We start from the raw sequence: 55,873 nt of genomic DNA, 5'->3' as shown, positions 1-55,873 counted from the left end.
CGATGAACCGCGCACCTTCGGCGTCGATGAGGTTCCGCTTCTGCAGCGACACGAACGCCGTGTAGAGCAGCGGGAACAGCCCGAAGACGCCGAAGATCAGGAAGTACGGGCTGATGAAGCCGAACGGCGACAGCTTGACGTCCCACTTCTGCCGCCGCTCGGCGAAGGTCAGCGTTTTCGCCGGAGCCATCACTTGATCTTCGCGACGTCACCGACCAGCTGCTGCCACGCCGCCGCGCCGTCCTGCTTGCCCTGCTCGACGCGCTGCATCGCGTTGCCGAACTCCGTCTGCACATCGCCGGCCTTGGGGCCCTGGTACTGCGGGTTCAGCTTCTTCGCCGCGTCCGTGAACACCTTGCCCACCGGTGCGTTGCCGAAGAACGGGTTCGTGTAGCCGGTGATCTTCGGGTCGTCGTAGAGCGACGGCACCGACGGCAGCAGACCCTTGCTGGTGAAGACCTTCGCCTGCTGCTCGGGCGCGGTCAGCCACGCGGCGAGGTCGGCGGCTTCCTTGGTGTGCTTGCCCTGCTTCGGCACGGTCAGGTACGAGCCGCCCCAGTTGCCGCCGCCGCCGGGCACGGCCGCGATGTCCCACTTGCCCGCGGTGTCCGGGGCCTGGTCCTTGATCTTGGTCATCATCCACGCCGGGCAGGTGACGGTCGCGAACTGCCCCTGGGTGAAGCCGGTGTTCCACTGCGGTGTGCTGTACAGCAGGCCCGCGCTCAGGTTGGCCTTGACCGCGTCGGTCACGAGGTCCCAGCCCTGGCGCAGCGCCGGGTTGCTGCCCACGACGAGCTGGTCGTTCTGGTCGTAGTAGCCGACCGGGGCCTGGCCGACGATCGCGTTGAGCACGGTCGGGCCGCCGTCCATGAACTTGACGCCGTTCGGTGCCTGGGCCTGGAACCGCTTGCCCGTCTCGAAGAACGCCTGCCAGGTCGGCCAGAGGGCGGAGACGGCGTCCCGGTCTTCGGGCAGCCCGGCGGTCTTGAACATGTCGCGGCGGTAGCAGATGGCCAGGCCGCCCACGTCGGTGCCGTAGCCGATCTGCTGCCCGCCCTTGGCCAGCGACGCCGCCCACTTCCAGCCCAGCCAGCGGTCCTTGAGCTGGTCGCCGCCGACGGTGTTCAGGTCGACGAACTTGTCCGGCGTCGCCTTGAACTGGGCGACGTACCCGGTGTCGATGGCCTCGACGTCCGCGGCGCCGGCCCCGGTGGCCAGGTGCGCGGCGAGGTTCTTGTGGTGGTCGGAGTAGGCGGCGGTCCGCTCGGTGATCTCGATGTCCGGGTGCGCCGCCTGGTACTCCTTGATCAGGTCGGTGTAGCCGAAGTTGCCGAACAGGCCGAGGCTCAGCTTGACCTTGCCGCCGGCGCCGGCGCCACCGTCCCCGCAGGCGCTCAGTGCCGTGACCGCGGCCAGGGTGGCACACACCCCGGCGATCAGGCGGATCCGGCGGTTTCTCGTTTTCGGGCGCATGAGATCTCCGTTGTTCTGCGGGCCGTCGGGAAAACGCGGGTCCCATGAGAGCGCTCCCAGCAGCCCGCCGTCAAGTAACGAAATAGTAACGTCGCCCGACATTTACGCAGTCAGAGATCGTGTGCTACAGATGTAACCGGTTACAAGAACGGAGGTCGCCATGGTCACCGCACGCGAAGTAGCGCAGCTCTGCGGGGTTTCCGTCGCCACCGTGTCGCGGGTGTTCAACCGCCCCGCCACGGTCAGCGTGACGACGCGCGAACGCGTCGAGCGCGTGGCGCGGGAACTCGATTTTTCGCCGAACGAGTCGGCACGGGCGCTGTCGCGGCAGCAGTCGGCGATGGTCGGCATGGTGTGGGACACCGACCACCGGCGGCCCGGCTGGCGGCACCCGTTCCTGCAGGACCTGTTGCTGGGTCTCAAATCGGCGTTGAGCTCGCACGGGTACCACCTGCTGCTGCTCGCGACGAGCGACGACGCCCGCGACCGCCATCCTGGCGTGTCGCTGGCCGATCCGATCGCCTACGTCGGCATGACCCGGCGGCACCACCTGGCCGGGCTGGTGCTCATCGACAGCGGGACGGACGCCGAGGCGTTCACCGCGTTCGCCCAGTCCGGCTTGCCGTGCGTCGCACTGGACGTCGCACTGGCCGGGCCGCGGGCGACCTACGTGACCTCCGACAACGCCGGTGGCGCGGCGGAAGCCGTCCGGCACCTGGCCTCGCTCGGGCACCGCCGGATCGCGACGATCACCGGGCCCCGCGGCAACGCGCCCGCCGCCGCCCGCACCGAGGGCTACCTGCGCGGGCTGGCCGAAGCCGGACTGCCGGTGCGGGAAGACCTCGTGGTCAGCGGGGACTTCTACCGCGAGAGCGGGTTCGTCGGCATGCGACGGCTCCTCGCCCGCAAGGACCCGCCGACGGCGGTGTTCGCGGCCAGCGACGAAATGGCGGTCGGCGCGCTGCTGGCGGCCCGCGCGGCCGGGCTGCAGGTTCCGGCGGACCTGGCCGTGGTGGGGTTCGACGACATCGAGGTGGCGTCCCTGGTGGACCCGGCGCTCACGACGGTGGCCCAGGACAAGCCGGGCTTCGGCACGGCGGCAGCCGGCGCGTTGCTGGCGATGATCGAGAACTCGGCGGCCCCGGAACCGGTGCAGCTGCCCACGAAACTGGTGGTGCGCGATTCGTGTGGCGGGCAACGCCGTCGTTAGGGCGACGAGGGTGCGGAGCCGCCCCCGGTGGCCGGGGACCCGGTGCGGTCCCCGAAAGCTCCACCGTGGACTCCGCGTGCCGCCGTCGTCGACGTCATCGTGACGGCGGCACGCGGGGCCTACTCCTTCGCACCACTCGTGGCGATGTCGCCGTTGAGGCCGCGCGGGTAGAAACCACCCGAGGAAACCTTGTCCGGGTTGAGGTAGGCGATGTTGAGAACGCGCTCGGCGGAGCGGCCGAACGCGATGCCGTTGGCGTCCGCCGGGACGAGGTTCGCCTTGCCGTCCTTCAGCACGCCTTCGTCGTCGTCGGCCTTGCCGTCGAGGCTGTCGCGGGCGTCGGAGATCTTGTTCGTGATGTCCCCGAGGCCACGCTCGAACAGCTGCGAACGGACGATGCCCGCGTGGTACGCCTCGACCGCGAGGATGCCCGCCGCCGCGTCGAGGAACGTCTTGTTGTTCACCAGCGGCGCCGCGCCCTTGTAGGCGGACACGCCGACGTCCTCGAACAGGAACGCGGCGAGCAGGAAGTTGTTCTCGCTCGCGAACGGGTCGAACGTCTGGCCTTGCTTGATCACCCCCGCGGCCTGCATGGCCGCGGTGAAGCTGTTCTGGAAGTCGATTTCCGGCTGCGCGACGGCCGCCTTGTCGAGCGCCTTGCGCAGGAAGGTGACGTGGGCGACCTCGTCGCCGGCGATCTCCTGGACGATCTGCTTGGTGTGCTCGCTCTTGAACTTCACCGCGTGCCCACCGGAAACCTTGCCCAGGTTGCCGACACCGTTGACGTACTTGTCGTTCAGCCCGTAGCCGTAGACGGCGAACGAGTACAGGTTCGCCTCGAGGTACTCGAGGTTCAGCGCGAAGTTCAGCACGGCAGCGTCACTCGCCGCCTCCTTCGCCGCATCACCTCCCTGCGCGCCGTACTGCGATGTGGCACCTGCCGAGCCGAGGCCCAGCGACAGCGCCGTGCCGAGCGCACCGGCACCCGCGACGCCGAGCCCCGCCGCTCCCGCAGCCTTGAGGAAGCGGCGGCGGTCGGTCGCGTTCTCCGCGCTGCGCTCGATCAGCTGCTCTGTGTAGCGTTTTCCGAACACCGGGGGACGTCCTCTCGTGACGAGTTCGTCCACCTCACCCACCGGTCATACGTACCCCGGCGTCCCCCGGCTCGGTCAAAACGGAAAAATTTTTGATCGACTTCCGTTTGCGCAGGTCAGCCGCGTTGAGCGACCGCGAGCCGGACGCAGACGGCCAGCGCGCGGACGGCCTCTTCGACCTCGGCGAGCTTCGGGAAGGTCGGCGCGATCCGGATGACGGCGTCGGCCGGGTCATTACCGTGCGGGTGGGTCGCCCCGGCGGGGGTCAGCGCGACACCGGCCTCCTTCGCCAGCCGCACGACCTCCTTCGCGGTGCCCTGGGGGACGGTCAGCGTGACGAAGTACCCGCCGGTCGGCTTGGTCCAGGACGCGAGGTCCGACAGCTCCTCGGTGAGGATGCGGTCGACGGCGGCGAACTTCGGGCCGATGATCTCGGCGTGCTTGCGCATGTGGGCGCGGACGCCGTCCTCGTCCTTGAGGAAGTGGGCGTGGCGGAGCTGGTTGACCTTGTCCGGGCCGATGGTGCGCTTGCCGGTGTTGCCCGTCCACCAGGCGAGGTTGGCCTCGGACGCGCCGAAGAAGCCGACGCCGGCCCCGGCGAGGGTGATCTTCGAGGTCGAGCCGAAGACGAAGACACGGTCGGCGTGGCCGGCCTCGGTCGCCAGGGCGAGGACGTCGGCCAGCTCCGGCTCGTCGTCGGTCAGGTGGTGCACGGCGTAGGCGTTGTCCCAGAAGATCCGGAAGTCGGGCGCCGCGGTGCGCATGGTGGCGAGCCGCCGGACGACGTCGTCACTGAACGTGACCCCGGTGGGGTTGCTGTACTTCGGCACGCACCAGATGCCCTTGACGGCGGGGTCTTCGGCGACCAGCGTCTCGACGACGTCCATGTCCGGGCCCTCGTCGGTCATCGCGACTCCGACGAGCTCGATGCCGAACCGCTCGGTGAGGGCGAAGTGCCGGTCGTAGCCCGGAACGGGGGCGAGGAACTTCACCTGCGGCTCGTCGGCCCAGCGGCGCTCGGCGCCGGGGAGCTTGCTCAGCAGCGCCTGGACGACGGCGTCGTGCATCAGCTCGAGGCTGGAGTTGCCCGCGGCGAGCAGCTGCCCGGCAGGGACCTGCAGTGCCCCGGCGAAGATGCGGCGCAGCTCCGGCAGGCCGTTGAGCCCGCCGTAGTTGCGGACGTCGGTGCCGTCCTCGGCCTTGAAGGTGCCCTCGCCCGGGAGGTCGAGCAGCGCGTTCGAAAGGTCGAGCTGCTCGGGCGAGGGCTTGCCGCGGGTGATGTCGAGGGAGAGGCCCCGGCCGGCCAGCGCGGCGTAGTCGCTGCGGGCCGTGTCGGCGTCGACGGAAGCAGTGGTCATGCCGTCAACGCTAAACCCGGCGTCGATACCATTTCGGGGCGGGTCCTGGCTAGGGTGGTTCGTGTGCATCTCGTCGTCCACGCCGACCAGCGGCAGTTCACCATCCGGGATTCCGGGTCCCGGCTGACCGGCAGCGGCTGGACCGAAGCCGCGCTGGATCACCGGATCGGGGCGGAACCGGGCGGCCTCGCGATCGCGACGGCGCGCTCGGACCTGGTGGAGTCGTCGGTGACGCTCGTGCCGTCGGCGCCGGCGTTGACGGCGGACGCGGAGCACGTGGTGGAAGCGGATCTTCCGGTTCCGAGCGGCCGGCTCGTGATTTCCGGGCCCGCCGACTACCCGTCGCAGGAGAGGTTCTTCTCCGTGCTGCCCGGGCGGTACCGGGCGCGGGTTTCGTACGTGCCGACCGGGCCGCCACCGGCCGACTGGAACGACCACGAGTACGGGGAGCACTACCGGTACGTGGTGGAGATGTGGCCGGTGGCGGCGGAGGCCGGGGTCGAGGTACTGCGGCAGGGCGCGGCCGTCTGGGACGGTTAGAGCGCCGTCAGGGTGGCCAGCTTCCAGCGGCCGTCCACCCGCTTCGCCGTCACCGCCAGCTGGGCCACGGTGGACGACGGCGCTCCCCCGCCCTGGGCGACCGTCTGCTGGTCCAGGAACAACAACAGCGAAGCCTCGTCACCGCGCAACGAACGCACTCCCACCGCCCGGACCGTCGTCGTGCGGACCAGCTTCTCCGACGTCGCCCGGGTCCGGGCCGAAGCGAACTGGGTCTGGTACTGACGCACCGCGTCCCCGGTCAGGACGTCCGAAGCCGCCCGCTCGGTGCGGGCCAGGTTCGCGTAGTCGTACGAGAACACCGCCTTGACCGCGTCGCTCACTTCGGACGAAACGTCGGCGGTCGCGGAGAGATCCACCAAGGCCGCGTTGTCCCCCGCTGACAACGACGTCGTCTCGATGCCGAACCACACCGTGCAGCCCAGGGCGAGCACCACCACCAAAGCCAGGACGCGGGTCATGAGCCCGCCGCCTGGACGCCCGCGATCTTCCAGCCGCCGGGAGCACGGGACACGTCCACCGTCAGCCGGTTCATCTTCGGCGCGGCCGCGGCGCCGCCCGTCGAAACCCGGACGTCGAGCACCGCCAGCAGCCGCGCCTTTCCGGCGGGGACGTCGACCTCCGTGACCGCCGCCTGGACCAGCGAGGCCGACGAAACCGTGCGAGCCGTCCCCGCACGGTCGATCTGAAGCTGCCGGTCGCCCGCGAGGTCCGTTCCGTACCGACCGGTCGTCGCCGCGATCCAGCGGTCCACGTCCGCGGCCGCGGTGCGGTAGTCGATCGTGTTGAGCGTGACCAGTTCCGGGCCCGCCGCCGCCAGTACCGCGTCGCGCTCCCGGCCCCGGGCCGAGGCGTCGTCCGCGGCCGCGCGCCACCACGACCAGCCCGAAAACGCGGCCGCCAGCACGGAAAGCACCGCCGCGGCGGCCAGGAACCGGAGCTTCACGGCGCGCCCAGCAGTTTGGCCAACCCACCCGCCGACGGCCCGGTCAGCAAGCTCAGCATCCCCGGAAGCTGTTGCGGCGCCGGAGAAGCCTGCTGCTGCGGAGCCGCGGGGATCGCGGGCGGCTTCCCCGCGTAGGGCGCGTTCTGCGCACCCCGCACCCCCGTCGGGCTGCCCGGCGGCTCGGCGCAGTACGCGTTCAGGTTCACCGGTGCTTCGGTCTCGTCGTTCGCCGGACGCTGCTTGGTGCCTTCGTAGCCCTTCGTGCACGAAGCCGGGTCGAAGAAGTTGAACACCACGCCGAGGTGACCGGTGCCGTCCGGGGACGTCGACGGCGAGAACGCCGAAATGATCGGGTACGCGACCAGCAGCTCCTCGATCGAGTCCTTCCGGGACGTCGTGATCTGCGCGGTGGTGAGCAGGTTGGCGAACAGCACCCCCAGGTCCGTGCCCGACGCGGCGAGCACGTCGCTGATCTGCCTGCTCAGCTGCGGCGCCTGCGCGATCACCCGCCGCAGGTCCGGATCGGACTTCTTGAGCTGCCCGGCGATCGTCTTCAACCCGGAAGCGAAGCCGGTGATGTTCGCCGCCTGCCGCTCCTGGGTGCCGAGCACGATCCGGGAGTTCGCCAGCAGCCCCTGCGTCTGCGGGACGTACTGCGCGGCCACCGCCGTCAGCGAGCCCGTGCTGTCGAGCAGCTGCTGCAGTTCCGGTCCGGCCCCCGCGAACGCGTTGTACGTCTCGTCGACGACCGTCCGCAGCGAATCCGGGTGCACGCTCGCGACGAGGTCGTCGAGGTGGGTGAGCACGGTGTCCGGCGACGGCGGCAGCGACGTCTTGTCCGCCGTGATCACCGAGCCGTCCTTCAGGAACGGGCCGCCGTTGTGCTGGGGCAGCAGGTCCACGAACTGCTCCCCCACCGCCGACCGGTCGGCCACCTGCGCGTGCGCGTCGGCCGGGATGTCCGGGGCGCCCGCGTCGATGTCGAGGGCGACGTCGACGCCGTGCTCGGTGAGCGTCATCGACGTCACCCGCCCGACCGTGACCCCGCGGTAGGCGACTTCGGAGTTGACGAAGATGCCGCCGGAGTCGGTCAGCTGCGCGGTGACGACGTAACCGCGGGTGCCGAAGAGCCGGTCCAGCCCGGCGTACCGGCCGCCGGCGTAGACGACCGAAACCACCGCGATGACGACGAACGCGAACAGCTGCACGCGGATCTTGCGGGTCACCGGCCACCCCCGAACAGGCCGAGCAGGCCGCCCAGCAGGTCGGGTCCGGCCGCCGGCGGGGTGGTGCCCAGGTCGGGCAGCGGCAGCGGCGGCGCGGCGGCCGGCTGCCCGCCGCCGATCTTCTGCGGCAGCGCGATCGGCGGCTGCGACGAGTTCGTGAAGTTCGAGATCAGCGTGTCCAGGTCGAGGTTCACGTTCGCCTCGACGTTCGCGTAGTCGCCCTTGATCACGTTGCCCGCGTAGTCGGGGAACGGGTAGGTGAGCAGGATCTGCAACGCGTTCGGCAGGTTCTGCCCGGCCTCACCGAGCTTCGCCAGCGTGGGCTGCAGGGCCTTGAGGTTCGCGACGAGCTGGTCGCGGCTCTTCGTCACGGTGTCCACCGCGACGCCGGACAGCGTGTTCAGCGCGTTCAGCATGCCCACGAGCTGGTCGCGCTGGTCGGTGACGACCTTCAGGCCCGGCGCGAGGTTGTCGAGCGCGTTGGTCAGGTTCTGCGTCTGGCCGGTCAACGTGTGGGACAGCTTGGCGAGGCCGTCGATCGCCCGGAGGATCTCGGTCTTGTGCCCGTCGAGCTGCGTCGCCAGTTCGTCCACCCGGGACAGCAGCGCGCGGATTTCCGGCTCGTTGCCCGAAAGCGCGTCGTTGAGCTCGTGGCTGATCTTCTGGATCTGCTCGACGCCGCCGCCGTTGAGCAGCAGGGAAAGCGCGCCGAGCACCTCCTCGACCTCGGGGTTGCGGTTGGTGCGCCCGAGCGGGATCTGCCCGCCGTCGCCCAGTTTCCCGGCGGCCGGCTCGGCCGTCGGCACGCTCAGCTCGACGAACTTCTCACCCAGGAGGCTGGACTGCTTCAGCTCGGCGCGGGCGTTGGCGGGCAGCGCGATGTCGCCGTTGACCGTCATCGACACCAGCGCCGAGCGCGTGTCCGGCGTCAGCGTGATCCTGTCGACGCGCCCGACCGCGACGTCATCGACCTTCACGCTGGACTGCGGCACCAGGTCGAGCACGTCGGTGAACAGCGCGGTGACGTGGTAGGGGTGGTCACCGACGTCGGCGCCGCCCGGCAGCGGCGTGCCGTACAGGCCGTTGAACCCGCCGTCGCTGCAGCCGGCCAGCACGAGCACGCCCGCCACCATCCCGGCGATCCGCTGCCGCCGGTTCACTTCGCACCACCCGAAAGCTGCTCCATCACGTCGACGAGCGGCAGCGGCAACGGTGGGAGTTCGCCGTTCTGCAGGGAGTTGAGCACCTGCGGGATGGTCGGCAGCTTCAACGCGCCGTCGAGGACCGGCGCCAGCTGCTTGCAGATGTTCCCCAGCGTGTCGGGCACTTCCTTCGGCGTGGCCGCGCTGATCAGCCGGCACACGGTGAGGATCGGCGGGTTGGTCAGCTCGTTGAGGTTGTCGCGGACGGCGATGGTGCCCGACGCCGCGTCGTAGGAGTTGATGAAGTTCGTGGCGCCGGTCGGCGCGATGTCGAGCACCTCGGCGAGCGCGGCGCGCTGGTCGACCAGAACCTTCGACAGCGACGCCAGTTTGTCCACATTGGACTCCAAGGCCGTCTTGTTGTCGTTGACGAACTGCTGGACGTCGCCGAGCGCGCCACCGAGGGACTGCAACGCCGCCCCGACGTCGGTCGAATCCGCGGCGAGGAACCGGCTGACGTCGGCGACGCGGCCGTAGAACTCGTTGAGCTGCTGGTCGCTCTGGGCGAGGGCGCCGGTGAAGGAGTTCAGGTTCTGCACGGTCGAGAACAGGTCGTCCTTCGAGCCGTCGAGGGTCTTGGCGAGCCCGGCCAGCTGCCCGACGGTCGAGTTCAGCGTCGAACCGTTGCCCTTCAGCGTGTTCGCCGCCGTGTCGAGCACGCCGGACAGCGCGCCGTCCTTGTTGGCACCGGTCGGGCCCAGCGCCGTCGACAGCTTGTCGAGGCTCGAGTACAGGTCGTCCAGCTCGACCGGCGTCGCCGTCCGGTCCTTCGCGAGAACCGTGCCCGAAGCGAGGACAGGGCCGCTGTCGTACGCCGGGGTCAGCTGGACGTACCGGTCGCTGACCAGGCTCGGCGCGACGACGACGGCACCGACGCCGGCCGGCAACGGCACGTCGTCGACCCGCATGTCCACGCGGACGGCGTCACCCTGGGGCGTGACGTCGGTGACCTCGCCGACGGGCACGCCGAGCACCCGCACCGACGATCCCGCGTACAGCCCGACGGTCTTGCCGAAGTACGCCGAGAGCTTCGTGCCGGCGGATCCGCGGAACACCAGGTACAGCCCCGCGGTGACGATCAGGGCGAGGACGCACGCGAACGCCAGCCAGGTCACCAGGGTGCGGCCGCGGTAGGTGCGGATGGTCATCGGCGGCCCACCCCCTGGTTCGGCGCCGCGATCGGCGGGGTGCAGCCTTCGGGGTTGATGTGCAGCCCGGCCGCGGTGATCGTCGGCGGCAGCAGCCCGCACAGGTAGCCCTCGAACCACCGGCCGTTGCCGGTGGCGTTCGCGCCGACGCGCGCGAACGGCGCCATCAGCTGCAGGCTCTTGTCGAGGTTGCCCTGGTTGCGCTGCAGGATGTCGGTCACCTTCCCGAGCTTCTCCAGCGTCGGCTTCAGCTGCGCCCGGTTGTCCTGCACCAGCCCGGTCAGCTGCTGCGAGAGCTGCTGGGTTCCGGTGAGCAGTGCGTGGATCGCGGTCTTGCGGTTCTGCAGCTCGGTCAGCAGCAGGTTGCCGTCGCTGATCACGCGCTGCAGCTGGGCGTTGCGGTCGGACAGCGTCTTCGAGACCTGGCTCGTGTTGGCCAGGAGCGTGTGCAAGTCACTGTCGCGTGAGGACACCGTGCGCGCCAGCGAGGACAGCCCGGTGAGCGTGTCCTTCAGGTACTGGGGGCTGTCCTTGAGGCTGTCGGACAACGCGTTGAAGCTGTCCGCGAGCTGTTTCGTGTCGATGTCGCCGACCGTGGTCGACAGCTGTTCGAAGGCGTCCTGCAGCTGGAACGGCGTGCGCGTGCGGGCCTGCGGAATGGTCTGGTCCGGCTCCTGCGCGCCGCCGCCCTTCGGGTCGAGCGCGAGGTACTTCTCCCCCAGCAGCGTCTTGATCTCAATTGACGCTGTCGTCCCGTCGCCGACCCGGACGTCCTTGACGCGGAACTTCACGAGCACCTGCTTGCCCGCCAGCTTCACCGACGACACCGTGCCGACCTTGACCCCGGCGACCTCGACCTCGTTGTCCGCGGCCAGCCCGGCGGACTCGCCGAAGTACGCCGAGTACGTCGTGCCGTTGCCGAAGAACGGGAGCTGGTCGGAGAAGTACGTCGTCGCCGTGACGAGCACGATCAGCACGAGCGCGACCGCACCGACCGCGGCCTGGTTGCGTTCTTTCAGCGGCTTCACGGACCACACCTCTCCGCGCGCTGCGTACCCGGGATCGGGATGATCGGCAGGGTGATGTCGAGCGAGGAAATGCCGATGGTGCCGGTGATCCCGCACAGGTAGTAGTTGAACCAGCTGCCGTAACTCAACGTCCGGGTGAACTTCTGCAGGTTGCCCGGCAGCACCTCGAGGAGGTGGTTGAGCAGCTCGCCGGAGTCGCCGAGGTTCTGCGAGAGCACGCCGAGCTGGGCGACGTCGTCCTTGAGGGCCGGGCGCGCGTCGGCGAGCAGGCCCGTCGTGGACACGGCGAGGTCGCCGAGCGCGCTGACCGCGTCGCCGATCGGCTTGCGCTGCTCGGCCAGCCCGCTGACCAGTTTCTGGGTCTGTTCGATGAGGTCGCCGAGCTGCGCGCCGCGGGAGTTGACCGTGCCGAGCACCGTGTTGAGGTTGGCGATCACCTGGCCGATGACCTGGTCCTTGCTCGCGATCGCCGTCGTCAGGGACGCGGTGTGCTGCAGGAGGCTGGTGATCGTGCCGCCCTCGCCCTGGAAGACACTGATGATTTCGGCCGACAGCTGGTTGACGTCCTTCGGGCTCAACGCCTTGAACAGCGGCTTGAAGCCGTTGAACAGGACGGTGAGGTTCAACGCGGGTTTCGTGCGCTCGGGCGGGATCGTCCCGCCGTCCGGCAGCGTCCGGTCACCGGGGACGTCGGTGCCGAGCGCGAGGTAGCGCTGCCCGACGAGGTTGCGGTATTTGATCGTCGCCGTGACCGTCTCGGGCAGCCGGTAGGTGTGCTCGACGTCGAACCGCACCTCGGCGAGGTTCCGCTCGCCCTCGACCACCGCGATCGTGTCGACCTGGCCGACCTTGACCCCGGCGATGCGGACGTCGTCGCCTTCCTTGAGCCCGGACGCGTCGGTGAACTTCGCCAGGTAACCCGACGTCACCCCGAAGTTGGTGTTCGCGATGGTGGCCGCCAGTATCCCGGTGAACAACACGGTGACGGCGGCGAACACCAGCAGCTTCACCAGTGACGGGACGAAACTCCTCACTTGAGCTCCACCTCCGCTCCGCGGTACAGCGGCCCGACCAGCAGGCCGGCCCAGCCCGGCACGGCACCCGGCGAAGTGCCGAGCGCGGGCGAGGCGAGCAGGTCGATCAGGTCGTTCTCGTAGGCCGACCCGACGATCGTGCCGTCCCCGCCGACCGCGCCGCCGCCCGCGGTGATCGGGCCGGGCAGCTTCTCGGGCGGGTTCTTCGGCGGCGCGGGCTTGCTGGAGCCGTCCTCGATCGCGCCGTCGGGCGGGTACTGCGGCCACACCCCCGGCTTCGGGACGCTCGGGTAGCAGCGCGGCCCGCGCTTGTCCTCGTACTTGGGCTCGTCGACGCCGGGGAGGTACTTGCCCCGGCTGGCGGCGAACTCGATGGTGACCCGGCTGACTTCGGGGTGCGCGGTGCCCTTGCCGAACGCCAGCTCGGCCCGGGGGACCGACTCGGCGAGCTGCCGCATCAGGCACGGGTACTCGGGCGCGTACTTCGCGAGGACGTCCAGGGTCGGCTGGATCGCCGTGGTGAGCCGGATCAGGTTGTCCTTGTTGACCTGCAGGAAGCTCGTGAGGTCCGTGGACGCTGCCGCCACGGTGGCGTAGAGGTCGCTGAGCTGCGCGCGCTGGTCGACGATCGTCCGGCTCGTGGTGGTCAGGTCGGACAGCGCCTGCAGCAGGTCCGGCGCGGCCTTGTCGTAGGTGTTCGCGACGTTCGCCAGGCCGGTGATGTCGGCCTTGACGTCCGGCAGTGACGGGTTGAGCTTGCCGAGGTAGTCCGACAGCCCGGCCAGGGTCTCGCCGAGCTGTTTGCCCCGGCCGTCCAGTGCGGTCGCCACCGCGGTGAGGGTGCTCGACAGCTTCTCGGGCTGGACCGCCTGCAGCAGCGGCAGCACGTCGTCGAGGACCTTCTGCAGCTCGATCGCGGCGCTGCTGCGGTCCTGCGGGATGACGTCGCCCGCCTCGATCGGCCGCCCGGGTTTCTCCGGCAGCTGCAGGGCGACATAGCGCTCGCCGAAGAGCGTCTTCGGCAGCAGCCGCGCGGCCACGTTCGCCGGGATGACGGCGGTCTTCCCCGGGTCGAGGGCCAGCTCGAGCTCGGCGTGATCGCCCTTCGCCAGCACCGACCGGACTTCGCCGACGAGCACGCCGCGGACCTTGACGTCGCCGCCGGTGCGCAGCTGGCTGCCGACGCGGTCGGTTTCGAGCTTCACCAGCGTCACCGGCGTGAACGCCTTGTTGTACACGGCGAGGGTGAAGGCGATGAACAGGGCGGCGACGAGCAGGAAGACGAGCCCCAGCACCTGGTACCGGAGCCGCTGCCAGAGCTCGCGTCTCATCCCGAGATCCTCACCGTGGTGTTCGCGCCCCAGATCGCGAGGGACAGGAAGAAGTCCAGCACGGAGATCAGCACGATGGACGTCCGCACCGCCCGGCCGACCGCCACGCCGACCCCGGCCGGGCCACCGCTCGCGGTGAAGCCGTAATAGCAGTGGGACATGATCACGAGCACGCTGAACACGATCACCTTCCCGAACGACCACAGGACGTCGCCGGGGGGCAGGAACAGCGTGAAGTAGTGGTCGTAGGTGCCCGCGGACTGGCCGTAGAGCCAGATGGTGATCTGCCGGGACGCGAGGTAGCTCGAGAGCAGGCCGACCGCGTACAGCGGGATCACCGCGGCGACGCCGGCGAGCACCCGGGTCGTCACCAGGTACGGCATGCTCGGCACGCCCATCACTTCGAGGGCGTCGATCTCCTCCGAAATCCGCATCGCCCCGAGCTGCGCGGTGAAGCCGCAGCCGACCGTCGCGCTCAGGGCGAGCCCGGCCGAAAGCGGCGCGACCTCGCGGGTGTTGAAGTAGGCGGAGATGAACCCGGTGAGCGCCGCCGTGCCGAGCTGGTTCAGCGCGGAATAGCCCTGCAGGCCGACGATGAGCCCGGTGAACAGCGTCATCCCGATCATCACGCCGAGCGTGCCGCCGATGACGGCGAGGCCGCCGGTGCCGAAGCAGACCTCGGTGAGCAGCCGCAGCGTTTCCCGGCCGTAGCGGCGGATCGTGCGCGGCGACCACGCGAGCGCCTTCACGGCGAACGCGAGCTGCTTGCCGAGGCCTTCCAGGCTCTGGCCCGGGCGCGCGAGGTATTCGAGCGTCCGGTCGGCGTCCAGCGGTTCGGCGGTCATCACATCGCCTTCGGCGGGACGATCCGCAGGTAGATCGCGGTGAGCACGACGTTGATCAGGAACAGCAGCAGGAACGTGATCACGACGGCCTGGTTGACGGCGTCCCCGACGCCCTTCGGGCCGCCCGCCGGGTTCAGCCCGCGGAACGCGGCGACGACCCCGGCGACGAAGCCGTACAGCAGCGCCTTGAGCTCGCTGACCCAGAGGTCCGGCACCTGGGCGAGCGCGTTGAAGCTGGCCAGGTACGCGCCGGGCGTGCCGCCCTGCAGGACGACGTTGAAGAAGTAGCCGCCGAGCACGCCGACGACGCTGACCAAGCCGTTCAGCAGCACCGAAACGACCATCGCGGCGAGCACCCGCGGCACGATGAGCCGCTGGATCGGGTTGACGCCGAGGACTTCCATGGCGTCGATCTCTTCGCGGATCTTGCGCGCGCCGATGTCCGCGCAGACAGCACTGCCGCCCGCGCCGGCGACCAGCAGCGCGGTGATCAGCGGGCTGGCCTGCTGCACGATGGCGAGCGCGCTGGCCGCGCCGGTGAACGACTGGGCGCCGATCTGGGCGGTGAGCGAGCCGAGCTGCAGCGCGATCACCGCGCCGAACGGGATGGCCACCATCGCCGTCGGGAGGATCGTGACGCTGGCGAAGAACCAGCACTGCTGGATCCATTCGCGCGCTTGGAACGGGCGCTTGAAGATCGCGCGCAGGACTTCCCAGGAAAGCGTCGCCAAGCGGCCGACCTGGGTCAGGGCCGCGGTTCCCGGGAGCGTGCCCGTGCTTCCGCTCACCACACCTCCCAGTAGGTCTTCGCTGACCTCCGAGTCTTCTCCACACCCGGTGCCCGATTTTCGTTAGCGGTGTTTACTAGAAATTGAGCGCGTGCGTCGCCGTGGCCCCGCCGTCCGCGACGAACTCCGCTCCCGTGCAGTACGCGCTCTCGTCGCTGGCCAGGAACAACACCAGCTTGGCGATGTCCTCGGGCTGCCCGACGCGCTTGAGGGCGACCTTCTTCCCCACGAACGACATGTCGACTTTCTGGCCGCCCGCCGCAGTCTCGACCATCTTGGTGTCGATCGCGCCGGGGTGCACCGAGTTGACGCGGATGTGCTTCTTGCCGAGCTCCATCGCCGCGACCTTGGTCATGCCGCGGATCGCGAACTTGCTCGCGGTGTAGGCGACGAGGTAGGGCATCCCGGCCAGACCCTCCACAGAGGACACGTTGACGATGGAGCCACCGCCGGCGGCGGTCATCGGTTCAACGACCGAACGCATGCCGAGAAACGCCCCGATCTGGTTCACCCGGATCACGCGCTCGTAATCGGCCAGCGTCGTCTTGCCCAGTTCCGAAAAATGGAGGATGCCGGCGTTGTTGACCAGCACGTTCGGCGCGCCGAACTCGGTGGTCGCGCGCTCGACCGCGGCGACCCAGCCGTCCTCGTCGCCGACGTCGAGGTGCTGGTAGACGGCCTGATCGCCGAGGTCGGCAGCCAGCTGCTTGCCCTCGTCGTCGAGGATGTCGGCGATCACCACCTTCGCGCCTTCGGCGACGAACGCGCGCGCGGCGGCCTCGCCCTGCCCGCGCGCGGCGCCGGTGATCAGGGCGATCTTCCCGTCCAGCCTCATGACTCTCCCAGGATCTCGGTGGCGGCGAACATCCGGCCGGGGTCGCGGTCGGCGAAGAAGGTGCTCATAGAGTTTTCGAGCTCGTCGAGCTTCCAGCGCTGCTCGATCCGCGGCGGCTCGACCAGCGCGACCGTGCCGCCGTGCACGACGAACACCTGGCCGTTGACGTGCTCGGCCGCCGGGGAGGCGAGGTAGGCGACGAAGGGGGCGACGTGCTCGACCGAGAGCGGATCGGCGCCCTCGGCGGGAGCCGCGCCGAACACGCCCTCGGTCATCGCCGTCCGCGCGCGCGGGCAGATCGCGTTGGCGCGGACGCCGTACTTGGCCAGGCTCCGGGCGGCCGACATGGTGAGCGCCGTGATGCCCGCCTTCGCCGCGGCGTAGTTGGGCTGGCCTGGTGAGCCGATGAGGAACGCCTCGGACGCCGTGTTGACCAGCCGCCCGTAGACCGGCTTCCCGTCCGCTTTGGACCTGTCGCGCCAGTGCTTCGCGGCGTTGCGGGACAACAGGAAGTGCCCACGCAGATGGACGCGCAGCACGGTGTCCCAGTCGTCGTCGGACATCGAGAACAGCATCTTGTCGCGCAGCACGCCCGCGTTGTTGACCACGATGTCGAGCCCGCCGAGGTCGAGCGCGGCCCGGACGAGCGCGTCGGCCGTGGCCCGCTCGCCGACGTCGCCGGCGACCGCGACCGCCTTGCCGCCGGCCGCTTCGATCTCCGCGACGACGTCCTTCGGCTCGCCGATGTCGTTGACGACGACCGTGGCGCCCCGCCCGGCCAAGGCGAGCGCCTCGGCCCGGCCCAGCCCCGCGGCGGCACCCGTGACGATCGCCGTCCTGCCGGTCAAGCTCACCGCGGGCCTCCTCGCCGAGTCCTGGATCTCGCGCCTAGAGTAGAATCTGTTCTTGTTCAGGGCAAGCCCGAGAGTAAACGGTGCTAACCGCTGATGAACAGGGCGTTCTTCGGACATCCCTTGATCGCATCAGAAACACGTTCCACCTCGTCCGCCGGCACCGCGCCGGGCCGGATCACGAGTTCTTCGTCGTCGTCGAGGTCGAAGACGGCCGGGGCGAGCCCCACGCACACCGCGTTCGCCTCGCAGAGCAGCCGGTCGACGCCGATCTCCATGCTTCCTCCGCCACGTGAGTACTGGTACAACTAGAACAGGTTCTAGTGTAACGCCGGATCGAGGTGACGGGTGCGGATCGACTACACACCGGAGCAGCGCGCGCTGGCCGCCGAGCTCAGGGAGTACTTCGCCGAGCTGATGACGCCCGAGCGGCGGGACGGCCTGCGCTCGGGCGGCGGCGAATACGGCGATGGCGTGGCGTACAAGGAGATCGTGCGGCAGCTGGGCAAGGACGGCTGGCTCGCGCTGGGCTGGCCGCCCGAGTACGGCGGGCAGGGCAGGCCGATGCTCGACCAGCTGGTGTTCACCGACGAAGCGGCCGTCGCCGGGGTGCCGGTCCCGTTCCTCACCGTGAACACCGTCGGCCCGACCATCATGCGCTACGGCACCGAAGAGCAGAAGGCGTTCTACCTGCCGAAGATCGCCGCCGGCGAGCTGCACTTCTCGATCGGGTACTCCGAGCCGGAGGCCGGCACCGACCTGGCGTCACTGCGCACGCGCGCCGAGCGCGACGGCGACGAGTACCTCGTCACCGGGCAGAAGATGTGGACCAGCCTGATCGAGTACGCCGACTACGTCTGGCTCGCCGTCCGCACCGACCCGGCCGCGAAGAAGCACCGCGGGCTCTCGATCCTCATCGTGCCGACGTCGGCGCCGGGGTTCTCGTGGACCAAGGTGCACACGGTGGCCGGCGCGGGCACCAGCGCCACGTACTACGACAGCGTGCGCGTGCCGGTGTCCGCTCGCGTCGCCGAGGAAAACGCGGGCTGGCCGCTGATCACCAACCAGCTCAACCACGAGCGCGTCGCGCTGACGTCGTCGGCACCGATCCGCAAGGCGCTCGCCGACGTGCTGGCGTGGGCGAAGGAGACCGGCGCCATCGACCACGAATGGGTGCGGTTGCACCTCGCGCGGGTGCACGCCGGCGCCGAGTACCTGAAGCTGCGGAACTGGCGGATCGCCTGGGCGGCCGCGGCCAGCGAGCTCGGCCCGGCGGACGCGTCGGCGACGAAGGTGTTCGGCACGGAGTTCGCGATCGAGGCCTACCGGCTGCTGATGGAGGTGCTCGGCGCGGCCGCCGTCGTCCGCGAAGGCTCGCCGGGCGCGCTGCTGGCCGGGCGGATCGAGCGGCTGCACCGGTCGGCGCTGATCCTCACCTTCGGCGGCGGCACCAACGAGATCCAGCGGGACATGATCGCCGCGACCGCACTCGGCCTGCCCGTCACGCGCTAGGAGCACTCATGGACTTCACCCTCTCCGAGGCGTCGGGCGACCTCGCCGCGCTGACCCGGCGCATCCTCGACGGCAAGGCCACCCACGACCCGCACGGCACCGGCGGGTTCGATCCGGTCGCGTGGACGGCCCTCGGCCAGGCGGGCGTGCTGGACGCGGCCCTGCCGTCGGCACTCGGCGGCGGCGGGTTCGGGCTGCTGGAGCAGTGCGCGGTGCTCACCGAGATCGGCCGCGCGGTGGCGGCGGTCCCCTACCTGCCCTCGATCACGATGGCGGCGTCGGCGCTGGCGGAGTTCGGCTCGCCCGAGCTGGTGGACCGCTGGGTGCTGCCGGTGCTGCGCGGCGAGCGCGTCCTGGCGGTGGCGCTGTCCGGGTTCACCGCCTCGGACGGCCGGGTGTCCGGTGCGCAGCCGGCAGTGGCCTTCGGGGCGTTCGCGCACGGTTTCCTCGTGGCGGTTCCCGGCGAAGTGTTCCTGATCGACGCCGCGGCGCCGGGCGTCACGGTGCGGCCCCAGCAGACGGTCGACCACGCGGACGCCGGCCTGCTGGAACTGTCCGACGTGCCCGGCGTGCCGCTGGGCGACATCGGCGAGTGGCTGCGCCTGCGCGGGACGGTCGGGGTGTGCGCCCAGCAGCTCGGCGTGGTCGAGCGGGCGCTGGAGCTGACGGCGGCGTACGCGGCCGAGCGCAAGCAGTTCGACCACGTCATCGGCGGGTTCCAGGCGGTCCGCCAGCGCCTCGCCGACGCGTACGTGGACGTCGAGGCGGTCCGGCTGACATCGCTGCAGGCGGCGTGGCAGCTGGCCTCGGCCGCCCCGGCCGCGGAAGCGGTGGCGACGGCGAAGTTCTGGGCGGCCGAGGCCGGCCACCGGGTGGCTCACACGGCGGTGCACGTCCACGGCGGCGTCGGCATCGACGTCGACCACGTCGTGCACCGCTACTTCGCGGCGGCGAAGCGCCTGGAGTTCGAGCTCGGCCCGGCCACCCACCAGCTCTTGGCCCTGGGCGACCTCCTCGCGGGCCGCGGCTAGCTGGCCGCGTAGGTCCAGAACTCCTTCATCAGCGGGGTGGGCTCGGGGCTGGTCAGCTCGACCTGGGTCAGCAGCACCGAGACCGTGCCCGTCGCCGGGACCAGGTGCAGGGACGTGCCCGCGCCGCCGATCCAGCCGTAGCGGCCCGGGACCTCCCAGGGTTCCTTCGCGTCGACGTCCACCGATCCGCCGAAGCCCCAGCCCTGGCCGTGCAGGAACGGCCGGGCCGCGGCCCGCTGGGCGGGCGTCAGGTGGTCGGTGGTCATCCGGTGGACCGACTCCGGCGTCAGCAGGCGGTGGCCGCCCGCCGTGCCCTCGTCGCGCAGGAACCTCGCGAACGCCAGCAGGTCGTCGGCCGTCGAGACGAGCCCGCCGGCCCCGGACGGGAACGGCGGCGGGGCGCTCCAGCGGCCCTCCGGCGAGTCGATCAGCCGGAGTCCGTCCTCGCCGCGGCGGTAGGCGCTGGTGAACCGGCCCAGCGCCGCGGTCGGCACGGTGAACCCGGTGTCGGCCATGCCGAGCGGCTCGAACAACCGCTCCGCCAGGAACTGCGGCAGCGGACGGCCGGAGACCCGCGCGATCAGCACGCCCTGGAGGTCCGAACCGGTGTCGTAGAGCCACGCCTCCCCCGGCTGGTGCAGCAGCGGCACCTGCGCCAGCGCGGCGAGCCACTCGTCCGGTGACAGCGCCCGCGGCGACGTGGCCGGGTGTCCGAGCACTTGCAGCAGCAAGTCGACCGCGGGCAGCGTCATGTCGGCGGCGAGACCGTACCCGCAGCGGAACGTGAGCAGGTCGGCCACCGTGATCGGGCGGACGGCCGGCACCACGTCGTCGACCGGGCCCGACGGCGTCCGGACGACGACCGGCGACGCCAGCTCCGGCAGCCACCGCGCCACCGGATCGTCCAGCGCCAGTTCGCCGTCTTCGGCGAGCAGCAGGAGCGCCGCGGCGGTGATCGGCTTCGTGAGGGACGCGATGCGGAACAGCGAGTCCCGCGCCATCGGCACGGTGCCCTCGGCATCGGCCGAGCCGACGGCCGCGGCGTCGACCTGGTCGCCGCGCGCGACGAGCGCCACCGCGCCCGGCAGGTCACCGGTGTGCCGGGTCAGCAGCTCGGTCAGCGAGGCCATGGCTCAGTCCTGGGGGTTGATCGCGCGCAGCCGGCGCGGGCCGGTGTCGGGCCGGGACGGCGGCGCCCCCAGCACCAGGCGGGCGTTGGCGACGAAGGCCCCGTCCGGCGACGCCAGGATCGGGTCCAGCACCAGCGACCGCACCTCCGGGTTGTCCTCGGCCAGCGCGGCCACGCGCAGCACCATGTCCTGCAGCGCGGCGAGGTCGGCGGGCTCGTCGCCGCGGTAGCCGGTGAGCAGCGGCGCCGTCCGCGGCTCGCGCAGCAGCGTCGCGGCGTCGACGTCGGTCAGCGGCACGGCCCGGTAGGCGCGGTCGCCGAGCAGCGTGCTGACCAGCCCGGACAGCCCGAACGACACGAGCGTGCCGAACGAGGGGTCGTCCTGCAGCCCGATCACGCACGACAGGCCCTTGGGCGCCATCCGCTGGACGTACACGTCGTCGTCGCCGGAGACCTTCCGCAGGGTCTCGTAGGCGGTGCGCACGGCGTCTTCGGAGGCCAGATCGAGCCGCACCCCCGCCAGGTCGGGGCGGCCGCGCAGCCGCTCGTCGACCGCCTTGAGCGTCACCGGGTAGCCGAGTTCGGCCGCCGCCGCAACCGATTCGTCCACAGTGGACACGATGCGGAACGGCACCACGCCGATGCCGTAGCACTCCAGCAGCCGGACGACTTCGGCGTCCGAGAGCAACGTCGTCTTGCCGCTGTCGGCGTCCAGGAGCTCGCGCACGATGACCTGCGCCTGCTCGGTGTGGATGCCCGACGGCCGCACCAGGTTGCCCTGCGGGCGCTGCCGCCAGGCCGCGTACCGCACGACCCGCGCGAGGGCGTTCACCGCGCGTTCGGGGCTCGGGTACGACGGGATCGAGCCGCGGGTGGGCACGCCGTCGTCGGTCAGCACCGCGAGTTCGTCCGGGACGCCTTCGACGGCGAGGAACGTCGAGACGATCGGCTTGCGCTGCCCCAGTTCGACGACGGTCTCCCGCAAAGCACGCGCGTACGCCGTGCCGGGGATCGCCACCGGCGGCGCGAACACGACGACGAGCGCGTCGGTGTCCGGGGAGGTGAGGGCTTCGCCGACCGCCTTGGCGAAGTCGTCCGGCCCCGCCTGCGGGCCGACGTCCACCGGGTCCGACGCCAGCCGCAGGCCCTGCATCCGCGCGGTGTCGGCGGCCAGCAGCCCGATGGCGCTGGAGTTGCCGACGATGGCGACTCGCGGCCCGGCGGGCAGGGGCTGGTGGGCGAACACGAGCGCGGTGTCGAACAGCTGCGCCAGCGACTCCACCCGCACGACCCCGGCGTGCTCGAACAGCGCCTGGACGCTGGCCTCGTCGATCTCCGTCGACGTCGCCGCCAGCTGCGGCCGGACCGCGTGCCGCCCCGACTTGACCGCGACGATGGGTTTCGTCCGTGCGAGCCGCCTGGCCAGCCGCGCGAACTTGCGCGGGTTGCCGAAGGACTCGAGGTACAGCAGCACGAGGTCGGTGTCCGGGTCGGTTTCCCAGTACTGGAGCAGGTCGTTGCCCGAGACGTCGGCGCGGTTGCCCGCCGAGACGAACGTCGACAGGCCGAGGCCGCGCGCCTCGGCGTCGGCGAGGATGGCGGTGCCCAGCGCACCGGACTGGCAGAAGAACCCGGTGCGCCCGCGCACGGGCAACCGCGGCGCGAGGGTCGCGTTGAGCCGGACGCCGGACGCGGTGTTCAGCACGCCGAGCGCGTTCGGCCCGACCACGCGCATGCCGTGCGCCCGCGCCTCCCCGACCAGCCGCAGCTCGGCGTGCAGGCCGTGCGGCCCCGACTCGGCGAACCCGCCGGAGACGATCAGCAGCGTCTTGACGCCCTTCGCCAGGCAGGCGTCCAAAACGGACTCGACGGCCTCGGCGGGCACCGCGACCAGCGCCAGGTCGACCGGGTCCGGGATGTCCAGCACCGACGGGTACGCGCGGACGCCGCGGACCGAGCGGTGCTCCGGGTTGACCGGGTAGACGGTGCCGGTGAACGCGGCGGCCAGGAGGTTCACGAAGGCGACGTGGCCGACCTTGCCCGGCTCGGCGGAGGCGCCGATCACCGCGACCGAGGACGGGTGCAGGAGGTTGTGCACGCTGCGGGCCTCGGCCGCCTGCTCCCGGGAGCGCGCCACGGCCAGTGACTCCTCGGTCGGGTCGATATCGAACTCCAGGTGCAGCACGCCTTCCTCGAACTCGCGGCTGACCTGGTAGCCGGCGTCGCGGAACACCCGCACCATGGCGGCGTTCTCGGCGAGCACCTCGGCGACGAACCGGCCCAGCCCGCACTCCGACGCGGCCGCGGCGAGGTGTTCGAGCAGGATCGAGCCGAGCCCGCGGCCCTGGTGGGCGTCGCTCACGACGAAGGCGACCTCCGCCGACGGGCCGTCGCCGAGCCGTTCGTACCGGCCGACGGCCACGATGTCGTCGCCCAGGAACGCGGCGAACGCGACCCGGTCGTGGTGGTCGACCGTGGAGAACCGCTTCAGGTCCTTTTCCGGGATCCGCGGGTAGGCGCCGAAGTAGCGGAAGTAGCGGGTGCGCTCGGAGAGCTTCGCGTGGAAGGCGACGAGGCCGTCGGCGTCGGTGGGCACGATCGGGCGCAGGTGGACGGTGCCGCCGTCGGACAGCACGACGTCGGCCTCCCAGTCGCGGGGGTAGTCGAAGGGATCCCGTCCGGCCATCGTCAGTCCCTGGGGTCGTCCGGGTCGAGGCCGTACAGGGGGAAGACGGCGCGGCGCGTGTCCCGGACGGCGACGTCGACCGGGTCGTCCTCGCCGTCGCCCCACGGCTTGAACTCCGTGTCGCGGTCGTCGGTCATCGCGCGGGGGAGTTCGGCGTGCGGCGCGGCCTTGCCGACGGCCGAGACCCAGCCGGGCGGCAGCGGCGTCGCCGGGTCGACGTCCCGGTCGAGGACGGTGGCGATCAGGTGCGTCCACGACCGCGGCACGACGCGGATCAGCTGGTACCCGCCCCCGCCGACGGCGATCCACTTGCCGCCGGCGTAGGTCTCGGCGAGCTCGCGCAGGGTGGCGTAGATGGTGCGGTGCCCGTCGACGCTGAGCGAGAGGTCGGCCAGCGGATCTTCCTCGTGCGAGTCGACGCCGCACTGGGTGAACAGCAGCTGCGGCTCGAAGTCGGCGAGCAGCGAAGGGACGACGGCGTTGAAGGCGCGCAGCCACCCGGGATCCCGGGTCCGCGGCGGCAGCGGAACGTTCACCGAGGTCCCGTCGGCCTTCCCGCGGCCGGTCTCGGCGGAGTAGCCGGTCCCGGGCCACAGCGTGAAGGGGTGCTGGTGCATCGAGATGGTGAGGACGCGCGGGTCGTCGTAGAAGGCGGCCTGGACGCCGTCGCCGTGGTGGACATCGGTGTCGATGTAGGCGATGCGGTCGAAACCGTGGTCGAGCAGCCACGAGATGGCGACGGCGCAGTCGTTGTAGACGCAGAAGCCGGCCGCCTGGTCGCGCATGGCGTGGTGCAGGCCGCCGGCGATGTTGACGGCGCGGGTGGCCTCCCCCTCGGCGACCTTGCGGGCGGCGAGCAGCGTGGAACCCACGACGAGGGCGGAGGCGGCGTGCATGTCGGAGAAGACGGGGTTGTCGGCGGTCCCGAGCCCGTGCCCGATCTCCCACCCGACGAGCGGCGCCTCCCGCACGGCGGCGAGGTATTCGGGGGCGTGGACCCGCAGGAGCTCTTCGTCCCCGGCACCGGTGGGGACGAGCAGTTCGACGTCCTGGAGCACGCCGAGTTCGGTGGCCAGCCGGACGGTGAGCTCCAGGCGGACGGGATTGAACGGGTGGTCCCCGCCCAGGTCATAACCCAGCAGGGCACGGTCCCAAACAACGGCCGGCGACATACCGTCCGACTCTAGTGCCGATCGGGTGGAACCGTGGACTGGAAAGCCCCCGGGTCGGACCGCTCCACCGCTGCACCTCGCCGATCACGGCGGCCCGGCTGCGCGCTGGGCGCCCGCTCGGGGACGTTCGACCTGCGCCGACCCCCGTCGGCACCGGGCGGTCCGGGCGGCACTTGAGACGACTTCAGGGCGGTGATGCGCGCCATCGATGCGCCGGACTTGTTCGCGGCCCCACCTCAGCCCGGCAGGGTGCCCGTCGCCGCCGGGCGGTCGGGGTTGCGGGACCAGTGGGACCACGAACCCGCGTACAGCCCCGCGCCCAGGTGACCCGCCAGCTCCAGCGCCAGCACCACCGAACTCGCCGTCACTCCCGATCCGCAGTACGCGCCGACCGGCTCGCCCGGGCGCAGGCCCAGGTCCGCGAACCTGGCCGCCAGTTCCGCCGGTGGGCGCCAGCGGCCGTTGTCGTCCGTGTGGCCGGCGAACGGGGCGTTGACCGCGCCCGGGATGTGGCCCGCGCGCGGGTCGACCGGCTCGGTCTCGCCCGCGTAGCGCGGGGTTGCGCGCGCGTCGAGCAGCAGGCCGTCGCGGGCCAGGGCCGCCGCTTCGTCGGCGTCCAGTACCGGCATGCCGCCCGGGCGGACCAGGATGTCGCCCGGCTCCGGCCGCGCCGGCTCGGTGCTGACCGGGTGGCCCTCGGCCGTCCACGCCGCGTAACCGCCGTCGAGGACCGCGACCTCCTCGTGCCCCGCCCAGCGCAGCAGCCACCACGCCCGGGCCGCCACCGAGCCGTCGGCGTCGTCGTAAGCCACCACCGGCACGCCCGCCCGGACGCCGGCCGCACGCAGGTCGCGCTGCAGGTCGGCGGGGTCGGGCAGCGGGTGCCGGCCACCCTCGCCCGGCTCGCCGGCGAGCACGCGGTCGAGATCGGCGAACACCGCGCCGGGCACGTGACCCTCCCGGTAGGACTCGGCGCCGGGCGGACCGGCGAGCCGCCAGCGGACGTCGAGGACCACGGGGCGGGCCGCGCCGCCGGCGCCCGCGAGGGCTGCGGCGAGGTCGGTGGTGCTGATCAGCGGACGCATGCCTCCCATCTTCCAGCGGCCGTCCGCCCGGCCGCGCCGGGGTGCGGACATATCCCCCACCGGCGAGTTGTCACCGATCCGGCCGAAAGCAGGCTGTCCCCCGCTCGGCACGTAACCGTTGCCACGAAGTCTTCGGCCGTGACTGTGGCCGGATCGGTAACCATCGGCGCTGTACCCCCGAGGCCCGCCGCCCCTGCCGGGGTCAACGACTACGATGAGCAACGCGGACGAAGGGGACAGCGTGAACGATCTCATCGACACCACCGAGATGTACTTGCGTACCATCTACGAGCTCGAAGAAGAAGGTGTCGTTCCGCTGCGCGCCCGCATCGCCGAGCGACTGCAGCAGAGCGGCCCGACGGTGAGCCAGACCGTCGCCCGGATGGAGCGGGACGGGCTGGTCGTGGTCGCCGACGACCGGCACCTCCAGCTCACCGACCACGGCCGCGAACTCGCCATCGCCGTGATGCGCAAGCACCGCTTGGCCGAGCGCCTCCTCGTCGACGTGATCGGGCTCGAGTGGGAGCACGTGCACAACGAGGCGTGCCGGTGGGAGCACGTGATGAGCGAGGCCGTCGAGCGCAAGCTGGTCAAGCTGCTCGACCACCCGACCACCTCCCCGTACGGCAACCCGATCCCCGGCCTGGACAAGCTGGGCGACGGCGATCCCGCGCCACCCGCGGAGGCCGACCTGGTCCGGCTCGACGAGTTCGCCCGAACCGGGGGCGGCCGCGTCGAGATCCGGCGCATCGCCGAGCACGTCCAGCTGGACGAGTCGCTGATGACCGAGCTCAAGTCCGTCGGCATCGTGCCGGGCGGCACGGTCACCGTCGGCAAGGCCAGCGGCGGCACCATCGAGGTCACCGGCGGCAACACCACCGCCCAGGTCGCCAGCTCCGCGCTGCACGCCGTCCTGGCGCAGGCCCGATGAGCCCCGCAGCCGAAGCCGTGGCGGCGTTCCGCACGATCCACGGCACCGCACCGGCCGGCGTCTGGTCGGCGCCCGGCCGCGTCAACCTCATCGGCGAGCACACCGACTACAACGACGGCTTCGTGCTGCCGTTCGCCCTGCCGCACCGCCTGGCCGCGGCGGCCTCGCCCCGCGAAGACGGTGTGCTGTCCGTGGCCACCCTGGGTGACGACGGCCAGCTCCAGCGCTCCGGCGAGCTCAAGATCGCCGACCTGGCGCCGGGCACGGTCGACGGGTGGGCCGCGTACCCGGCGGGTGTCGCCTGGGTGCTGCGCGACCAGGGCTTCACGAACGGGGCCGACCTGGTCGTCGCCGGGGACGTGCCGTCGGGGGCGGGTCTGTCCTCCTCCCACGCGCTCGAGTGCGCGGTGTCGCTGGCGTTGCTCGGGCTGGCCGGCCTGGAGCTGGACGGCAGCCGCGCCGACGTCCCGACGCGCCCCCAGATCGCGCGGTGGGTGCAGCGGTCGGAAAACGACTTCGTCGGCGCCCCCACCGGTCTGCTCGACCAGACGGCGTCCCTCTGCTGCACCGAGTCCCACGTGCTGTTCCTCGACGTGCGCTCGGGCGAGCAGGAGCAGGTGCCGTTCGGCCTCGCCGACGCCGGGCTGCAGGTGCTGATCATGGACACCCGCACCAAGCACTCGCACGCCGAAGGCGGGTACGGCGAGCGCCGCCGCGGCACCGAACGGGCGGCCGAGCTGCTCGGGCTGAAGGCGCTGCGCGACGTCACCGTCGAAGGCCTCGAAGACGCCCTCGGCCGGTTGCCCGATGACCTGGTGCCGCTGGTGCGGCACGTCGTCACCGAAAACCAGCGGGTGCTCGAGACGGTCGAGCTGCTGCGCGCCGGGCGGCTGGCCGACATCGGGCCGTACCTGGACGCCTCCCACGTCAGCATGCGCGACGACTACCGGATCTCCACGGCCGAGCTGGACCTCGCCGTCGACTCGGCGCGGGAGGCCGGTGCCCTCGGCTCGCGGATGACCGGCGGCGGCTTCGGCGGCTCGGCGATCGCGCTGGTCCGCGACGCCGATCTGGAGCGGGTCAAGGCGGCCGTCGAGGCGGCCTACGAAAAGGCCGGCTACCGGCGGCCGCGGATGTTCACGGCGGTGCCCTCCCGCGGCGCCGGCCGCGACGAGCTCTGACGTCGCGCGGGGCCGCCCGGGGCAACCCCCGCGCGGACCCGCGCGTCGCCGAGGCGGGAGACTGGTAGCGGTCAGCCCGTCGCGGCAGGCGGCTGACCGAGCCTCATCGTGGCGGACAGCCACCACCCTCGGCAGAAAGGCCTGGACGTGTCGGAGCAGAGCAACGCCCTGAAGCTGGTCGTGACGGGCGGAGCCGGGTACGTCGGCAGCGTCTGCGCCGCCCGGCTGGTCGAGGCCGGGCACCAGGTGACCGTCGTCGACGACCTGTCCACCGGGCACGCCGACGCCGTCCACCCGGACGCGCGGTTCATCGAGGGCGACGCCGCCGAGGTGGCGGGCAGCCTGCTGCGCGAGGGCTTCGACGGCGTGCTGCACTTCGCGGCCAAGTCGCTGGTCGGCGAGTCGATGAACGAGCCGGCGAAGTACTGGGAAGGCAACGTCGTCACCTCGCTGCGGCTGCTCGAGGCCATGCAGGAGCACGGCACGCCCCGGCTGGTGTTCTCCTCGACGGCGGCGACCTACGGCGAACCGGAGCTGTCGCCCATCCCGGAGACGGCGCCGACGCGGCCGACCAACACCTACGGCGCCACGAAGCTCGCCATCGACGCCGCGATCACCAGCTTCGCCGGCGCGCACGGCTTGGCCGCGGTGAGCCTGCGCTACTTCAACGTCGCGGGCGCGTACGGCGCCTTCGGCGAGCGCCACACCACGGAAACCCATCTCATCCCTCTCGTTCTGCAGGTCGCCACGGGCGACCGCGAGCGCATCCAGATCTTCGGCGACGACTACCCGACGCCGGACCACACGGCGGTTCGCGACTACATCCACGTCGTGGACCTCGCGGACGCGCACCTGCTGGCGCTGAAGCACGCCACCGCGGGCGAACACCGCATCTACAACCTCGGCAACGGCACCGGGTTCTCCGTCCTCCAGGTGATCGAAGCCTGCCGCGAGGTCACCGGCCACGCCGTGCCGGCCGCGGTGGCCCCGCGCCGCGCGGGCGACCCGTCGGTGCTCGTGGCGGCCAGCGACCGGGCCCGCGACGAGCTGGGCTGGAAGCCGGAGCGCACCGACCTGACCGAGATCGTGCGGGACGCCTGGGAGTTCACCCGGTCACGTCGAGGCTGAACCGGCGACCGGCGGGACGCGCCTTGCGCCGAGCCCGCCGGGTCGCCCGGACAGGCCGCTTCCCGGGCGAACCGTCACCGTCCACAACGGACATTGACTGCACCGCCCGGCTCGGCAGGCTCTCAGCGGGAACCGACCGCAGAATGTCCACAGTAGACACCGAGTTCGAGCCGGCGACCCGGCGCGGCCCGCGCCCTCACGCGGCTCGGTCCGCGTCGAAATCCACCGGATCGAGCCCGAAGCCGGAGATCGGGTCGGCTGCGGCGGCCAGGCCGCGCAGCACTTCCGGTGGCGTGCCGCGGTCCAAGACCCGCTTCACCAGCGCGGCCAGCGTGTGGTCCGGTGCCGCTGTCAAGGCGTTCTCCAAGGCCATGCCCGCGAGAGTGCCGTCGCCGCGCATGTAGGCCGCGAATCCCAGCAGAGCCGCCGCTTCCGCCCGTTCGGGCGGCGGGATTTCCTGGACCAGGGTCAGCCAGAGGCGCTCGGCTTCCCGCGCGGCCGCGGTGTCCGGCGGCACCGCCATCGCGAGGCACAGGTCGCGGACGGCGGGAAGTTTCAGGGCGCGGGCCAGCAGGACGGCTTCCTCGTCGGTCGGCGGTCCTTCGCCGCGGCACTGGCGGTCGAACGCCGCACGGACCACCGATGCCGCGTCGCCGACGCAGGTGGCGCCGGGCCACGGCGAGGACGACAGCCGGGCCAGGCGATCCGCCCGGCGGGCCAGTGCTTCCGGCGATCGCGGGGCGAGCAGTGCCTCCAGTTCTTCGCGGCTGTCGAACGCCACGGTGCCGCGCTCGGTGCTGGCCGCCGCCATCACCGTCGCCCGGGGATCCGGCAACGCGCCGCCGCACCCTTCGTCGACGTAACAGCCCCACGGCGCGCCCGCGGTGATGCCGGCCGCCCACAGGGCGTGCACCACCGGGAGACCGAAGTCGCCCAGCGCCGCCGCCAGTTCGTCGACGAAGTCCGCGTGCGGCGGCGGGCTGCCGGGTCTTCGCCGCCCGCCGACGATCACCAGCGTCACGCCGAGGTATCCGCTCCCGGCGAACCGCGACGCGAGCGCCCGCGCCTGGCGGGCCCGGCCTTCGCGGGGCGGCAGATCACCCCGCAGCACCAGTCCGAGGTCCAGGCCCGGGCCCGGACCCGTGGCCCGGTGGCCGAGCAGGACGACGGACTTCTCGGGGCGGAACCCGATCAGGTACGGGAGCGCGGCCAGCAGCTGCGCGGGGTCTCGGAGGTCGACGGGCGGCCGGTCGGCCGGGGTGGCGGTGGTCATGCCTCCACAGTGGGGCAGAACGGGGCCGCCGGGGGCGGTGGCGGCAAATCTGTGGATCGACGGGGCCGATGTGGACAAAACCCGCCCGGCGGCGGCCGGACGGGGCGTTCCTGTCGGTGGGGCGGGCTATGCTGCCCGGCCCCACCGGCCGGACAGGTTCAGTCGCAGTGCTCGAACCCGCTCTCGTAGGTGTCGGCGCCCACCGAGCCACCCCACTTCACGCAGGTCGAGCCGGCGGTCTTCTTCACCGGCCCGGCGTAGTAGGTGAAGCTGCCGGAATCGGTCGTCCGGGCCGCACCCTGGACCTCGAGGAACGCCGAGACCGCGCTGGCCGTGCCGAGCGACGTGGCCTTCAGCGTGGTCACGCAGTTCGCTTTGGTGGAAGCGTTGTACAGCAGGTAGGCCGTGCCCGCCGAGTTGGCCAGCGCCTGCTGGTCGACGACGCCGAAACCGTCACCGCAGACTTCTTCGGCGGAGTACGGGTTTCCGCCGCAGTTGTTCTTGCTCGTGAAGTCGGTGTGCGCGTAGTACGGCACCCCGACACCGTTCAGCTTCGCCTTCTGCACCGTGCCGTCGAGGATCTCTTCGAAGTGCAGGTGCGGTCCGGTGACCCCGCCGGTCGCCCCGGCCTTGCCGATCTCCCGGCCACCGGCCACGGACGCGCCGACGGAGACTTCCTGCGCCGACAGGTGCGCGTACCGGGTCCGCCAGCCGCCGCCGTGGTCGACCTCGATCCACTTGCCGTAGCTGGTGGCGCCCTTGTCCTCGACCCGGGTGACGGTGCCGGAGGCCGCGGCGAGCACGGGCATGCCGGTGATGCCCGCCTTCTGGAAGTCGACCGAGTATTCGGGCTTGTGGCCGCTGAAGGTCGCCGCGTCCACGGTGACCCCGCACTTGAACGGCACCTGGAAGTTCGGCGCCGCCGACGCGGTCGCCTGGCCGGCGAGGGTGAGGCCGAGCGCGGGGAGCGCCGCGGCGGCGGCGAGCAGGGCGAGCCGTCGCAACCTGGACATGGGGGAACCTCCTGGCAAACGGGACAACTTGACGCCACGAAGGAAAGCCCGCGTCGGTACATTTCCCGTACAAGCACCTGAGGGAGGGCCACGATGACCACCGGCTGGGCCGGGTTCCACCGGCGCCCCCAGGCGCAGGACTGGCTGCGCTGGGCGCTCGTCGCGGTGCCGATGTTCGCCGCGATGCCGCGCGCGGACACGCTGTCCTGGATCCTGATCGGCCTCACCCTGGCCCTGTCGGTCCCGATCCTGTGGATCCACGACGCCGGCGCCCACCGGCTGACACCGGTCCTGGCCGTCACCGTGATCGGCACCGCCGCCGTGCTGTGGACGGTCGTGCCGAACAGCTGGGCCACGGTGACGATGTTCAGCACCACCTTCTTCGTCGTCCTCCGGCAGCGGACCGCCCCGATCGTGCTCGCCGTCGTGATCGACCTGACGGCCATCACGTGCTGGGCCGCCGTCCACGGCACCTGGCGAAACGCCGTGCCGACCTATGCGGTCGTCGCCGTGGTCGTGCTGCTGGGACTGAACCGGCGCACCCGGCTCGCCCGCATCGAGCAGACCGAACTGGCGCTCGCCCGCGCCCGGACGGCCTCCGAGGAGCACGCACGCGCGGCCGCGCTCGCCGAACGCGCCCGCATCGCCCGCGAGCTGCACGACGTCCTGGCGCACTCGCTGGCCGGGCTGGCCCTGAACCTGCAGGGCGCGCGGCTGATGCTGGTGCGCGACGGGGCGAGCCCGGACGCCGTCGCGCAGATCGAACGGGCCCAGCAGCTGGCGTCGGACGGCCTCGCCGAGGCCCGGAACGCCGTGGCCGCGCTGCGCGAAGACGCTGTTCCGGTCGAACGGTCGATCGCGGATCTGCTGACGGCGTACCGGCTCGACAGCGGCGCCCGGGCAGACCTGACCGTCGAGGGCGAGCCGCGCGAGCTCGACCCGGCGGTCGGCGCCGCGCTGGTCCGCGCGGTGCAGGAGGCGCTGGCCAACACCCGCAAGCACGCGGCGCAGGCCGACGTCGACGTCACCTTGGGGTACCGGCCGGGAACCGTCGCGCTGACCGTGGCCGACCGGCAGGGCAGGCGCCCGCCGGACGCACCGGCGGCAGGCTACGGTTTGCGCGGCATGGGCGAACGGGTAGCGCTGCTGGACGGGCGCCTGGAGAGCGGGCCGGGGGAGGACGGATGGCGGATTCACCTGACGGTGCCGGCGTGACGCTGCGCGTCGTGCTGGCCGACGACCAGGCGGTCGTCCGGGAAGGCCTGGTCACGCTGCTCGGGCTGCTGCCTGGGGTCGAGGTGGTCGGCGCCGCCGCCGACGGACTGGCCGCGCTCGACCTGGTCGCCGAACACCACCCCGACGTCGTGCTGGTGGACCTGCGGATGCCGCGCTGCGACGGAGTGGAGACGACCGAACGCATCCGCGCCGGGCACCCCGGCACGGAGGTCGTCGTGCTGACCACCTACGCCGACGACGAATCGCTGCTGGCCGCCCTGCGCGCCGGCGCCCGCGGGTTCCTCACCAAGGACGCCGACGCCGAGTCCATCGCGCGGGCGCTGCGCTCGGCCGCCGCCGGTCAGTCCACAGTGGACGGCGAGCTGCAGCGGCGGCTCGTCGAGGCCGCCGCCCGCAGCACCCCGCGGCGCGTCAAGGAGCTCGAAGGCCTGACCGCCCGCGAGCTCGAGGTGCTGCGGCTGATCGCGGCGGGCCTGTCGAACACCGAGATCGCCCGCACCCTCGTGGTGAGCGAGGCGACCGTGAAGACCCACGTGAACCACCTGTTCGCCAAGGCGGGCCTGCGCGATCGCGCGCAGGCCGTCGCCTTCGCCTACCGGGCGGGTCTCGCCGGCTGACTCCGCACAGCGGCAAGCCCTAGCCGAACGCGGCGCGCAACGCGGGCTTGCCGCCGGTGATCGGGAGCGTGACCGACGTCTTCGTCAGGTCGAGCGCCAGCCCCGCGCCCGGCTTCGGCCGCAGCGTGTAGTCGTGGTCGCTGGAAGCCAGCAGGAACTCCAGCCGGTGCCCCGCCGCGAGGACGTAGTCCTTCGGCATCAGCTCGACGCCGATCCGGTAGGTCTGCCCCGGCGTGATCGGCTCCGTGCGAGCGGGCGACGTGCGGTTCTGCGGGTCGGTCCAGCCACGGCTGATGACGTGGGACGTGCCGTCCGGGGCGCGGTCGAGCAGGATCGCCGAGACGTTCGCCGCGGGCCGGTCGAACGCCAGCGCCAGGTCGGCGCGGGCCGTGCCCGAAAGGCGTACGGACTGCTTCGCCGCCGAAGTCGCGTACAGCAACCGGTTGCCCGACGAGATCAGGCCGGCCAGCTGCTCGATCGTCTTCGACGAGTCGTCCGCGAGGGTTTCGACGGCCGCCGTGCCCGGCACCGGGTTGCGGGTGTCGATGGTGCCCTTCGAGCGGCCACCCGGCCACGGGTACACCCGGACGTCCGCGGTGCTGGGCGCCGGCCAGTCCGCCTCGTCGGTCCACGACAGGTCTTCGCGCTGGATCGTCGCCTTCGGCTCGTTCTGGATGCCGTTGCCGACGCCGTAGAGGTAGTGCGACATCCACTTGTTCAGCGTCGTGAGCCAGACGTCGCGGCGCAGCGAGTACGGGTCGGCGTGGCCGTACTGGTGCAGCCAGATCTTGTGCTCGACGCCGCGGGCCTTCAACGCTTCGTACCACTCGGCGACCTGGTCGGTCTTGACGTTCCAGTCGTTGAGGCCGTGCACCGCGAGCACCGAGGCGTGCACCTTGCCGACGTCGTTGCGGTAGTTCCGGACGTCCCAGAACGGCGTGTAGTCGCCGGTCACCCGGTCCTGGTCGCGCGTCAGCCCGTCGATCACCGGGCGGCAGACCTGCCGGTCTTCGCGGGTGTAGACGTACTCGGCGAGCACGTCGGCGTCCTCGCCCTGGTAGCCGCCTGCCGCGACCACCGCACCGTCGTTGCGGTAGTACTGGTACCAGCTGGAGATGGCGGCGATCGGCACGATCGTCTCGAGGCCCGCAACGCCGGTGCCGGCGACGGCGTTGGGCAGCGTCCCGTTGTAGGACACGCCCATCATGCCGGTCTTGCCGGTGCTCCAGTCCGCCTTCGCCGCTGCGCCCGCGGAGTCGCGCGCGGTCGTGCGGCCGTTGAGCCAGTCGACGACCGAACGGGCGCCGATGGTCTCGTTGACGTCACCCGTGGTCGGGCAGCCGGTCGAGAGCCCGGTGCCGAGCGACTCGCCGTAGACGACGGCGAACCCGCGCGCGGTGAAGTAGTCCTGGTAGCGCCAGTTGATCGGGGTGGCGGGGCCGACGCCGTGCGCGGCGACGCGCGGGCCTGCCGGACCGCGGGCGTACCCGGGCGCGTACAGCTCGACGTCGACGTCGTGGTTGGCGATGTCGTTGCCGCCGGCGAAATACGGGCTGGCCTGGTAGACGACGGGCACCTTCAGGCCTTGCTGGGTCGCGCGCGGGCGCACGACCTGGGCGTGCACGAGGTCGTCGGTACCGTCGTGGTCACTGTCGACCGGCGCGGTGACCCAGACGTCTTCGCGGACGACGTCGGCCGGGTCGAACACCGGTTGCGCCTGGCCGCCGGTGAACACCGGGGACGGCGGGGCGGCGGCTTCCGCGGTGACCGCGGTCAGCGGAAGGGCGAGCACGGCGGCGAGCAGGACTGCGGCTTTCACTCAAACCCCCAAGCCGGGCGAAGCGGACGACTGATGACACTTCCGCTCCGCCCGCGGGGGTGTCAAGAGACTAACGTCGGAGGCATGCCCACCGTGGAAGCGCCGATCGCCGCCGTGACCGTCTACCCGCAGCAGGCGCGGATCACCCGCCGGGGCAAGGCCCCGCTCGACGGCGGCCCGCGCCTGGAATTCGCCGGGCTGCCCCCGGCCATCGACCCGGGCTCGGTGCGCGTCACCGGCACCGGACCCGCGCTGATCACCGGCGTCGACGTCCGGACCGAGTGGCACGCCAACCCGGCCGACCCGGCGTTGCAGGCGCTCGTCGAGCAGCGGCGTGCCGATCAGGCCACGCTCGACGGCGTCCTGGACGACGAAGCGGCCGAAACGATGAAGGTGGATCTGCTGACTTCGCTCGCGAAGCGCAGCGGCGGCAGCTTCGCGAAGGCATTGGCCAACGGCACCGCCGAACCTTCGCGCGTCGCGGAGGTGACGGACGCGCTGAGTTCGCGGCTGGCCTCCGCGTTGAAAGCGCGCCGGGTGCTGAGCGAGCGGATCGCGCAGCTGCGCGAGGACCTCGCCGCGCTCGACCGGCGAATCGAAGCGCACGACAACCGGACCGGCCGGGACAGCACCTCGGTGATCGTCGAGCTGGAGATCTCGGACCCGGGTGCGGAAGCCGAGCTGGAACTGTCCTATGTGGTCGCCAACGCGACGTGGGAGCCGGGCTACGACATCCGGGTGCGCGGCACCGACGTCACCGTCGTGTCGTACGGGCTGGTCAGCCAGCAGACGGGCGAGGACTGGCCGGAGTGCGAGCTGGCGCTGTCGACGGCCCGGCCCGCGGCGGCGGTGGTGGTGCCGGAACTTTCGCCGTGGTACCTGGACCGCGTCCTCCCGCAGCCGGGCGGGTTCGTGGCCGCGGCGGCGTACGGCGGCTCGGGCGGCGGGGCCCCGGAAGCCGCGCGGAAGCGGTTCGCGCCGTCGATGGCGCCGAACCTGGCGCAGGTCGAACAGGGAGCCACGGCGGTCACCTACCGGGTTTCGCGGCCGGTGGCGGTGCCTTCCGGCGCGCAGGGCCACCGGACCACGTTGGCGCAGCTGGACCTCACCGCGGAACTGGGGTACGTGACGGCGCCGGTGCTGGCCGAAGAGGCGTATCTGCGGGCCACGGTGGTGAACACTTCGGAGCACGCCCTGCGGCCGGGGCGGGCTTCGGTGTTCCACGACGCGGAGTTCGTCGGGACGACGGTGCTGGAGCCGTGGGCGCCCGGGGAGGACCTCGAGCTGGCCCTCGGTGTGGACGACCGGATCCGCGTGGAGCGGGAACTGGTCCGCCGCACGGCGTCGAAGGCGACGCTGTCCGGGCAAAAGCGGCGTGAGGCGGAGTACAAGATCACGGTCGGCAACCACGGGCCCCGGGAAGCCGTGGTGACGGTTCTCGACCAGACGCCGGTGTCCCGCGACGACACGATCACGGTGCGGGACGTGAAGACGTCACCGGAGCCGGTGGAGACGTCGGCGCTGGGCGAGTTCACGTGGCGGCTGACGCTGGCGCCCGGGGAGAACGGTGTGGTGACGCTTTCGTATCGCGTGGATATCGCGAAGGGCGTGGAACTGTCGGGCTGGCGGGAGTAGGCCGCATTTTCCCCACGCCGATGAAGAAAGATTTCGCAAAGCAGCCTGGCGAAACCGCGATTTCGACCTTGCCGCCCGGTGACCGGCCTACCGGAAAAACCCACGGGCCGAAAACTTCGCACGCCGTAACAGCCCCCGGCCACTGAGCGACCCTGGGTGCACAGGTCGCCGACCACGGGGAAAGAAGGGCCACCGGACCGGTCCTCACCGATTTGCTCTGCAACCACGATCGAAGAATCGCAGGTGAACCATGTCCGAATTCGCCCAGAGTGAGCGTCACCCGGTTTTCCCGGTCTTCCTCGTCATCGACGTGTCGTACTCGATGGCGGGCGAACCCATCGACGCCGTCAACCGTGCCCTGCCGGAACTGCGCGAGATGATCGAAGACGACCCGCAGGTCGGCGAGATCGCCCGGATCGCCATCATCACGTTCTCGGACATCGCGACCTCGGTCCTGCCGCTGTGCGACGTGAGCCAGAGCCAGATGCCGGTGCTGTCGCCGGAGTCGGGGACGAACTTCGCCGCGGCGTTCCGGCTCGCCAAGAAGCAGATCGAAGAAGAGATCCGGGGGCTCGGCAAGGGCACGCGGTTCTACAAGCCGGTCGTCTTCTTCATGAGCGACGGCGAGCACATCGCCGAAGAGGATTGGCACGGGCCGCTGCAGGAGCTCGTGGACCGGAGCTGGCGGTTCAACCCGGAAGTCGTCACGTTCGGCTTCGCCGAAGCCCGCGAGGACACTCTCCGCACCATCGCGACCCGGTTCGCCTTCGTCGCCAAGCAGGGCAAGCCCTCTTTGCAGGTCAAGGAGATCATGACCGCGCTCACCGCGAGCATCCGGACGACCTCGCGCTCGTTCGGCGAGCCGCAGGGCGGTGGCCTTCAGGTCGACGTCGACACCAGCAAGTTCACCGTCCTGCCGGTGCAGGCGGTCTGATGTCACTGTCGCGCGGACGTCACCGGGCCGACCGGGCACAGCTGCGCACCACCACGGTGCCCGGCCGCGTCTCCGCGCCGGTCGCCGATTCCGGACGCACCCCGCCCGTTCCGGCCATGCCGGAGGCAGCACCCGTGGCGCGGCCGGCGAGCGAGGACACGTTCGAAGTCGAGGACGCGCCGTTCGACGCGCCCACCATCGGCGCCGTGGAACGGCGGCCCCACGCCGGACGGCTGCCGTCCGCGATCGGCTGGTCCAGCGCCGGGATCGCCCTCGACGCGGGCCGGGCCGGGCCGTACTGGGTCAGCGCGGGGAGTCTCGTGGGCCGCGGGCACGCCTGGGCCGGCACCACCCGCCAGGACTCCTACGCGCTGGCGTTCCCGGAGGGCGAGGGCTCCCTGGTCCTGGCCGTCGCGGACGGTCTCGGATCACGGTCCCGGTCCCAGCTCGGAGCGCGTCACCTGGCTGCCGCCGTGGCCCGCGAATTCGTCACCGCCGAGCAAGAATCGGCCGCGACGGACGACGAAACGCTTCTTCTCGAGGCCATCGCCCGGGCGCAGAGCGAACTGGCGGCGGTCTGGGCGCCCGCTTACGGGGTGACGGACACCCGCGCGTTGGCCTGCACGCTCGCCGTCGTCGTGCTCCCCGCCGATCTCGGCACCCGGCCGGTGCTGGCGGCCCGCGTCGGCGATTCGACGGTCTTCACCGCGACCGACGCCGAGTCGGAGCCGTTCGACGAGGTGTTCCCGCTGGGTGACGGTCCCATCAACATGGTCTCGGCGAGTCTTCCCGCCGCCGGTTTCCGGAAGGACATCGAGATCCGCCGCCTCGATCCGGCCGGCTTGAGCAAGCTGGTCCTGTGCACCGACGGCGTCGCCGACGACGTTTACGAGTCCCCCGGCGTGCGGGCGTGGCTGGCCCGGCGCTGGCAGCGTCCGTGCACCGAACGGTGGATGCTGGAGAGCCTCAGCTACGCGCGAGCAGGATCCCAGGACGACCGCACCGCCGTCGTGGTGTGGCTGTCCCCGGGCACCGGGCCGGCGCGGCCCCCGGCCGCCGGAGAGGGGGCCGACGGTGCGGATTGACGGCCGGCACGGCTCCTACGAGTTCGAAGACGACGAGTTCGCCCGCGGTGGCGCGGCCCGGTTGTTCCGCGGCGTCGGCCGCCACACCGGCCTGGTCTACAAGAAGTACCTCGAGCCGATCCGCGACGACGAGCCGATCGCGAAGGTGCACCAGCTCGCCGGCATCGGGCGGAAGGTGTTCGCCGGGGGCCCGGTCGTGCTCGGAGCTACTCCGGAGTCCTCCGTGTGCTGGCCCACCGACGTCGAATGCGACCGGTCGGGCGCCGTCATCGGCGTCGTGATGCCGGTCATCCCGGACGAATTCTTCCGCAAACCGGGCAAAGCGCGAACACTGTCCTACCTCATCCTGGCGCGAACCGATCCGCCCGACTCCTCGGTCCGGGTGTCGGTGCTCATCCGGGTGGCGGAGATCTTCGCCTGGCTGGCGGCCAACAACCTGGCACACGGTGATTTCTCCGACGCGAACATCGTCTGGCGGCCGGGGCCCCGGCCGGGAGCGGTGCTGATCGACGCCGACGGGCTGCAGCCGGCGGATCGCATCGCGGACAAGGGGATGAAGACCCCGCACTGGATCGATCCCCGCGTGGTCGCGGGAGTCGTGCCGGCCCACGACCGGCTCAGTGACTGGTACGCCCTCGCGCTCGCGATGTACCGGGGCCTGCTGCTGGTTCCGGGCAATCTGGACCGGCAACCCGACGGCTCGTGGCCGAAGCCGTCGCACATCCCGGCGAATTTCCCGCAGGCGCTCCGGCACCTGTTCGACCGGACGCTGGGTGCTCCGCTGGACGAATCCGGGCGCGCGGCCCCGGCGGAATGGGTGACCGCCTTGCGGGGTGTCTACCTCGTGAGCGACAGCAGCTTCGACAGCGTGGCGCTCACCGCGCTCGACCACGCGGCGGACGCCCGACGGCCGCCACCGCCGACCGTCCGGTTCCGGCCGCTCCCCCCGGCGTTCCCGCAGCAGCCCCGGGTACCGCCGCCACCCCCGCACCGGCCACCGGTGGCCCCGTTCGCGCCGCCGCTGGCCCCGCCGGTCACCCGAAAGGCCACCGCTTCCGGAACTGCCGCCAAGGTGTCGGCCGGCGTGGCCGTCGTCGTGGCGCTCGTCATCGGGTTGAACGCGATGGCGAAGACCGGCACGGCCACGCAGGCCGGAGGAGGCGGCGGCGTTCTCAGTCCCGAGTCGCTCGAGCTGGCCACCTCGTCGGCGCCGGACACGCCGACGTCCGATACCTCGTCCGGCGCCACGAGCACCGATCCGGGCGTCGCCCTCCAGCAGCAGGCCGAATCGGACGCAGCCGGTGTCGAAGCGCTCGCCGGCCAGTGGGTCCCCCAGCTGTCGTCCAAGGCGGTCGGTACGCGCGACAACGGCACGGTGTACGACAACGCCTCGATCCTCGACCACTACCGCACGCTGAAGAACACCTATCCCACCGTCCTGCTGCTGCGCTCCGACTCCTTCTCCACGTTCAAGCGGAAGGGTTTCTGGGTCGTCGTGGTGCCCGAACCCGCCGGCACGGGCGCGGCCGCCAACAGCTGGTGCGACACCCACGGCATCGACGCGAACAACTGCTTCGCCAAGCTGCTGTCCCACACCGCCGGATCGGAAGGCGCGACCCTCAACCGCTGAACCACCCAGCAAGGAGTGAGCCCGATGCGGTACCGGTCGTTCGCCGCGCTGGTCTTCGTCGCCGGCGTCGCCGTGCTGGTGGCCGCGCGTCCCACGAACCACGGCCAGGAGCCGCCGGTCCGCTCCGGAACTCCGGACCCGGCCGCAACGTCACCGGCCACGGCCGGTGAGCGGCCGCCCTGGCACCACGAACTGCTCGGCGGGAACGCGGAATCCTGCGCTTCGGCGGCCGCACGAACGCTCGATCTGCCCGCACTGGCTTGGCAGTTGTTCCTGATCGGAACGCCGCTGGGGGTGAAGCAGCCCGCGTCGCCCGCGCCCGGCGCGGGCGGATTCCTGCTGACCGGGAGAAGTTCGGCCGGTGTGGACGAAATCGCCCGGTCGACCGCCGCGCTGGCGAACGGCGGCCCGGCCCGCATCAGGCCGCTGGTGGCTGTCGACCAGGAAGGCGGCGCGGTGCAGGCGTTGCGCGGCCCCGGCTTCAGCCGCATCCCGCCGGCCACGGTCCAGGGCGGCTGGCCCGGCGACGGCCTTCGAGCCGCCGCACAGCGCTGGGGCACCGAACTCGCGCAAGCCGGGGTTTCCCTGGACCTCGGCCCGGTGGTCGACGTCGTGCCGGCCGGCCGTGCGAAGGCCAACGCGCCGATCGGCGCCGTGAACCGGCAGCTCGGCAGCGACGTCCCGACGATCGTGGCCGCCGCGAAGTCGATCACTTCGGGACTGCGGGACGCCGGGATCGGGGTGGTGTACAAACACTTTCCCGGGCTCGGGATGGTTTCGGCCAACACCGACTACCGGCCGGGCGTGGTGGATTCCGGCACCGGGGCGGACAGCCCGTCGGTGGACGTGTACCGGCAGGCCCTGCCCGCGAGCGGCGCCTCGGTCATGATCTCCACGGCCGTGTACAGCCGGCTCGATCGGCAGCAGCCCGCAGCTTTCTCGACGGCGGTCGTCACCCGCCTTCTCCGCTCCGGACTGGCGTTCGGCGGCGTCGTGATCTCCGACGACCTGGCCAATGCGGATCAAGTGCGCGACGTGCCGGCGCCGGACCGGGCGATGCGCTTCCTGTCGGCCGGTGGAGACCTCGTCATCGCCGCCGACCCGCGGATCGGCGAGGCGATGTACCAGCAGGTCGCCGCGACGGCGGCGAAGGAGCCCCGGTTCGCCGGACAGGTTCGCGCGAGCGCGCTGCGCGTGCTGGCTCTCAAGGCGTCGCTCGGCCTGGTCGATTGCCGGGCCTGGGCCCGCTGAACCGGGACCGGTTGACCGCCACCTCGCCGAAGGTGTGTCCATTCTGTCCACCAACGCCCGAGGTGGCGGCGCCGGCACCGGCCGACGCCGCTCCGGCCCCTAGCCCTGCGAGATGTAGGCCTGCAGCTGTTCCTGGCTCTGTTCCAGCTGTTCCATCCGGTTCTTCACGACGTCACCGATGGAGACGATCCCCGCGAGCCGCCCGTTGTCGAGGACGGGGACGTGCCTGATGCGCCGCTGCGTCATCAGGACCGACAGCTGGTCCACCGAGTCGTCCGGGGTGCAGCTCGCCACCAGTTTCGTCATGATCTCCGACACCGGGCCGTCGAGCAGGCCCGGGCCGTGCTCGTTCAGCCGCCGGACGACGTCGCGTTCCGAGACGATTCCGGCGATCGAACCGTCCGGGGCGACGACCACCATCGCACCGACGTTGTGGTCGGCCAGTCCGGCCAGCAGCGTGGTCACCGTGGTCTCGGGGGTGACCGTCGCGACCGCCGACCCCTTCTTGCGCAGCAGATCCGCAATCCGCATGGCGATCCTTCCCGTCGGTGAGCTGGATCACCACAGGTTAGGGCCCTCCGGCCCCCCGCGAAAGTCCGGCAAACGGGGCGTCTTCGTGGTATTGCCCCTTCAGCCGAGCCGTTCGGCCAGGCCGTCCAGCGCCAGCCGGATCCCGGCCGCGTAGTCGTCGTCGCCGAGCGCGTCCAGGCGCGCGCGGGCCAGCGCCAGCTGTTCGCGCGCCGCCGCCGGGTCGCCGAGCTTGCGGTAGTCCTCGCCCAGGTTGAGGTGCAGCGACGGGTAGAAGGCGCGCACGGCCAGCGACGCGTGGTACTCCTGGGCCCGCGAGTCGGTCAGCGAATCGGCCGCCGCGAGGGCCCGCAGGTCCCACTCGAGTTCCTCGGCCGGGTCGTCGCAGACGTCGGCCAGGTGGTGGGCCAGCGCGACGCGGTGCAGCGGGTCGCCGTCGTCGCCGATCGACGCCCACAGCGCCGTGAAGGTCGCGTACGCGCCGGCGCGGTCGCCGCCGATGTGCTGCCGCAGACCGGCGTCGATCGCCACCATCACCTCGTCGGTCATGCCGCTCCTTCGTCCGCCAGTGCCCGCAGCCGGTCCAGCCCCGGCTCGATCCGCCCGGCCGCGACCGCACCGTAACCGAAGACGAGACCGTGCCGCCGCTCCCCCACTCCGAAGTCGCCGAGCGAATACAGCCGCACTCCCCGGCGACGCGCCGCGCGCACGAGCGGGCCCGCGTCGGCGGCCGAAGCGGCGCTCAGGTGCAGGCCCGCGGCCGACGGCAACGGCGTCAGGAAATCCGCGAAGTCGCGGGCGAGCACCGCGGACAGGACGTCGTGCCGCTCGCGGTAGATCTTCCGCATCCGCCGGACGTGCCGGGCGAAGCCGCCTTCGGCCATGAACGCCGCCAGCGCCGCCTGCTCGACGTTCGGCGCGTGCCAGTCCGTGAGGTAGCGGGCCTTGACCAAGGCGGGTACCAGCGACGGCGGCGCGATGAGGAACCCCAGCCGCAGGGCAGGCGAAAGCACCTTCGAGAACGAGCCGACGTAGACGACGCGACCGCGGGAATCCAAGCTGTGCAACGGTTCGAGGGGCCGCCCGGTGTAGCGGAACTCGGTGTCGTAGTCGTCCTCGACGAGCACCGCGTCGTTCCGCTCGGCCCAGTCGAGCAGCTCCAGGCGGCGGTCCAGCGACATCGACAGGCCCAGCGGGTACTGGTGCGACGGCGTGACGTACACCAGCCGCGTCCCCGCCGGGATGGCGCCGACGACGATCCCGGAGGCGTCCACCGGCACCGGCGCGACGCGGACGCCACGGGCGCCGAGCACCAGCCGCGGCGGCGGGTACCCGGGGTCCTCGACGGCGGCCAGATCGCCGGTCCGCAGCAGCACCCGCGCGACCAGATCGGTCGTCTGCTGGGCGCCGGCGGTGACGACGACCTGGGCCGCACTGGCCCGGACGTCCCGGGACACGCCGGCGTGCCGGGCGATTTCGGCGCGCAGCGCGGCGTGCCCCTGCGGGTCGCCGTAGGTCATCAGATCGGCTTGGCCGGCACGCAGCCGCTGCGTGATCAGCCGCCGCCAGGTGTCGAACGGGAACAGGGAGAGATCGGGGACGCCCGGGCGGAAGTCGAACTCCGGTGCCGGGGCGAACGGCGCGGGCGGCGGCGGAACGGCGTCCCACTCCGGCAGCGGCCGCACGCCGGGGACGTCCGGCACCGGCTCGGGAGAAGCCGGTGAAGCCGTGACGAACGTGCCCGCGCCGACGCGCCCGGCGAGGAAGCCCTCGGCGGTGAGCCGGTCGTAGGCCGCGCTGACCGTCGTCCGGGAGACCGCGAGCCGCTGCGCGAGTTCGCGGGTCGGTGGCAGCGCCTCGCCGGGACGGATCCGGCCGGCCAGGATCGCCGCGCGGAGCTGCCGGTAGATGGCGTCGCGGTGGCCGCGTGTCCCGGTCAGGTCGATGTGGATCTCCACCGCGCCAGTCTAGATTGGCCCACGAAGGTTGCCGCGGATTTGGCACTGTCCGTGGTCCGCTTCCGCGCCTAACGTCCCCGGCATGGATCTTCGCGAACTCGACCGCCGCACCCTGCTCGTCCTCGACAAGATCGTCGCCGGCGTGACGTCCGCCGACCTCGCCCGCCCCACCCCGTGCGCCGGCTGGACCCTCGCCGATCTGCTCCGCCACCAGGTCAGCGAGAACCACGCCTTCGCGACGGCGGCCCGCGAAGGCTCGGCGCCGGACTGGGACGCCGGTACCCTCGGCGACGACGCCCCCGCCGCTTACCAGGCGTCCGTCGACGACTTCCTCGACGCCTTCGCCGACGACGCCGTGCTGGACCGGCCGCTGGTCATCAACCACTTCGGCACGTTCCCCGGCGCGATCGCCGCGCACATGCACCTGGTCGACACGGTCGCGCACGGCTGGGACCTGGCCCGCACGCTCGGCCTGCCCTACGAGCCGGACGCCGAAGCCGTGCGCGTCGCCTTGCAGCTGGCCGAGCGGATCCCGGACGAAGGCCGTGAGAAGAACGGCTCGTTCGCCCCCAGCGTCGAGGTTGCCGCCGGTGCGAGCGAGCTCGACCGGTTCCTCGCCCTCCTCGGCCGCGACCCCGCCTGGACCCTCAGCTGACCTCGCCGACCGGGGCGCTCCAGGTGTCGCACCCCTTCGTGGCTTTGCCGTCGTAGCCCGCCTTCGCCCAGGACAGCTGGTGCGCGCGTGAGCCGTGGGTGTCGCTGTCGTCGGCCCGGCCGTAGTCGGCGACCGCGGCGTTCGCCAGCGACCGGCTGATCGAACCGGAGCCGGCGACGGCCGCCAGGAACAGTGCGCCGAAGCAGTTCGCCTGCAGCTCGATCCGGCGCACGAGCTCCTTGTCGGCGGCGCTGTCCTCGTCCGGCGAGGTCATCTTGTCCGCCGCCGCGGAGAGGATGCCGCTTTCGCGCTGCACGTGGTGGCCGTACTCGTGGGCGATCGTCGCGATGTGCCGGGCCTTGTTGAGCCCGGCGTCGGACAGCATCCAGTCGGCCGGGGCGTAGATCGTCGTGTCGCCGCCGCAGTAGTAGGCGACGGCTTCGCTCTCCGTCGGCGCCTTGCCGCACGCACTGTGGTCGGACAGCGTCACCGACACGGTGACGGTCAGCGTGGGCTCGTTCGCCTTTTCCAGCGCCGGGCGCCACGACTGCTCCAGGCAGCCGACGAGCGCGTCGTAGTAGGTCTTCAGCTGCTCGGGCGCCCGGCCGAGGTCGGGCAGGGAGCACGTGGCGGGCCCGGGACTGATACCGGCCCCGAGCAGCGGGTTGCGGGCCAGCTCGGGCACGGCCTTCGGGGGCTTCCCGTCCGAGCCGCCACCGTAGGCCCGGCCGGTGTCGGCGCCTTGCGCGACGATCGCGTGCCCGTCGACCCGGCGTGGGATGGTCGCGGCGATCAGCGAGATGGCCAGCACGACGACCAGCAGGCCGCCGACGGCACCCCAGAGCCGGTTGCGCGGCGGGGCGATCGGGACGGGCGGCGCGGCGGCCCAGTTCGGCGCCCACGGGTGGGAGGCCGGCACCCACGCGGGTTCCGGCGGCCGGGCCGTCTCCGGCCATGACGGTTCGGCGTTGTTCACGTTCTCCCCCTGCTGCGTAGGACCAGCATACGGACCGGCCGGGAGGCACGGATCACGAAACGAAAACGTCACCGGGTGGCCGCCGGGCCCCCGACCAGGCGAGACTGAACGGCATGAGTGTCGAGGATCCTTATCTGTGGCTGGAAGACGTGACCGGCGACGACGCACTGGGCTGGGTGCGCGCCCGCAACGGCGACACGCTGGCCGAGCTGACCACCGGCGTGCGCTTCGCCGAGCTGCGTGCCGAACTGCGCGAGGTGCTCGACGCCGACGACCGGATTCCCTACGTGCGCCGCCGCGGCGGGTTCTTCTACAACTTCTGGCAGGACGCGAGCCACCCGCGCGGCCTGTGGCGGCGGACGACGCCGGAGTCCTACCGGCAGGCCGAACCCGAGTGGGAGCTGCTGCTCGACGTCGACGCGCTGGCCGAGGCCGAGGGCGAGAACTGGGTCTGGCAGGGCGCGACCGTGTTGCGACCGCACTACCGGCGCGGCCTGGTCGAGCTGTCCCGCGGCGGCGCGGACGCCACGGTGGTCCGCGAGTTCGACCTCGACGCGCACGAGTTCGTCGAAGGCGGGTTCACGGTGCCGGAGGCGAAGACGCGGATCGGCTGGATCGACGAGGACCGCGTCTACATCGGAACGGACTTCGGCCCGGGCTCGCTGACCAGCTCCGGGTACCCGCGGCTGGCCAAGGAGTGGCGCCGCGGCACGCCGCTCACCGAAGCCGTGACGGTCTTCGAGGGCAAGCCCGACGACGTCTCGATCGGCGCGTCCCACGACCCGACCGAAGGCTTCGAACGCGACTTCGTCAGCCGCGCGATCGACTTCTACCGCTCGGAACTGCACCTGAAGACGCCCGACGGGCTGGTCAAGATCGACATCCCGGACGACGCGAGCGCGTCCGTGCACCGCGAATGGCTGCTGGTGCGGCCGCGGACGGCGTGGACGGTCGGCGGCGCGGAACGCCCGGCCGGCTCGCTGATCGCCATCCTCTTCGACGCCTTCATGGCCGGCGACCGCGCCTTCACGACGCTGTTCACCCCCGACGAGCACACCTCGCTGAGCTACTGGGCCTGGACGCGCCACCACCTGCTGCTCGGCACGCTGCGCGACGTCCGCACCGAGCTGCGCACGCTGACCCCGGGCCCGGACGGCTGGAGCGACGAGCCTCTGTCGGGCGGCCCCGAGTTCGGCAGCGCGGACATCTTCGACACCGATCCCGACGTCAGCGACGAGTACCTGATCGACTCGAGCAGCTTCCTGCAGCCGTCTACTTTGAGTTATGGCCATGTGGGCGAAGAGGTCGAAGTCCTGAAGCAGGCTCCGGCGTTCTTCGACGCTTCGGGGATGAGCGTCGCGCAGTACTTCGCGACGTCGGAGGACGGCACGAAGATCCCGTACTTCGTCGTGCGGCCGTCCGGCGCCGAGGGCGGCCCGGCGCTGCTGACCGGCTACGGCGGTTTCGAGATCTCGCTGACGCCGTCCTACAGCGGCATGATCGGCCGCGGCTGGCTCGCCCGCGGCGGCACCTACGTCGTCGCGAACATCCGTGGCGGCGGCGAGTACGGGCCCGGCTGGCACACCCAGGCCATCAAGGCCGAGCGTCACCGCGTGTACGAGGACTTCGCCGCGGTGGCCACGGACCTGGTGGAGCGCGGCATCACCACGCCGGAACGGCTCGGCATCCAGGGCGGCAGCAACGGCGGCCTGCTGATGGGGGTCATGCTGACGCGCTACCCGGAGCGGTTCGGCGCGATCGTCAGCCAGGTGCCGCTGCTGGACATGCGCCGCTACCACCTGCTGCTGGCCGGCGCGTCGTGGATGGCCGAGTACGGCGACCCGGACGACCCCGCGGAATGGGACTACCTCGCGAAGTACTCGCCGTACCAGAACGTCCACAGTGGACGCACCTACCCGCCGTCGCTGTTCGTGACGTCGACGCGCGACGACCGCGTGCACCCCGCCCACGCCCGCAAGATGGTGGCGCGGATGCGTGAGCAGGGGCACGACGTCCGGTATCACGAGAACATCGAGGGCGGGCACGGGGCCGCCGCGGACAACGAGCAGCTGGCGTTCAAGTGGGCGCTCGTGTTCGAGTTCCTGTGGGAGCAGCTCACGAAGTGACCCGGGCGAGTACGACGCCGCCGACGATCAGCGCCAGCGCGGCCACCCGGCCGATGCTCAGCGGATCCTTGGCGACGACGACGCCGAGCACGATCGCGCCGACGGCACCGATCCCGGTGAACACCGCGTAGGCGGTGCCCACCGGGACGGTGTCCATCGCGCGTGACAGTAGGTAGACCGCGGCGGCGCCGAGCACGAAGCAGAGGAGCGTCGGCCACGGCCGCGTGAAGTTCTCCGTCGGCTTGATGCTCTGCGACCAGGCGATTTCGACGAGGCCGGCGAGCACGAGCGTCACCCAGCCCATCAGAGCTCCGCCAGTGCCGCTTCGCGCGACGCGACCCGCTCGCCTTCGCGTGCGGCCAGGTGCGGGTCGACGAGCGCGTTGGTCAGCTCGGCGTGCACGAACCGGACGTCGTCGACGTCGTAGTGCCCGGCGATGAAGTCCCGCAGGTAGCGCTCGTGGTGGTCGAACGGCGCCCGCGGCGTCCCCGGCGCATACGTCCCGCCGCGCGCGCCCGCGATCACGAACGCCTTGCCCCGCAACGACATCCGCGGGAACGTCACCTGGTCGATCCAGGCCTTGAGGGCGGCCGGGATCGAGAAGTTGTACATCGGTGCGCCGATCAGCACGACGTCGGCTTCGAGCAGTTCGGCGAGCAGGGGCGCGACGACGGCCCAGGCCCGGCGCCGGTCCGGCGTCGTGACGACGTCGGCGTAGTGCGCCGGGTCGGTGATCCCCGCGGAGAGCAGGGCGTCGCAGATTTCCGTCCAGGCTTCGCCGATCACCGGCACGGGCCGGGCGGCGAGGTCACGGTAGGTGCGGGTGCCCGCCCAGGCCGCGGCGTACCGGGCGGACAGCTCGCGCGAGAACGACGAGCGGCGGGCGCTGGAGTCGAGGTGCAGCAGGTGGGGCACGGTTCCTCCTCAAGTGGACGCAGTGTCCGCTTGAGTCAACTGGACGTCGTGTCCGGATATTCCCTAGGCTGCCGCCATGCCCGAACGCGCCGACGCGGCTCGCAACCGCGCGAAGATCCTCGCGGCGGCCGAGGAGCTGTTCACCACCCGCGGCGCGGCGGAGGTGACGATGGAGGACATCGCGCGGGCGGCCGGTGTCGGCCGCGGAACGCTGTACCGCCGCTACCCGGACCGCGCGGCGATCGCCGTGGCCTTGCTGGACGAGCACGAGCGCCGGCTGCAGGAGGTACTGCTGCGCGGCGATCCGCCGTTGGGCCCCGGCGCGCCGCCGGCCGAGCGGCTGGCCGCGTTCTACACGGCGATGGTGGAGCTGCTGGAGCGGCACGCACCCCTGGTGCTGGGCGCGGAGGTCGGCCATTCCCGCTTCACGACGGGCGCGTACGGCTTCTGGCGCACCCACGTCCGGGTCCTGGCGGAGGCCGCGGGCGCCGCGGATCCCGACGTCCTGGCCGATGTGCTGCTGGCCCCGCTGGCGCCGGAGCTGTTCCTGCACCAGACGTCGCGGGGCACGTCCCCGGACCGGATCAGCGCGGCCCTGCGGCACCTGGCGACACAGCTGCTGTAGCCGGGCTCACCCGCCGAACTGGGCGGTGAACGGCTGGGGGTGGTAACGGAGGCGGCTGCGGCCGACGGCGTGGAGCAGGTTGTCCCGGAACCGCTCGAACGTGAGCGGGGCCCGGACCGAGTCGAGCATCTCGCGGATCTCGGGCCGGGCGAGCGCGATCCGCGCGGCCCGGATCTCCTCCGAGTAGACGAGTTCGTGCCCGGCGGCCGAGAGCTGTTCCGGGGTTCCGGCCCCGGCGTCCGCGATCACCCAGGCCACCGAGAGCTCCTTCTGGTGCCCCGCCGGCCGGCCGGGCACCGCGAGACTGTGCGCGGCGAGCGGGCTGGCGAGCCCGAGATCGTCGATCACCGTCTCCGTGCGCGGCAGGAGCAGCCCCGGAAAACCGAGCGCGCCGGGCGTGGAGACCACCGTGTGGGTCCCCGGGAAGACCACCCAGACGGAGTTGACCTTCACCGCGACGGTCGGGCCGGTCTTGCCCGCCCGTGCCGCGGCGAGGTCGGGCAGGTACCCGGCGAGGTTCGCGGCGTCGTCGGCGGTGATCGGATGCTCGTTGTGCGTGGAGTCGACCCAGAACACGCGCGCGTCGCTGATGCCGTACGCGCCGATCTTGTGCTGCTCGGCGGAAACCGGCCGCAAGCTGACGGCGCTGACGACCGTCCAGGCCACGACCGCCACCACGAGCGGCGCCGTCCACCGGGTCAGCGGGGCGACCATCACCGGCAGCAGCAGGCAGGTGAGGACGGGCAGGAGCATCCGGGCGTGCATGTAGTCCCCGCCGACACGGGTGACGTACAGCCCGAGCAGCACCCCGGCGGCCACCGGGGTGAGCACGACGACGAGCGTCGTCCGGTCCCGCCTCCACAGGGCCAGCAGGGCGACGACGAGCAGCAACCCGACCGGGACCAGCAGCCAGTAGGCGGCGAACAGTTCGACGAGGTAGTGCCACCCGCGGTCCCAGCGAGCCTGGGTCGCCTCCTTCGCCAGGGCGGTGTTGGGCGTGATCAGCCCGTAGTAGCCCATCCGGAACACCTGGTAGGCCACCGGGAGCACGCCGGCGAGCGCGAGCCACCCGAGCCCGCGGCGCCACCCGGGCCGGACGACGGCCACCAGCGCGAGGAACGTGACCGCGGAGACGAGGGCGAACTCCGGGCGCACCAGCGGACCGCAGCCGAGCAGCAGGAGGGTCGGCAGGACCCGGACCGCGCTGCCGGTCGCGTGCCGGACCAGCCGCCACCACACGAGGGACAACCAGAGCGTGACCAGCCCGGTCTCCAGGCCCGAGGTGGCGTAGTCCCAGAACGGCGGCAGCCCCAGGACCACCAGGCCGCCCACCGGCACGATCCGCCGGTCCGGGAACAGGCGCCGGGCTCCGTCGAGCCCGAAGAAGAGGCCGCCGACGGCGGACAGCAGCCCGAGGACGACCGCCACCCACTCCAGCCGCAGCCACGGCTGCAACCCGCCGAGAGCCACGACATAGGTCCACAGCGTGCTCGTGTTGGCTTCGACGCGTTCGCCGGCGTTGAACACCGGCCCGTTTCCGTCGAGCAGGTTGTCCACCGTGCGCAGGACGATCAGGCCGTCGTCGCACACCCAGCGGCGTTGCCACGCCAGAACGGCGAAGACCGCGAGACAGCTGCCGATCAGCCACCATTTGCCGCGTCGCTCACCGTGTGCGGGTCTTGCCGCTTGCGACGTCGGTTCGTCGACGACCAGCGAAGTCATCGCGGATTCCTCCCCGGTTCCGCACTGAAGTGCAGGCGAAGGGGAATCGAAGTCACATCCCCCGCGGCACGATAACCCGGAGGAGCGAATAGGCGGCGCTCGGGGGTCGACCGCGACGATTGACCGCGGAAATGGAGCATCAAACTGTCGAAACAGTGTTATTTCGCGTGATTCGCCGCGATTAGCGCAGGCGCCGGTCCTCGGCACCACGCGCGTGGGATTGTCCGCGGACCGGCGCGGGCGCAAGCTCGACGCATGACGACCACCGACGACTTCCGCGCCCTGCACGAGCGATCCGAGCCCTTCCTGCTGCCGAATCCCTGGGACGCCGGGACGGCGCGGCTGCTGGCCGGCCTCGGCTTCGAAGCCCTGGCCACAACGAGCCTGGGCGTGGCCAACGTGGTGGGCCGGGCCCGCGCGACCCGGGCGGAGATCCTGGCCAACTGCCGGGAGATCGCCGAGGCGACGCCACTCCCGGTGAACGCCGATCTCGAGAACGGCTTCGCCGACGACCCGGCCGAAGCCGCGAAGATGATCGACGCGGCGGCCGACGCCGGAGTGGCCGGCGCGTCGATCGAGGACTTCACCGGCGACCTCCGGACGCCGATCTACGACATCGGGCTGGCGGTCGACCGCGTCCGCGCGGCGGTGGAGACCGCCCGGGCCCGATCGGTGGTGCTGACGGCCCGCTGCGAGAACCTCTGGCTGGGCATCGACGACCTCGGCGACACGATCCGCCGCTTGCAGGCGTACGAGGAAGCAGGCGCCGACGTGCTGTACGCGCCCGGGTTGCGGACGCTGGAGGAAATGCGCGCGGTGGTCTCGTCGGTGGGCAAGCCGGTCAACGTCGTGATGGGGTTCGCCGACCCGGCGATCACGCTCGAGCAGCTGGCCGGGATCGGCGTCCGCCGCGTCAGCATCGGCGCGGCGCTGTCCCGGCTGGCGCTGAAGTCGTTCATGGACGGAGCGCGGGAGATGCGCGCGGGCCGGTTCGGCTTCGTCGGCGACCTGCCGCCGGTTTCCGAGCTGCAGGAGTTCTTCGGCTGAACCCGCCGACAGAGCCGGGGCGGCCGATCACCGCCCCGGCTCCGACCGGCTGGTTCACCCGTTCAGGGTGTCCACCCTCAGCTGCAGCCGGACGTCGCACCGCAGCCTTCGCAGGCGTAGCACGAGCCTGCCGGGCGCATCTTCGTGCCGCACGTCATGCACAGCGGGGCGTCCGCCGCCTTGCCGAGACGGAGCTCCATCAGCTCCGTCGTCGTCCGGGCTTCGCGGTGCGGGTGCTCCGGTTCTTCCGCGTGCGGCTCCGGCGAGGAGTCCACTGTGGACTGCAACGCTTCCAGGTCGACGCCGGGGCTGCCGTACGTCGCTTCGACTTCGGCCGACCGCTCGTCGGCCGAGAGGATGCCCAGCTGCGACCGCTTTTCGTACGGCAGGTAGTCCAGGGCCAGCCGGCGGAAGAGGTAGTCCATCACGCTCGTCGCGATCCGGATGTCCGGGTCGTCGGTCATGCCCGCCGGCTCGAAGCGCAGGTTGCAGTACTTCGAGACGTAGAACTCGAGCGGGATGCCGTGCTGCAGGCCCACCGAGATCGACATCGAGAAGGCGTCCATCACGCCGGCCAGGGTCGAGCCCTGCTTGCCGAGCTTGACGAAGATTTCGCCGAGGCCGTCGTCGGGGTACGAGCCCGCGGTGAGGTAGCCCTCCGCGCCGCCGACGGTGAACGACACCGTCTGGCTCGGGCGCTTCTTGGGCAGGCGCTTGCGCACCGGCCGGTACTCGACGACCTTCTCGGGCTCGGCGGCCGCCGTCTCCTTCTTGCCGGTCGACAGCGGCTGGCCGACCTTGCAGTTGTCGCGGTAGATGGCGAGCGCCTTCAGCCCGAGCTTCCAGCCCTGGAAGTAGATCTCCTCGACCTCTTCGACCGTCGCCGACTCCGGCATGTTGACCGTCTTGGAGATCGCGCCGGACAGGAACGGCTGCACCGCGGCCATCATCCGGACGTGCCCCATCGGCGCGATCGACCGCTCGCCGACCGCGCAGTCGAACACCTCGTAGTGCTCGGGCCGCAGTCCCGGCGCGTCGACGACGTGGCCGTGCTGCGCCACGTACTCGACGATCGCCTCGACCTGCTCGTCCTGGTACCCCAGCGCCGTCAGCGCGCGCGGCACCGTCTGGTTGACGATCTGCATCGAGCCGCCGCCGACCAGCTTCTTGAACTTCACCAGCGAGAAGTCCGGCTCGATCCCGGTGGTGTCGCAGTCCATCATGAAGCCGATGGTGCCGGTGGGGGCGAGCACCGACGCCTGCGCGTTGCGCCAGCCGTGCTTCGTCCCGATGTCGATGCCCTTCTTCCACTCTTCGGTCGCCAGCGCGCGGACGGCGACGTCGTTCGAGTGGTGGGTGCGGACGAGCTCGTTCGCCGCCGCGTGCTTGCGCATGACGCGCTGGTGCGCCTCGGCGTTGCGGGCGTAGCCCTCGTACGCACCGACGGCCCGGGCCAGCTCGGCCGAGCGCCGGTAGGACACGCCCGTCATCAGCGACGTGATCGCCGCCGCGAGCGCGCGGCCGCCCTCGGAGTCGTACGCGTGGCCGAGCGCCATCAGCAGCGCGCCGAGGTTGGCGTACCCGATGCCGAGCTGGCGGAACTTCCGCGTGGTGTCGGCGATCGGCTCGGTCGGGAAGTCCGCGAAGCAGATCGAGACGTCCATCGCCGTGATGACGAACTCGACGGCGCGAGCGAACAGCGGCCCGTCGAACGTACCCTGCGGGGTGACGAACTTCAGCAGGTTCAGCGACGCCAGGTTGCAGCTGGAGTTGTCCAGGTGCATGTACTCACTGCACGGGTTGGACGCGGTGATCCGGCCGGACTCCGGGCAGGTGTGCCAGTCGTTGATCGTGCCGTCGTACTGGATGCCGGGGTCGGCGCACTCCCACGCGGCCTGCGCGACCGTGCGGAACAGCTGCTTCGCGTCGGTGCGGTCGATGACCTCGCCGGTGAGCCGGGCGCGCAGGCCGAAGTCGGTGCCGTTCTCCACCGCCTGCATGAACTCGTCGGACACGCGGACCGAGTTGTTCGCGTTCTGGTACTGCACCGAGGAGATGTCCGCGCCGGAGAGGTCCATGTCGAACCCGGCGTCGCGCAGGACCCTGATCTTCGCCTCTTCGCGCGCCTTGGTCTGGATGAACTGTTCGATGTCCGGGTGGTCGACGTCGAGGACGACCATCTTCGCCGCGCGCCGGGTGGCGCCGCCGGACTTGATGGTGCCCGCGGACGCGTCGGCGCCGCGCATGAACGAGACCGGCCCGGACGCGGTGCCGCCGGAGGTGAGCAGCTCCTTCGAGGAGCGGATGCGGGAGAGGTTCAGCCCGGCGCCGGAGCCGCCCTTGAAGATGAGGCCCTCTTCGCGGTACCAGTTGAGGATCGACTCCATCGTGTCGTCGACCGCGAGGATGAAACACGCCGAGACCTGCTGCTTCGACGGCGTGCCGACGTTGAACCAGACCGGGGAGTTGAAGCTGAAGACCTGGTGCAGCAGCATCCAGGTGAGCTCGTGCTCGAAGATCTCGAGGTCCTGCGGCGTGGCGAAGTAGCCGTGGTCGGCCGCGGCCCGGACGTAGGTCCGCACGACGCGGTCGATGAGCTGCTTGAGGCTGCGCTCACGCTGCGGGCTGCCGACGGCGCCGCGGAAGTACTTGCTGGTGACGATGTTGGTGGCGTTGACCGACCAGAAGTCGGGGAACTCCACGCCGCGCTGCTCGAAGTTGATCGAGCCGTCGCGCCAGTTCGTCATGACGACGTCCCGCTGCTCCCAGGTGACCTGGTCGTACGGGTGCTGTCCCTCGGTCGTGAAGACGCGCTGGACGCTCAGCCCGCCGGCGGCCTTGCTCTTCTTGCCGGCGGCCGCGCGGGCCCCCGTTCCCACGGTTTCCGTCATCGGTTGAACCCTCTCCCGCAGCGGGACGGCTCAATCGCCGTCTGCGCGCTGATCGCTGTCCTCTGGGGCAGCAGAACCCGCCATGGCCTCACGAAGGTCCGCGATTTCCTTCTCGAAGTCTTCGACCGAGGAGAAGGACCGGTAGACGCTGGCGAACCGGAGGTAGGCGACCCCGTCGAGCTCACGCAGCGGGCCCAGGATGGCCAGGCCGACCTCGTGACTCGGGATCTCCGCCAGCCCGGCGGAGCGGATCGACTCCTCCACACGCTGCGCGAGCTGCTGCAGCGCGTCGTCGTCGACCGGCCTGCCCTGGCAGGCGCGGCGGACGCCGCTCACCACCTTGTCCCGGTTGAACTGTTCGGTGACGCCGGACCGCTTGACGACGGCGAGCACCATCGTCTCCGACGTCGTGAACCGTCGCCCGCACGACGCGCACGAGCGCCGCCTGCGGATCGCCTGGCCTTCGTCCACCTCTCGGGAGTCGACGACCCGAGAGTCCGCATGCCGGCAGAACGGACACCTCATCCGCCGATCACCTTCCCCTCCGCGCTCGCCGCTCCGGGCCGACGTCCCCCGGCCACCACGCGTGGCCGTGCCGCGATCACCCGGTACCCCGGCACCTGGTGATCGACATGTGGACATCCGGTGGGCAAAAGACGGCCAGCTGTGGACAACTGCTGCCCAGCCTACCCCAACCTGTGGACCAATTACAGCGGTGTCACTACTACATATAGCGGGCGAGCGTAGAACTCGAGAGGGGCGCACGCAAGCGGCGCGCCGGGCCGGATCCCCACCCGGGTGAGTGCGGTTGACGGCCCCGGCGGATCAGGGTGCGGGCACCGCGGCCGGGTCGGCGACCGGGACGGTGAGCGGCAGCCCGGGCACCAGAACGGCCTGGTCCAGGCGATTCAGCTCCTTGATGCGCGCGGCAACCGCGCCAGGTTCGCTGTCCGGCGCGAATCGGGCGGCCAGCGAAGCGAGCGTGTCGCCCTCTTCGACCGACACCGTCGCCGTCCGCGCGGGCACCGGAGCGTCCGAACCTCCGCCGATGCCGCCGCCAAGAAGACCCAATCCGGTGACGACCAGACAGCTCGCGACGGCGAGCCCGGCGAGCCACGGCCACCGCACCGGCACCCTGCGCGGCGCCGCGCAGGG

Annotated in this window: 52 protein-coding genes (1 of these 52 cut by a window edge); 18 read left to right on the top strand and 34 right to left on the bottom strand. The window is 71.5% G+C overall.

Annotated elements, in window-relative coordinates:
- Nucleotides 1-190, bottom strand: the 5' end (the start) of a protein-coding gene (locus tag AB0F15_RS32050) for a sugar ABC transporter permease (RefSeq protein WP_360278504.1). It extends 743 nt beyond the left edge of the window; 190 of the gene's 933 nt are visible here — the first part of the coding sequence; its start codon is at nt 188-190; its stop codon lies off the left edge, out of view.
- The gene (locus AB0F15_RS32045; protein ID WP_360278501.1) at nt 190-1,473 is read right to left on the bottom strand and encodes an extracellular solute-binding protein; all 1,284 of its coding nucleotides are present in this window, start codon (nt 1,471-1,473) and stop codon (nt 190-192) included. The genes AB0F15_RS32050 and AB0F15_RS32045 overlap by 1 nt, the downstream gene beginning before the upstream one ends.
- A 160-nt stretch (nt 1,474-1,633) precedes the next feature.
- Here AB0F15_RS32045 and AB0F15_RS32040 point away from each other — a divergent pair, with 160 nt between their 5' ends.
- A complete protein-coding gene (locus AB0F15_RS32040; RefSeq protein ID WP_360278499.1) occupies nt 1,634-2,683 on the top strand; it encodes a LacI family DNA-binding transcriptional regulator in 1,050 nt (349 codons plus the stop codon).
- A gap of 119 nt (nt 2,684-2,802) precedes the next feature.
- On the opposite strand, the gene AB0F15_RS32035 is transcribed toward AB0F15_RS32040, so the two are convergent.
- Nucleotides 2,803-3,777 (bottom strand): ferritin-like domain-containing protein, encoded by a 975-nt coding sequence (locus tag AB0F15_RS32035; protein ID WP_360278497.1) that lies wholly within the window; start codon nt 3,775-3,777, stop codon nt 2,803-2,805.
- Between the two features lie 116 nt (nt 3,778-3,893).
- Nucleotides 3,894-5,135 (bottom strand): aminotransferase class I/II-fold pyridoxal phosphate-dependent enzyme, encoded by a 1,242-nt coding sequence (locus AB0F15_RS32030; protein ID WP_360278494.1) that lies wholly within the window; start codon nt 5,133-5,135, stop codon nt 3,894-3,896.
- A 63-nt stretch (nt 5,136-5,198) separates the two neighbouring features.
- Between AB0F15_RS32030 and AB0F15_RS32025 the strand changes: the two genes are divergently transcribed.
- The gene (locus tag AB0F15_RS32025) at nt 5,199-5,675 is read left to right on the top strand and encodes a hypothetical protein (RefSeq protein WP_360278491.1); all 477 of its coding nucleotides are present in this window, start codon (nt 5,199-5,201) and stop codon (nt 5,673-5,675) included.
- Here the strand turns inward: AB0F15_RS32025 and AB0F15_RS32020 are convergent.
- From AB0F15_RS32020 to AB0F15_RS31960, 13 genes are all read right to left on the bottom strand, one after another.
- Nucleotides 5,672-6,154 (bottom strand): hypothetical protein, encoded by a 483-nt coding sequence (locus tag AB0F15_RS32020; RefSeq protein ID WP_360278488.1) that lies wholly within the window; start codon nt 6,152-6,154, stop codon nt 5,672-5,674. The two genes, AB0F15_RS32025 and AB0F15_RS32020, sit on opposite strands and share 4 nt — an antisense overlap.
- Complete coding sequence (locus AB0F15_RS32015) at nt 6,151-6,639, bottom strand: hypothetical protein (RefSeq protein WP_360278486.1); 489 nt, start codon at nt 6,637-6,639, stop codon at nt 6,151-6,153. Before AB0F15_RS32015 ends, AB0F15_RS32020 begins: the two co-directional genes overlap by 4 nt.
- Nucleotides 6,636-7,865, bottom strand: coding sequence for an MCE family protein (locus tag AB0F15_RS32010; protein WP_360278483.1), 1,230 nt, complete (start codon nt 7,863-7,865; stop codon nt 6,636-6,638). The genes AB0F15_RS32015 and AB0F15_RS32010 overlap by 4 nt, the downstream gene beginning before the upstream one ends.
- Nucleotides 7,862-9,025, bottom strand: coding sequence for an MCE family protein (locus tag AB0F15_RS32005; RefSeq protein ID WP_360278480.1), 1,164 nt, complete (start codon nt 9,023-9,025; stop codon nt 7,862-7,864). Before AB0F15_RS32005 ends, AB0F15_RS32010 begins: the two co-directional genes overlap by 4 nt.
- On the bottom strand, nt 9,022-10,215 hold the full coding sequence (locus tag AB0F15_RS32000; protein WP_360278477.1) for an MCE family protein: 1,194 nt from the start codon (nt 10,213-10,215) through the stop codon (nt 9,022-9,024). The genes AB0F15_RS32005 and AB0F15_RS32000 overlap by 4 nt, the downstream gene beginning before the upstream one ends.
- Complete coding sequence (locus tag AB0F15_RS31995) at nt 10,212-11,243, bottom strand: MCE family protein (protein ID WP_360278474.1); 1,032 nt, start codon at nt 11,241-11,243, stop codon at nt 10,212-10,214. Before AB0F15_RS31995 ends, AB0F15_RS32000 begins: the two co-directional genes overlap by 4 nt.
- A complete protein-coding gene (locus AB0F15_RS31990) occupies nt 11,240-12,277 on the bottom strand; it encodes an MlaD family protein (protein ID WP_360278471.1) in 1,038 nt (345 codons plus the stop codon). Before AB0F15_RS31990 ends, AB0F15_RS31995 begins: the two co-directional genes overlap by 4 nt.
- Nucleotides 12,274-13,608: an MCE family protein gene (locus AB0F15_RS31985; protein WP_360278469.1), complete on the bottom strand. Its 1,335-nt coding sequence runs from the start codon at nt 13,606-13,608 to the stop codon at nt 12,274-12,276. The genes AB0F15_RS31990 and AB0F15_RS31985 overlap by 4 nt, the downstream gene beginning before the upstream one ends.
- A complete protein-coding gene (locus tag AB0F15_RS31980; protein ID WP_360278467.1) occupies nt 13,605-14,453 on the bottom strand; it encodes an ABC transporter permease in 849 nt (282 codons plus the stop codon). The genes AB0F15_RS31985 and AB0F15_RS31980 overlap by 4 nt, the downstream gene beginning before the upstream one ends.
- Nucleotides 14,453-15,241 carry an ABC transporter permease gene (locus AB0F15_RS31975; RefSeq protein WP_360278464.1) on the bottom strand — a complete coding sequence of 263 codons (789 nt, stop codon included), beginning with the start codon at nt 15,239-15,241 and terminating at the stop codon, nt 14,453-14,455. The genes AB0F15_RS31980 and AB0F15_RS31975 overlap by 1 nt, the downstream gene beginning before the upstream one ends.
- A gap of 76 nt (nt 15,242-15,317) precedes the next feature.
- Nucleotides 15,318-16,076: a glucose 1-dehydrogenase gene (locus AB0F15_RS31970; RefSeq protein WP_360278461.1), complete on the bottom strand. Its 759-nt coding sequence runs from the start codon at nt 16,074-16,076 to the stop codon at nt 15,318-15,320.
- The gene (locus AB0F15_RS31965) at nt 16,073-16,930 is read right to left on the bottom strand and encodes a 3-oxoacyl-ACP reductase (RefSeq protein ID WP_360278458.1); all 858 of its coding nucleotides are present in this window, start codon (nt 16,928-16,930) and stop codon (nt 16,073-16,075) included. The genes AB0F15_RS31970 and AB0F15_RS31965 overlap by 4 nt, the downstream gene beginning before the upstream one ends.
- 83 nt (nt 16,931-17,013) lie before the next feature.
- A complete protein-coding gene (locus AB0F15_RS31960) occupies nt 17,014-17,205 on the bottom strand; it encodes a ferredoxin (protein WP_360278455.1) in 192 nt (63 codons plus the stop codon).
- A gap of 70 nt (nt 17,206-17,275) precedes the next feature.
- On the opposite strand from AB0F15_RS31960, the gene AB0F15_RS31955 reads away from it, so the two are divergent.
- Both AB0F15_RS31955 and AB0F15_RS31950 read left to right on the top strand, forming a co-directional pair.
- On the top strand, nt 17,276-18,439 hold the full coding sequence (locus AB0F15_RS31955; protein ID WP_360278452.1) for an acyl-CoA dehydrogenase family protein: 1,164 nt from the start codon (nt 17,276-17,278) through the stop codon (nt 18,437-18,439).
- Between the two features lie 8 nt (nt 18,440-18,447).
- A complete protein-coding gene (locus AB0F15_RS31950; RefSeq protein WP_360278449.1) occupies nt 18,448-19,470 on the top strand; it encodes an acyl-CoA dehydrogenase family protein in 1,023 nt (340 codons plus the stop codon).
- Here the strand turns inward: AB0F15_RS31950 and AB0F15_RS31945 are convergent.
- The 4 genes from AB0F15_RS31945 to AB0F15_RS31930 form a co-directional block, all read right to left on the bottom strand.
- The gene (locus AB0F15_RS31945) at nt 19,467-20,600 is read right to left on the bottom strand and encodes a serine hydrolase domain-containing protein (RefSeq protein WP_360278447.1); all 1,134 of its coding nucleotides are present in this window, start codon (nt 20,598-20,600) and stop codon (nt 19,467-19,469) included. The genes AB0F15_RS31950 and AB0F15_RS31945 overlap by 4 nt on opposite strands.
- A 3-nt stretch (nt 20,601-20,603) precedes the next feature.
- Nucleotides 20,604-23,285 carry a GNAT family N-acetyltransferase gene (locus tag AB0F15_RS31940; RefSeq protein ID WP_360278444.1) on the bottom strand — a complete coding sequence of 894 codons (2,682 nt, stop codon included), beginning with the start codon at nt 23,283-23,285 and terminating at the stop codon, nt 20,604-20,606.
- 2 nt (nt 23,286-23,287) lie between these two features.
- Nucleotides 23,288-24,457, bottom strand: coding sequence for an acetoin utilization protein AcuC (locus AB0F15_RS31935; protein ID WP_360278441.1), 1,170 nt, complete (start codon nt 24,455-24,457; stop codon nt 23,288-23,290).
- A 236-nt stretch (nt 24,458-24,693) separates the two neighbouring features.
- Nucleotides 24,694-25,542 carry a sulfurtransferase gene (locus tag AB0F15_RS31930; RefSeq protein ID WP_360278438.1) on the bottom strand — a complete coding sequence of 283 codons (849 nt, stop codon included), beginning with the start codon at nt 25,540-25,542 and terminating at the stop codon, nt 24,694-24,696.
- A gap of 214 nt (nt 25,543-25,756) precedes the next feature.
- Here AB0F15_RS31930 and AB0F15_RS31925 point away from each other — a divergent pair, with 214 nt between their 5' ends.
- From AB0F15_RS31925 to galE, 3 genes are all read left to right on the top strand, one after another.
- Nucleotides 25,757-26,473 (top strand): metal-dependent transcriptional regulator, encoded by a 717-nt coding sequence (locus AB0F15_RS31925; RefSeq protein WP_360278435.1) that lies wholly within the window; start codon nt 25,757-25,759, stop codon nt 26,471-26,473.
- Nucleotides 26,470-27,654, top strand: coding sequence for a galactokinase (gene galK, locus AB0F15_RS31920; protein ID WP_360278433.1), 1,185 nt, complete (start codon nt 26,470-26,472; stop codon nt 27,652-27,654). Before AB0F15_RS31925 ends, galK begins: the two co-directional genes overlap by 4 nt.
- A gap of 147 nt (nt 27,655-27,801) precedes the next feature.
- Complete coding sequence (gene galE / locus AB0F15_RS31915; RefSeq protein ID WP_360278430.1) at nt 27,802-28,782, top strand: UDP-glucose 4-epimerase GalE; 981 nt, start codon at nt 27,802-27,804, stop codon at nt 28,780-28,782.
- Nucleotides 28,783-28,978: 196 nt separating this feature from the next.
- Here the strand turns inward: galE and AB0F15_RS31910 are convergent, their stop codons facing one another.
- Both AB0F15_RS31910 and AB0F15_RS31905 read right to left on the bottom strand, forming a co-directional pair.
- Nucleotides 28,979-30,055: a DUF4192 domain-containing protein gene (locus tag AB0F15_RS31910; RefSeq protein WP_360278427.1), complete on the bottom strand. Its 1,077-nt coding sequence runs from the start codon at nt 30,053-30,055 to the stop codon at nt 28,979-28,981.
- 158 nt (nt 30,056-30,213) lie between these two features.
- Complete coding sequence (locus AB0F15_RS31905; RefSeq protein WP_360278424.1) at nt 30,214-31,068, bottom strand: M23 family metallopeptidase; 855 nt, start codon at nt 31,066-31,068, stop codon at nt 30,214-30,216.
- A gap of 93 nt (nt 31,069-31,161) precedes the next feature.
- Here AB0F15_RS31905 and AB0F15_RS31900 point away from each other — a divergent pair, with 93 nt between their 5' ends.
- Complete coding sequence (locus tag AB0F15_RS31900; RefSeq protein WP_360278421.1) at nt 31,162-32,283, top strand: histidine kinase; 1,122 nt, start codon at nt 31,162-31,164, stop codon at nt 32,281-32,283.
- Nucleotides 32,280-32,921 (top strand): response regulator transcription factor, encoded by a 642-nt coding sequence (locus AB0F15_RS31895; RefSeq protein WP_360278516.1) that lies wholly within the window; start codon nt 32,280-32,282, stop codon nt 32,919-32,921. Before AB0F15_RS31900 ends, AB0F15_RS31895 begins: the two co-directional genes overlap by 4 nt.
- A gap of 19 nt (nt 32,922-32,940) precedes the next feature.
- Here AB0F15_RS31895 and AB0F15_RS31890 read toward each other — a convergent pair whose 3' ends face one another.
- A complete protein-coding gene (locus AB0F15_RS31890) occupies nt 32,941-34,740 on the bottom strand; it encodes a Xaa-Pro dipeptidyl-peptidase (protein WP_360278418.1) in 1,800 nt (599 codons plus the stop codon).
- Between the two features lie 84 nt (nt 34,741-34,824).
- On the opposite strand from AB0F15_RS31890, the gene AB0F15_RS31885 reads away from it, so the two are divergent.
- The 5 genes from AB0F15_RS31885 to AB0F15_RS31865 all read left to right on the top strand — a co-directional run bounded on the left by AB0F15_RS31885 (nt 34,825) and on the right by AB0F15_RS31865 (nt 41,275).
- A complete protein-coding gene (locus tag AB0F15_RS31885; protein ID WP_360278415.1) occupies nt 34,825-36,375 on the top strand; it encodes a DUF4139 domain-containing protein in 1,551 nt (516 codons plus the stop codon).
- 250 nt (nt 36,376-36,625) lie between these two features.
- Nucleotides 36,626-37,309 carry a VWA domain-containing protein gene (locus tag AB0F15_RS31880; RefSeq protein WP_360278412.1) on the top strand — a complete coding sequence of 228 codons (684 nt, stop codon included), beginning with the start codon at nt 36,626-36,628 and terminating at the stop codon, nt 37,307-37,309.
- The gene (locus AB0F15_RS31875; protein ID WP_360278409.1) at nt 37,309-38,394 is read left to right on the top strand and encodes a protein phosphatase 2C domain-containing protein; all 1,086 of its coding nucleotides are present in this window, start codon (nt 37,309-37,311) and stop codon (nt 38,392-38,394) included. Before AB0F15_RS31880 ends, AB0F15_RS31875 begins: the two co-directional genes overlap by 1 nt.
- Nucleotides 38,384-40,024, top strand: a complete 1,641-nt coding sequence (locus AB0F15_RS31870; protein ID WP_360278406.1) for a hypothetical protein — start codon at nt 38,384-38,386, stop codon at nt 40,022-40,024. The genes AB0F15_RS31875 and AB0F15_RS31870 overlap by 11 nt, the downstream gene beginning before the upstream one ends.
- A 24-nt stretch (nt 40,025-40,048) precedes the next feature.
- Nucleotides 40,049-41,275, top strand: coding sequence for a glycoside hydrolase family 3 N-terminal domain-containing protein (locus AB0F15_RS31865; protein ID WP_360278403.1), 1,227 nt, complete (start codon nt 40,049-40,051; stop codon nt 41,273-41,275).
- A 99-nt stretch (nt 41,276-41,374) separates the two neighbouring features.
- Here AB0F15_RS31865 and AB0F15_RS31860 read toward each other — a convergent pair whose 3' ends face one another.
- The 3 genes from AB0F15_RS31860 to AB0F15_RS31850 form a co-directional block, all read right to left on the bottom strand.
- Complete coding sequence (locus tag AB0F15_RS31860; RefSeq protein ID WP_360278400.1) at nt 41,375-41,806, bottom strand: CBS domain-containing protein; 432 nt, start codon at nt 41,804-41,806, stop codon at nt 41,375-41,377.
- A 99-nt stretch (nt 41,807-41,905) separates the two neighbouring features.
- Nucleotides 41,906-42,352, bottom strand: a complete 447-nt coding sequence (locus AB0F15_RS31855) for a hypothetical protein (protein WP_360278397.1) — start codon at nt 42,350-42,352, stop codon at nt 41,906-41,908.
- On the bottom strand, nt 42,349-43,761 hold the full coding sequence (locus AB0F15_RS31850; protein ID WP_360278395.1) for a PLP-dependent aminotransferase family protein: 1,413 nt from the start codon (nt 43,759-43,761) through the stop codon (nt 42,349-42,351). Before AB0F15_RS31850 ends, AB0F15_RS31855 begins: the two co-directional genes overlap by 4 nt.
- Before the next feature lie 82 nt (nt 43,762-43,843).
- On the opposite strand from AB0F15_RS31850, the gene AB0F15_RS31845 reads away from it, so the two are divergent.
- Nucleotides 43,844-44,416 carry a TIGR03086 family metal-binding protein gene (locus AB0F15_RS31845; protein ID WP_360278392.1) on the top strand — a complete coding sequence of 191 codons (573 nt, stop codon included), beginning with the start codon at nt 43,844-43,846 and terminating at the stop codon, nt 44,414-44,416.
- Here the strand turns inward: AB0F15_RS31845 and AB0F15_RS31840 are convergent.
- Complete coding sequence (locus AB0F15_RS31840; RefSeq protein WP_360278389.1) at nt 44,409-45,392, bottom strand: neutral zinc metallopeptidase; 984 nt, start codon at nt 45,390-45,392, stop codon at nt 44,409-44,411. The genes AB0F15_RS31845 and AB0F15_RS31840 overlap by 8 nt on opposite strands.
- A gap of 104 nt (nt 45,393-45,496) precedes the next feature.
- Here AB0F15_RS31840 and AB0F15_RS31835 point away from each other — a divergent pair, with 104 nt between their 5' ends.
- Complete coding sequence (locus AB0F15_RS31835) at nt 45,497-47,518, top strand: prolyl oligopeptidase family serine peptidase (RefSeq protein ID WP_360278513.1); 2,022 nt, start codon at nt 45,497-45,499, stop codon at nt 47,516-47,518.
- On the opposite strand, the gene AB0F15_RS31830 is transcribed toward AB0F15_RS31835, so the two are convergent.
- Both AB0F15_RS31830 and AB0F15_RS31825 read right to left on the bottom strand, forming a co-directional pair.
- Entirely contained in the window at nt 47,508-47,822 is a 315-nt protein-coding gene (locus tag AB0F15_RS31830) for a multidrug efflux SMR transporter (RefSeq protein WP_360278387.1), read from the bottom strand. The two genes, AB0F15_RS31835 and AB0F15_RS31830, sit on opposite strands and share 11 nt — an antisense overlap.
- The gene (locus AB0F15_RS31825; protein WP_360278384.1) at nt 47,822-48,433 is read right to left on the bottom strand and encodes an NAD(P)H-dependent oxidoreductase; all 612 of its coding nucleotides are present in this window, start codon (nt 48,431-48,433) and stop codon (nt 47,822-47,824) included. The genes AB0F15_RS31830 and AB0F15_RS31825 overlap by 1 nt, the downstream gene beginning before the upstream one ends.
- A 76-nt stretch (nt 48,434-48,509) precedes the next feature.
- On the opposite strand from AB0F15_RS31825, the gene AB0F15_RS31820 reads away from it, so the two are divergent.
- A complete protein-coding gene (locus AB0F15_RS31820) occupies nt 48,510-49,058 on the top strand; it encodes a helix-turn-helix domain-containing protein (RefSeq protein WP_360278381.1) in 549 nt (182 codons plus the stop codon).
- A gap of 6 nt (nt 49,059-49,064) precedes the next feature.
- Here AB0F15_RS31820 and AB0F15_RS31815 read toward each other — a convergent pair whose 3' ends face one another.
- Nucleotides 49,065-50,780, bottom strand: coding sequence for a hypothetical protein (locus AB0F15_RS31815; protein WP_360278378.1), 1,716 nt, complete (start codon nt 50,778-50,780; stop codon nt 49,065-49,067).
- 255 nt (nt 50,781-51,035) lie between these two features.
- Between AB0F15_RS31815 and AB0F15_RS31810 the strand changes: the two genes are divergently transcribed.
- Nucleotides 51,036-51,827: an isocitrate lyase/phosphoenolpyruvate mutase family protein gene (locus AB0F15_RS31810; protein ID WP_360278375.1), complete on the top strand. Its 792-nt coding sequence runs from the start codon at nt 51,036-51,038 to the stop codon at nt 51,825-51,827.
- A gap of 77 nt (nt 51,828-51,904) precedes the next feature.
- Here AB0F15_RS31810 and AB0F15_RS31805 read toward each other — a convergent pair whose 3' ends face one another.
- From AB0F15_RS31805 to AB0F15_RS31795, 3 genes are all read right to left on the bottom strand, one after another.
- Nucleotides 51,905-54,718 carry a vitamin B12-dependent ribonucleotide reductase gene (locus AB0F15_RS31805; protein ID WP_360278372.1) on the bottom strand — a complete coding sequence of 938 codons (2,814 nt, stop codon included), beginning with the start codon at nt 54,716-54,718 and terminating at the stop codon, nt 51,905-51,907.
- Between the two features lie 30 nt (nt 54,719-54,748).
- A complete protein-coding gene (gene nrdR / locus AB0F15_RS31800; protein WP_360278370.1) occupies nt 54,749-55,243 on the bottom strand; it encodes a transcriptional regulator NrdR in 495 nt (164 codons plus the stop codon).
- 300 nt (nt 55,244-55,543) lie between these two features.
- Nucleotides 55,544-55,873 (bottom strand): LysM peptidoglycan-binding domain-containing protein (locus AB0F15_RS31795; protein ID WP_360278367.1); only part of this gene is annotated, 330 nt, incomplete at its 5' end.

Origin of the sequence: Amycolatopsis sp. NPDC026612 (assembly GCF_040638285.1) — a bacterium.
In the GTDB taxonomy this organism is placed as follows: Bacteria; Actinomycetota; Actinomycetes; order Mycobacteriales; family Pseudonocardiaceae; genus Amycolatopsis.
The sequence above is the reverse complement of the archived record's forward strand: the minus strand, read 5'-3'. Positions and strand labels throughout refer to the sequence as shown.

Excerpts from the sequence above, each read along its gene's own strand:
- AB0F15_RS32045 (WP_360278501.1), bottom strand. The coding sequence starts at position 1,473 with ATGCGCCCGAAAACGAGAAACCGCCGGATCCGCCTGATCGCCGGGGTG.
- AB0F15_RS32040 (WP_360278499.1), top strand. The coding sequence starts at position 1,634 with ATGGTCACCGCACGCGAAGTAGCGCAGCTCTGCGGGGTTTCCGTCGCC.
- AB0F15_RS32030 (WP_360278494.1), bottom strand. The coding sequence starts at position 5,135 with ATGACCACTGCTTCCGTCGACGCCGACACGGCCCGCAGCGACTACGCC.
- AB0F15_RS32020 (WP_360278488.1), bottom strand. The coding sequence starts at position 6,154 with ATGACCCGCGTCCTGGCTTTGGTGGTGGTGCTCGCCCTGGGCTGCACG.
- AB0F15_RS32000 (WP_360278477.1), bottom strand. The coding sequence starts at position 10,215 with ATGACCATCCGCACCTACCGCGGCCGCACCCTGGTGACCTGGCTGGCG.
- AB0F15_RS31985 (WP_360278469.1), bottom strand. The coding sequence starts at position 13,608 with ATGAGACGCGAGCTCTGGCAGCGGCTCCGGTACCAGGTGCTGGGGCTC.
- AB0F15_RS31980 (WP_360278467.1), bottom strand. The coding sequence starts at position 14,453 with ATGACCGCCGAACCGCTGGACGCCGACCGGACGCTCGAATACCTCGCG.
- AB0F15_RS31970 (WP_360278461.1), bottom strand. The coding sequence starts at position 16,076 with ATGAGGCTGGACGGGAAGATCGCCCTGATCACCGGCGCCGCGCGCGGG.
- AB0F15_RS31960 (WP_360278455.1), bottom strand. The coding sequence starts at position 17,205 with ATGGAGATCGGCGTCGACCGGCTGCTCTGCGAGGCGAACGCGGTGTGC.
- AB0F15_RS31950 (WP_360278449.1), top strand. The coding sequence starts at position 18,448 with ATGGACTTCACCCTCTCCGAGGCGTCGGGCGACCTCGCCGCGCTGACC.
- AB0F15_RS31945 (WP_360278447.1), bottom strand. The coding sequence starts at position 20,600 with ATGGCCTCGCTGACCGAGCTGCTGACCCGGCACACCGGTGACCTGCCG.
- AB0F15_RS31940 (WP_360278444.1), bottom strand. The coding sequence starts at position 23,285 with ATGGCCGGACGGGATCCCTTCGACTACCCCCGCGACTGGGAGGCCGAC.
- AB0F15_RS31935 (WP_360278441.1), bottom strand. The coding sequence starts at position 24,457 with ATGTCGCCGGCCGTTGTTTGGGACCGTGCCCTGCTGGGTTATGACCTG.
- AB0F15_RS31930 (WP_360278438.1), bottom strand. The coding sequence starts at position 25,542 with ATGCGTCCGCTGATCAGCACCACCGACCTCGCCGCAGCCCTCGCGGGC.
- AB0F15_RS31925 (WP_360278435.1), top strand. The coding sequence starts at position 25,757 with ATGAGCAACGCGGACGAAGGGGACAGCGTGAACGATCTCATCGACACC.
- galK (WP_360278433.1), top strand. The coding sequence starts at position 26,470 with ATGAGCCCCGCAGCCGAAGCCGTGGCGGCGTTCCGCACGATCCACGGC.
- AB0F15_RS31910 (WP_360278427.1), bottom strand. The coding sequence starts at position 30,055 with ATGACCACCGCCACCCCGGCCGACCGGCCGCCCGTCGACCTCCGAGAC.
- AB0F15_RS31905 (WP_360278424.1), bottom strand. The coding sequence starts at position 31,068 with ATGTCCAGGTTGCGACGGCTCGCCCTGCTCGCCGCCGCCGCGGCGCTC.
- AB0F15_RS31900 (WP_360278421.1), top strand. The coding sequence starts at position 31,162 with ATGACCACCGGCTGGGCCGGGTTCCACCGGCGCCCCCAGGCGCAGGAC.
- AB0F15_RS31885 (WP_360278415.1), top strand. The coding sequence starts at position 34,825 with ATGCCCACCGTGGAAGCGCCGATCGCCGCCGTGACCGTCTACCCGCAG.
- AB0F15_RS31880 (WP_360278412.1), top strand. The coding sequence starts at position 36,626 with ATGTCCGAATTCGCCCAGAGTGAGCGTCACCCGGTTTTCCCGGTCTTC.
- AB0F15_RS31875 (WP_360278409.1), top strand. The coding sequence starts at position 37,309 with ATGTCACTGTCGCGCGGACGTCACCGGGCCGACCGGGCACAGCTGCGC.
- AB0F15_RS31865 (WP_360278403.1), top strand. The coding sequence starts at position 40,049 with ATGCGGTACCGGTCGTTCGCCGCGCTGGTCTTCGTCGCCGGCGTCGCC.
- AB0F15_RS31860 (WP_360278400.1), bottom strand. The coding sequence starts at position 41,806 with ATGCGGATTGCGGATCTGCTGCGCAAGAAGGGGTCGGCGGTCGCGACG.
- AB0F15_RS31855 (WP_360278397.1), bottom strand. The coding sequence starts at position 42,352 with ATGACCGACGAGGTGATGGTGGCGATCGACGCCGGTCTGCGGCAGCAC.
- AB0F15_RS31845 (WP_360278392.1), top strand. The coding sequence starts at position 43,844 with ATGGATCTTCGCGAACTCGACCGCCGCACCCTGCTCGTCCTCGACAAG.
- AB0F15_RS31830 (WP_360278387.1), bottom strand. The coding sequence starts at position 47,822 with ATGGGCTGGGTGACGCTCGTGCTCGCCGGCCTCGTCGAAATCGCCTGG.
- AB0F15_RS31820 (WP_360278381.1), top strand. The coding sequence starts at position 48,510 with ATGCCCGAACGCGCCGACGCGGCTCGCAACCGCGCGAAGATCCTCGCG.
- AB0F15_RS31815 (WP_360278378.1), bottom strand. The coding sequence starts at position 50,780 with ATGACTTCGCTGGTCGTCGACGAACCGACGTCGCAAGCGGCAAGACCC.
- AB0F15_RS31810 (WP_360278375.1), top strand. The coding sequence starts at position 51,036 with ATGACGACCACCGACGACTTCCGCGCCCTGCACGAGCGATCCGAGCCC.
- AB0F15_RS31805 (WP_360278372.1), bottom strand. The coding sequence starts at position 54,718 with ATGACGGAAACCGTGGGAACGGGGGCCCGCGCGGCCGCCGGCAAGAAG.
- nrdR (WP_360278370.1), bottom strand. The coding sequence starts at position 55,243 with ATGAGGTGTCCGTTCTGCCGGCATGCGGACTCTCGGGTCGTCGACTCC.